Below are 53,949 nucleotides of genomic sequence, written 5' to 3'. Positions count from 1 at the left end.
GGGGCGCTGTCAGGTTCGGAACTGTCTTGCTTGCTGTGCCCCTTCATGCTGTCGGCAAAGGGCATTTCCCGCGGCCTTTATCATCAAATGACCGCCGCGTCATCCCTTTTGAGCGGGCCTTTCGAACGACAGGCGGCGATCCGCGATCCGCAACGGCGAAAGCCGGCGCGGGGCCGGCTTCCGGTCGTCAGGAACGGACGCATGGACCGCCGTGGCTCAGTTGCAGGTCCGGATCTGGTTCAGCGCCGCCGTGATGCCGGACAGCGAATAGGTGTAGTTCGTCCTGGTGCCGCGGGCGGAGGTGGCCTGAACGGTGAGGTTGCGGCCGCCGCGCATGGCCGCGACCAGGGCCGGCTCCTCGGCGGCGTTCTCGACCCATGCCGACTTTTCCTTGGTGAACAGGGTGAAGTTCTTGCCGTCGACGGCAACCGTCACCTTGGAATCGGCCTGCAGGTTGTAGCCCATCATCACCTGCGGCTCGTAGGAGATATTCTGCCCCGGGCGCTGCGACACGATGAAGAAGACGTCGCCGTGATCCACCGATGCCGGCTGCTTCTCGGACGGAACGGCCAGAACGTAGCAGAGCGTATTGTTCTGCGTCTTGTAGGAATACGCGCCCCAGGCGTTGAATTGCTGGATACGGGTCGGCGATTGGGCGGATGCGAGGCTTGCGCTTGCCAGGAGGAGTGCGAGGGTGGTTGCGATGCTTCTTACAAACATTGTGTCCTGCCGTTCTCTTATCGTCCGGCGCCCAGCCTCGACACGGCCCGGGCGCACCCATAATTCGATTTATTTTGACTTAATCGAGGTTACTAAACCGTCAACGCGGAGGCGTTCGACGCCCGTTTGGCCTCAAAAATCGGTCAAAGCTGGACATAATTCGCGGTTTTGCCGTCAGCCTCATGTCTTCCGCCGATTTCAGATACAAGAAATCCGGCAAGAGTGTGTTCTTGCCGGACGTTGCGCCGAAAGTCGGCCGCTGGCGGTTCAATTCTTCTCCGGGGCCTCGATCTCGCCCGACAGAGCCCGGTCGGCGGCCTCGTAATGGCGGTCGCGGATATGGCCGCGGATCAATGCGAAGGCGGCCGTCAGGACAGCCATGTCGTCGGAAAAGCCGATGACGGTGAAAATGTCGGGGATGAGGTCGGCCGGCATGACGAAATAGGCAAGTGCCGCAAAAAGCACGCCTTTCACGCGCACCGGCGTCTGCCGGTCGGTGGCGCAGTACCAGGCGGCCACGGCATCGCGGGCAAAGGGCACCTTGGTCGCCACCTTGCGGATCTTCGGCCAGAATCCCGCCCGCACGGTCTCTTCCCGGCGCTGTTCGGTTTCTTCGTCGCCGGGCAGAAGAATTTCGCCGTATTTCACATCGTCCATCCGGTTGCACCTCCAGCAGCAGCCCGAAATCCACGTTTCAAAATATGGTGATCGATTGCGGCGAAATCAAATCAATCCGCCGGACCGGCAATGGCGTTGATGAATGCGGCGAGTTCGAAGTCGAGTTCGGTGAGGCCGCCGGCGCTGTGCGTCGAAAGGGTGATGTCGACGCGCGACCAGACATTGGACCATTCGGGATGGTGGTCGAGCTTTTCCGCCTGCATTGCGGTGCGGGTCATGAAGGCGAAGGCCTCGCTGAAATCCCTGAATTTCAGCGACCGGACGATCGACCTGCCATCGTCATGACGCTCCCAGCCCGGCAGCGCGCCGAGCCTTGCCCATACTTCCGCCTCTTCCAGCCTTTGCCGTTTCATGCCAACCTCCTGCATTCCGTCTTACCTGTGTTCCGTCTGTTTTCGCGCAATTCCGAACGGAAAACCGCTTCTCACTTTTCCTGGAATTGCTTCACCGGAGAGCATAACGCATGACCGTGACATCCGTTCTGTTCGTCTGCACCGGCAATATATGCCGCTCGCCGCTGGCCGAAGGGATTTTTCTGCATCTGGCCGCCGAACGGGGCGAGGCCGCCGCCTACAGGGCCGATTCGGCGGGCACGGGCGGCTGGCATGAAGGGGAGGCGCCGGATCGCCGCTCGATCCATGTCGCGGCGCTCAACGGGATCGACATTTCCGGCCAGCGGGCGCGCAAGATCACCGGCAGGGATTTCGAGCGCTTCGACCTCATCCTCGGCATGGATCGGGGCCATGTCGCGGCGCTGAAGGCGCGCGCGCCTTCGGACCATGCCGGTCGCATCCATCTCTTCAGCCGCTTCGCCGCGGCGCGCGATTTCGACATTCCCGATCCCTATTACGGCGGACCAGACGACTTCGCCGACGTTTACAATATGCTGCTTTCGGGCTGCGGGCTTCTATTGGAAAGGTTGCTTTCCATGCGCGGATCGTAAAGCGGGAAGACCTCTTCCGTCAGGTAGGGGCCGCCGCCGACCGATTCCTTCGAGGAGAGCAGGACGAAGCGCCGGGCCATGAAGGGCATGGTCTGGAAATCGCCTCGGCCGGACAGGTAGTGGGCCACGTCGTCGAGGCGGGCGTTCTTGAGGCGGGCGAGCGTGACGTGCGGCGTGAACTTGCGCGGGTCCGGCGGCAGGCCGATGCGCTGACAGATGCGCTCGATCTCGCCCTGAAGCGCGAACATTTCCGGGGAGGGCGTGACGCTGGCGAAGATCGAATGCGGTTTCTTCGAACCGAAGGCGCCGATGCCGGAGAGCGACAGGGCGAATTGCGGCCGGTCGATGCGGTCCAGCCGGTCGACCAGTTCATCGGCGGTACGGCCGTCGACGTCGCCAATGAACCGCAAGGTAATGTGATAATTCTCGACGTCTATCCAGCGGGCTCCGGGGATGCCGCCGCGCAAAAGGGAAAGGCTCAAGGCCGCTTCGCGCGGAACTTCGAGGGCGGTGAACAATCTCGGCATGGCGAGGTCTCCCCGAATCTTTTGCAGATGCACACAGCGGAACATGCAATTCTTTTGCGCGCAAGACTTATTTCCGGCTCTGCGAAATATTGGACAGAAATTTCTCGGCAACCGGCAGGCTGCGCGAAACCATCACTGCCACCCCCTCGCCGTTCGGGTGCATGCCGTCCTCGAGCTTCAGGCGGGATTCCGTCACCACGCCGTCGAGGAAGAAGGGATAGAGCGGAACGCCGTATTTTTCGGCGAGGCGCGGATAGATCGGGTTGAAGCGGGCGGCATAGTCGTCGCCCATGTTGGGCGGGGCGAGCATTCCGATAAGCATCACCGCAATGCCGCGCTCCTGGAAGCGGGCGAGCATGGCATCGAGATTGCGCTCGCTGTCCTCCGGCGCGATGCCGCGCAGCGCGTCGTTGGCGCCGAGTTCGAGGATGACGCCGTCCGTGCCGTCGGGCACGGACCAGTCGGCCCGGGCGAGCCCGCCCGAGGTCGTGTCGCCGGACACCGCCGCGTTTTCGATCACCACGTCGAAGCCCTTGTCCTTCAGGGCTTTTTCGAGCTGGGCGGTGTAGGATTCGTCGGCGGGAAGCTGGTAGCCGGCCATGAGGCTGTCGCCGAGGCCGACCAGCCGCAGCGGCTCGGCGGCCGCCAGCCGGGGCGCAAGGGCGGTCAGCGCGATGACGACGAAGTGAAAGAGGGCAGCTTTAAATCTCATATCGGCTTTCCTAGATTGGCAGACGGTGTTGCACCGCAATTCCCGCCTCATGTTTCCAGCAATATAGGACGCTTTCCGTGCCAGAAAACATCATCGAACTCAGGAAGGCCGATCTGACGCTGGGAAGCCAGGCCGCAGCCGTTCACGTTCTGAGGGGCATCGACCTCTCGATCCGGGCCGGCGAGGCGGCGGGAATCGTCGGGCCGTCCGGTTCGGGAAAATCCACGCTCCTGATGGTCCTGGCCGGCCTCGAACGGCTGGACAGCGGCGAGATCGTCATCGACGGCGCGCCGCTTCATACGTTTTCCGAGGATGCGCTGGCCGATTTTCGCGGGCGCAACATCGGCATCGTGTTCCAGTCGTTCCATCTCATCGCCAACATGACGGCGCTGGAAAACGTCGCGGTGCCGCTGGAGCTTGCCAATATCGCCGATCCGTTCGCCATCGCGGAAAACGAATTGCGTGCCGTCGGGCTTGGCGAGCGCCTGCACCACTATCCGGGCCAGCTTTCCGGCGGCGAACAGCAGCGCGTGGCTATCGCCCGCGCGCTCGCACCCTCGCCCAAGGTGCTGATCGCCGACGAGCCGACCGGCAATCTCGATACGGAAACCGGCCGACAGATCGCCGATCTCCTGTTTTCGAAGCAGGCCGAACGCGGCATGACGCTGGTTCTGGTGACGCACGATCCCTCGCTTGCCGCGCGCTGCTCGCGCCAGATCGGCGTGCGTTCGGGCCACATCGAAAGCGACAGCGCCCATGATGCGGCTCTCCACCAGAGGCAGACTGCATGAGCGGCCTGCCGTTTCGCGTCCGGGTCGCGTTCAGGCTGGCATTGCGCGAAATGCGCGGCGGCCTGAAGGGGTTCTACATCTTCCTCGCCTGCATCGCGCTCGGTGTCGGCGCCATCGCCGCGGTCAATTCGCTGTCGCGCACGATGACCGATGCGATCGCCTCGGAAGGCAGGACGATCCTTGCCGGCGACGTGCGCTTCGAACTGGACAACCGCGAGGCGACGCCGGCCGAATATGAATGGCTTTCCGGGCTGGGCACGGTTTCCGTGACCACCGGTTTCCGGTCGATGGTCCGCCTGCCGGACGGTTCGGACCAGATGCTTGCAGAAGTGCGCGGAGTGGATGGGCTCTATCCGCTTTACGGCACGCTGGAGACCGATCCGCAGCAGCCCACGTCGGAGCTTTTTTCCGAACGGGACGGTGTATACGGCGCCATCGCTGCGCCGCTCCTGTTCGAGCGGCTGGGCGTCGCGCCCGGGGCGGAACTGCTGCTGGGCAATGTGCGGCTCAGGCTTTCGGCGACGCTGACGAACGAGCCCGACGCGCTGTCGGAAGGTTTCGGCTTCGCGCCGCGCATCATGGTGTCGCGCGAGGCGTTGCAGGCGTCCGGCCTGATCCAGACGGGCAGCCTCGTCGAGCACGCCTACCGCATCCGGCTGAACGCGCCGCTCGGCGACGACGACTCCGTGCGGGCGCTGGCCGCCCGGGCCTTTCCCGATGCGGGATGGTCGATCCGCACCAGCGACCGGGCCTCGCCCGGGCTGACCGACAACATCGCCCGTTTCACGCAGTTCCTGACGCTCGTCGGTCTCACCGCGCTGATCGTCGGCGGCGTCGGCGTCGCCAATGCGGTGCGGGCCTTCCTCGATTCCAAGCGCACGACCATCGCCGCCTTCAAGTGCCTCGGCGCGCCGGCCTCGGTCGTGTCGCTGATCTATTTCCTCCAGATCCTGCTGATCGCCTCCATCGGCATCGCCATCGGCCTTGCCATCGGTGCGGTCACGCCCCTCGTCGCTGCCGGTTTCCTCAAGGAGGTGCTGCCGGTTTCGGCGGCGCCGTCCGTTTATCCGTCGGCGCTCGGGCTGGCGGCCCTGTTCGGCTATCTCACCACGGCGGCCTTCGCCATCCTGCCGCTCGGCCATGCCCGCGAAGTGCCGGCGACAGCGCTTTTCCGCGAGCAGGGCTTCCAGAAGGCGCGCCTGCCGTCCTGGCCCTATCTCGCCGGTGCCGTGGTCACGCTTGCGGCACTCGCGGCGCTCGCGGTGTTCTCGGCCCATGACCGGCGCATCGCCATCGTTTTCCTCGCCGCGATCGGCGGCGCCTTCATCGTGCTGCGGCTGGTCGCCGTGGCGATCTCGGCGCTGGCGCGGCGCGCGCCGCGGGTTCGCTCGCCGGCGCTCCGGCTCGCCATCGGCAATATCCACCGGCCCGGGGCGCTGACGGCCTCCGTGGTCATGTCGCTCGGCCTCGGGCTGGCGCTCCTCGTCACGCTGGCGCTGATCGACGGCAACCTGCGCCGCGAGCTGGGGGGAACCCTGCCGGAAAGGGCGCCGAACTTCTTCTTCGTCGATATCCAGGGCAGCGAACTCGACGGGTTCCGCACGATCGTCCGCCAGCAGGCGCCGGAGGGCGAGCTGGTCGAGGTGCCGATGCTGCGCGGGCGCATCCTGGCGTTCAACGGCGAGGCGGTGAACGCCGGCAACGTGCCGCCCTCGGCCCGCTGGGTGCTGCGCGGCGACCGCGGCGTGACCTATTCGGAGGCCGTGCCGAAGAATGCGACCGTCGCCGAGGGCGAATGGTGGCCGGCGGACTATGCCGGCGAACCGCTCGTCTCCTTTTCCGCCCGGGAGGCGGGGGAGATCGGGCTGAAGATCGGCGATACCGTGACGGTCAACGTGCTCGGCCGCTCGATCACCGCGAAGATCGCCAATTTCCGCAATGTCGACTGGGAATCGCTGTCCATCAACTTCGTCATGGTGTTCTCGCCGAACACGTTCCGCGGCGCTCCGCATGCCTGGCTGGCGACGCTGTCCGATCCCGGTGCGAGCGACGCGCAGGAGGGCGCCGTGCTGCGCGCCGTCACCAATGCCTACCCCACCATCACCAGCGTTCGCGTGAAGGATGCGCTCGACACCGCCAACCGCCTGGTCGGGCAGATCGCCACGGCGATCCGGGCGGCGGCGGCGATCGCGCTCGTGGCTTCCGTGCTGGTGCTGGCCGGGGCGCTCGCGGCCGGCAACCGCGCCCGCACGCACGATGCCGTCGTGCTCAAGACGCTCGGCGGCACGCGGCGCCTGCTGATCCGCGCCTTCACCTTCGAATACATGATCCTCGGCTTCGCGACGGCGGTGTTCTCGCTGCTTTCGGGCGGCGTGGCGGCCTGGTACGTCGTCGCCCGCATCATGAACCTGCGCTCGGTGTTCCTCACGGATGTCGCCGTCACGACCGTGGCGGTGGCGCTGGTCATGACGGTCGGCATCGGGCTTGCCGGCACCTGGCGGGTTCTGGGCCAGAAGGCCGCGCCGGTGCTGCGCGAATTGTGAGGCCGGGGCGCCGCGCCCGGCCGGCAACGATCAACTTTTCGTCAGGATCGGCGCTTTGCCGGCCGGATTTCGACCTTCCGGCGGATAAGGTCTTGTAACCGGAGGCGGATCACCTCATATTTCACGCATGCTTGCTGTAGCTCCGCAGCGGCGCACGGGTTTATTGTGCTAAGGGTATCCCGACACCGTATCAACTTCGGAGCTTCGAAAGAGGAAACAATGGCAGACTTCAATAATTACCAGAACCGGATGACGCAGTCGCGCGCCCAGGTCGGTGTCGACATCGATCAGGGTCTGCGGTCCTACATGCTGAAGGTTTACAACCTGATGGCGCTCGGTCTGGCGATTACCGGCCTTGCCGCCTTCCTGACCTTCAACATGGCCGTTTCCGACGGCGCGCTCACCCCATTCGGTCAGGCGCTCTACGCCAGCCCGCTCAAGTGGGTCGTCATGTTCGCCCCGCTCGGTCTCGTGTTCTTCCTGAGCTTCCGCATCTCGTCGATGAGCGTGGCCGCAGCCCAGACGACGTTCTGGATCTACGCTGCCGTCATGGGCCTGTCGCTGTCGTCCATCTTCCTGGTCTTCACCGGCCAGAGCATCGTGCAGACGTTCTTCGTGACGGCCGCCTCGTTCGGCGCCCTGTCGCTGTACGGCTACACGACGAAGAAGGACCTGTCGGCCCTCGGCTCGTTCCTGATCATGGGCGTGTTCGGCCTGATCATCGCCTCGATCGTCAACATCTTCCTCGCCTCTTCGGCGCTTCAGTTTGCCATCTCGGCCATCGGCGTTCTCGTCTTCGCCGGCCTGACGGCCTACGATACGCAGAAGATCAAGGAAATGTACTTCGATGGCGACGACGCGCTCGTCGCAGGCCGCAAGGCCATCATGGGCGCCCTGACGCTCTACCTCGACTTCATCAACCTCTTCATGTTCCTGCTTCAGTTCCTGGGCAACCGGAACGACAACTAAGAAGCGGAACCCGGAAAAAGGGTTTGGAAAAGGCGGCCTCCGGGCCGCCTTTTTTCATGGCTTGAACGGGTCGGCGGGATGTGGAAAGAAGGAGCGTCTTCGTTCCGGTTCAAGCCCATGTCCTGTTCCATCCGCCCCGCCGTTCCAGCCGATATTCCCGCGATCCAGGCGATCTACGAGGAAGCGGTCCTCAACGGCACGGCGTCCTACGAAATCGTCGCGCCGGGGATCGAGGAAATGCGGAACCGCTTTCTCGCCATCACCGGCAACGGCTATCCTTATCTCGCCGCAGTGGACGATGAGGGGCGCCTGCTCGGCTATGCCTATGCCTCGGCGTTCCGGACGCGCCCGGCCTATCGCTGGCTGGTGGAGGATTCGATCTATATCGCCGCCGATGCGCGCGGGCGGGGGATCGGCAGGCTTCTGCTGGCGGCGCTGATCGAACGGACGACGGCTCTCGGGTTCCGGCAGATGGTCGCGGTCATCGGCGGGGCAAGTCCCGCGTCGATCGCCGTGCATGCGGCGGCGGGGTTCTCGATGGTGGGACGGATCGAAGGTTCGGGGTTCAAGCTGGACCAGTGGCTCGATACGGTGTTCATGCAGCTCGCACTCGGCGAAGGCACCACGACACCGCCGGACATGACGGCCTATCCGGCTGCCGGCCGCGACCCGTAGGCCGCAAGCCGGGGCGATCAGTGGATCAATCCTTCTCGACCAGTTTCAGCACCTTGTCGAAGACCTTCAGCACCTGCGGCAGTTCGTGTCCGCGCTTGAGGATCATACCGGTGGCGTTCACGACGCTGTAGGCGCCCTGCCTGGCGGCGAGCCTGGGGTTCTTTTCGATGCGGAAAAGCGGTATCTCGCCCGCCCGCTTGAAGACGGAGAACACGGCCTTCTCCTTCATGTGGTCTATGGCATAGTCGCGCCATTCGCCTTCGCCGACCATGCGGCCGTAAATGCGGAGAATGGCGTCCAGTTCCTTGCGGTGGAACGTGACGGGAGCAGGGTCGTCGCGGCTTTGCCGGTACTCTCCGAGATTGATCACCGAGGTTTGGTTTTCTTCGGCTTTCGCATCCGAACGATCGCTCATTGGGCCTCGCCGCGTCGATTCATGGCAGATTGGTGACAGTCTGACTGCGAATCGCGAAAAAGCAAGCCATCAAACGGGCAGGGAGCAGCGACGGCAGGAAATTTTGGCCTGTCGCAATTCGAACAAAACAGTGCCGCAATTCTGGAGCCATTCTAGCGGCGTTGGTTTGGTGCGCTTCGCGCCAAAAAGGTCCGGGTTCGGTTGTGCATTGACCCTTACCCCAGCCCCCAGATGCCTTCAGGCCCGGACCGCCAACGCCTTCCCTCCGATAATATTACGGTGTCAGGATCGTCGCCCCGATGATGGCGGCGGGCGCCCCGTCGTCCTTGGCCGTCTGAAGCAGGACGGCGCAGCCATCCTTACCCGGTCCCTTTTTCATTTTCATGACGCTCGTCGGCAAGGTGATGCGCAAGGGCAGCCCTTCCCACATGCCGACCGTCTGAACGTCGTAAACGCTGTTCCAGTAGGTGGCCTTGCGGCCCTTGTTCTGGCCCTTGAGCACCTCGACCGACTGGACCCGCCGGAAATAGGCGACCACGACCTCGGCCTTGCCCTGGCCGCCGCCGATCTCGATGCCCAGTTCGCCGTTGCGCAATGTCGCCGAAACGGGCACGGTCAGCCCGGCGCCCTTGTTGCCGAACGTGTCGAGGCGCGCATTGATGCCGACGAGATCCGCGCCGTTCACATGGTCGCGGCCGTTGATGATCGCCTGCGGCGTATAGACGTTGCTGCGGCCGAGGCTTTTCGCGTAACCGTACTGGCGCTGGGTGTTTTCCTGGGTGCCGAGCGTATCCGACCAGCCCAGATAGTTCCAGTAGTCGACATGATAGGCAAGCGCCACGACGTCGCCCTGCCGGACGAGCTTCTCGAAAACCGCGTCGGCCGGCGGGCAGGAGACGCATCCCTGCGCCGTGAACAGTTCGACCACGCCCCGCGGCGCCGTCCCTTCGCCGCCAAGCGCCGTGGCCGGGGCAATGAGGCCGGCCATGACGGCCAGACATGTCAGCAGCTTTGGCGACATATGATTTCGCGATCCCTGGGTGTTTCCTGCGGCCTTTTCGGCCATTCTGCATTCCTGCGGAAAATCTCCGCGTTAACGGGAAAAGAATAGCTGTCCGGACAGGGCAAGCGGAAGTCACGTTGGGGTGAAATCGCCGTGAGACTTTCGCTCTCTTCATCCGTCCGCCGGACTTGCCGGTCTGTTCGTGAAAAAGCCGCCGGAACGGGTCCGGCGGCTCCTGTTGCTTGCGGCAGGGACGATCAGGCGGCGAGGTCGCGCAGAACCGTCTGGAGGATGCCGCCGTTCTCCATGTATGTGACCTCATCGAGCGTGTCGATGCGGCAGAGAAGCGGAACATCCTTCACCGTGCCGTCGGAATAGGTGATCCTGGCGATCTTCCTCTCGCGCGGCTTGATCTCGCCTTCCAGGCCCTCGATCGTGACGGTTTCGTCGCCCTTGAGGCCGAGGCTGGCCCAGGTGGTGCCCTCCTCGAAGGTGAAGGGAACGACGCCCATGCCGACCAGGTTCGAGCGGTGGATGCGCTCGAAGGACTGCGCGATCACGGCCTTCACGCCGAGCAGGTTCGTGCCCTTCGCAGCCCAGTCGCGCGAGGAGCCGTTGCCGTATTCGACGCCGGCGAAGATGACGAGCGGAACGCCCTCGGCCTTGTACTTCATGGCCGCATCGTAGATCGACAGCTCTTCCTTGGACGGATAGTGGATGGTGTAGCCACCTTCCTTGCCGTTCGGGCCGAGCATGTGGTTGCGGATGCGGATATTGGCGAAGGTGCCGCGCATCATGACTTCATGGTTGCCGCGGCGCGTGCCGTACTGGTTGAAGTCCGCGACCTGAACGCCGTTGTCCAGCAGGTAGCTGCCCGCCGGCGAGGCGGCCTTGATCGAGCCGGCCGGGGAAATGTGGTCGGTGGTGATCTTGTCGCCGAACAGGCCGAGGACGCGTGCGCCCCTGATGTCGGAGAGGCCGGCGCCCTTCTTCTGGATGCCCACGAAGTAGGGCGGGTTCTGGACGTAGGTGGACTTGTCGTCCCAGGCGTAGGTCTGGCCTTCCGGAACCTGAACGGCCTGCCAGTTGGCGTCGCCCTTGAACACGTCGGCATACTTGGTTTCGTAGAGTTCGCGCGTGACGTATTTCAGGATGAATTCCTGGATCTCGTGCGACGACGGCCAGATGTCCTTCAGGTAGACCGGGTTGCCGTCCGCGCCGGTGCCGAGCGGCTCCGTGGTCAGGTCCTTCTGGACCGTGCCGGCAAGCGCGTAGGCGACGACGAGCGGCGGCGAGGCCAGGTAGTTCGCCTGAACGTCTGGCGAGATGCGGCCTTCGAAGTTGCGGTTGCCCGAAAGCACGCCGGCGGTGATCAGCCCCTTGTCGTTGATCGTCTTCGAGATCGGCGCCGGCAGCGGGCCGGAATTGCCGATGCAGGTCGTGCAGCCGAAGCCGACGAGGTTGAAGCCGAGCGCGTCGAGGTCCTTCTGGAGGCCGGACTTTTCGAGATACTCGCCGACGACCTGCGATCCGGGGGCGAGCGAGGTCTTGACCCACGGCTTGGACTTCAGGCCCTTGGCGACGGCGTTGCGGGCGAGAAGGCCGGCGGCGATCAGCACGCTCGGGTTCGACGTGTTGGTGCAAGACGTGATGGCGGCAATGCAGACGTCGCCGTGGCCGAGGTCGAAATTCTCGCCTTCGACCGGATAGCGCGTGTCGATCTGGCCGGGCTTCTTGTAGTCGTTTTCAAGCGCCGTGGCGAAGTTCGGCGCGATGGTTTCGAGCGGCAGACGGCCTTCAGGACGCTTCGGGCCGGCCATCGAGGGAACGACGTCGTTAAGGTCGAGTTCCAGCGTGTCGGTGAAGACGAGGTCGGAGCCGTCGCCTTCGCGCCACATGCCTTGAGCCTTCGAATAGGCTTCGACCAGCGCGATGCGGTCCCTGGTGCGGCCGGACATGTTGAGGTAGTTGATGGTTTCGCCGTCTACGGGGAAGAAGCCGCAGGTCGCGCCGTATTCCGGACCCATGTTGCCGATGGTGGCGCGGTCGGCGAGCGGCATGTTGTCCATGCCGGGGCCGAAGAATTCGACGAACTTGGACACCACGCCCTTCTTGCGCAGCATCTGCACGACCGTCAGGACGAGGTCGGTGGCGGTGACGCCTTCCTTCAGCTTGCCGGTCAGCTTGAAGCCGATGACTTCCGGCAGGAGCATCGAGACCGGCTGGCCGAGCATGGCGGCTTCGGCTTCGATGCCGCCGACGCCCCAGCCCAGAACGCCGAGGCCGTTGATCATGGTCGTATGCGAGTCGGTGCCGACGCAGGTGTCGGGGTAGGCGATGGTCTCTCCGTCCTCTTCCTTCGTCCACACCGTCTGGCCGAGGTATTCGAGATTGACCTGATGACAGATGCCGGTGCCGGGCGGAACCACGCGGAAGTTCTCGAATGCCTGCTGGCCCCACTTCAGGAAGCGGTAGCGCTCGCCGTTGCGCTCGTATTCCAGCTCAACGTTGCGGGCGAAGGCCTGCGGCGTGCCGAATTCGTCGACGATGACCGAGTGGTCGATGACGAGGTCGACGGGAACGAGCGGGTTGATCTTTTCCGGATCGCCGCCAAGCGCCTTGATGCCGTCGCGCATGGCGGCAAGGTCGACGACGGCGGGAACGCCGGTGAAGTCCTGCATGAGCACGCGGGCCGGGCGGTAGGCGATTTCCGCTTCCTTGAGGCCCTTGTTGTTCAGCCATTCGGCGACCGCAAGGATGTCTTCCTTCTTGACGGAGCGGCCGTCTTCGTTGCGAAGCAGGTTCTCGAGCAGAACCTTCATCGAGTAGGGCAGCCGGGACACGCCGGCTAGGCCGTTTGCTTCAGCCTTCGGAAGGCTATAGTAAACATAATCCTTACCGTTCACCGAAAGGGTGGAACGGCAATTGAAACTGTCGAGCGATTTGGACACTGATGACCCCGTCTCTCACTGATAGCCAACACGATCGTGCGGACGCCTATGCACTGTCATGCAATCAGGATGCGGGTACGACCATTTCCGCTGTCCGCACGTAAAGCTGCTCCCGCAGCTTCTTGTTCGGCGCTTGGATGATGTTCACGCCGGCCGCTGGCGTGGTTGAAACTCATATAGATAATTTCTAAGAAAGGTGCCAGATCAACCAACGTTGAAATTCAACATTTTTTACGGTGCGATGCGGAATCGCCGGAAAGCGAGCCTTGTGTGGGGCTGATAGCGGACAAACTGGCTGCAAGACGCGGCGAAGACCTTCTTTTCGTTCATGTTTCCTTCACGCTCGAAGCGGGCGAGGCGCTTATCCTGACCGGCGCCAACGGTTCGGGAAAATCGACGCTTCTGCGCGTCGTCGCAGGGCTTTTGCGGCCCGAATCCGGGACGGTTTCCTATATGGCGAAGGAGGGCGGCGAGGCGCGACCGGCAGGCGAGGCGGCCCATTATCTCGGACATCGCAACGCCATGAAGCCCGAGCTTTCGGTGGAGGAGAACCTTTCCTTCTGGAAGGATTTTCTCAGTGATTCGCAGGGCGGGCAAGGGCTTTCCATCGGCGAGGCGGCCGAGGAGGTCGGCCTCGGCGGCATTGCCCATCTGCCTTTCGGCTATCTTTCCGCCGGCCAGCAGCGGCGCTTCGCCTTCGCCAAGCTGCTGGTCGCCTGGCGGCCGGTCTGGATACTCGACGAGCCGACGGCCGCCCTCGATGCAGCGGCGGACCGCATGTTCGCCCGGCTGGTTTCCCGCCATCTCGAAAAGGGCGGCATCGTTCTGGCCGCCACGCACCAGCCGCTCGGGCTGGAAGGCGCGAGGGAGTTGCGGATGAAGGGGTTTGCGGGCACGGCCGGGGAGCTGGCGGCGTGAGCGGCGGCAAGGGTGCGGGGTGCCGATACCCCCTCCGGCTGCCGCCATCTCCCCCACAAGGGGGGAGAACGATGGACACAGCGTTTATGCCCGATCTCGGAACGATGAGCGCGCCGCGGGTCTTCTCCCCCCTTGTGGGGGAGATGGCCGGCAGGCCAGAGGGGGCAGCGCCCTCTCTGCGGAGGACACCCGCATGATGGCGCTCTTTCTTCGTGACCTGAAACTGTCCGTGCGCGCTGGCGGCGGCGCGCTGATCGGGGTTCTCTTCTTCATGACCGTGGTGGCGGTGGTGCCGTTCGGCGTCGGGCCGGACCTCAACCTGCTGTCGCGGATCGGCCCGGCCATCGTCTGGATCGGCGCGCTGCTCGCTGCGCTGCTGGGGCTCGACCGGCTCTTTCAGGCCGAGCGCGACGACGGTTCGCTCGATCTCATCCTGATGCAGGACACGCCGCTGGCGCTCACCGTCTTCGTCAAGTGCCTGGCGCACTGGGCGGGCACGGGCCTGCCGCTCGTCATCGCCTCGCCCCTGCTTTCGCTGTTCATGAACATGAACGAGGTGGCCATCGGCGCCGTCATGCTGACGCTTCTCGTCGGCTCGCCGGCCATCACCTTCATCGGGGCGGTGGGGGCTGCGGTGGCCGTGGCGCTGCCGCGCGGCGGGCTGCTCGTGTCGATCCTCGTGCTGCCCTTCACCATTCCGGTGCTGATCTTCGGCGTGTCCGCGACCTATGCGGCGGTCGAGGACCCGGCGCCCTTCCTGCCGCCTTTCATGATACTCTCGGCGTTGACGCTCCTTTTCGCCGCCCTCGGTCCGCTGGCGGCGGCAGGTGCGCTGAGACAGAGTTCGGATTGACCAGGATCAATTGCGGGCGGCAGGTAGCGGGGTTAAATAGGATCATGAGCACAACCAGCCTAGTCCTGAACAAAGTTACCGGCCTTGCCAACCCGACGCGCTTCCTGGCGCTCTGTCGCAGCGTCCTTCCGTGGATGATCGGCCTGACCGGTCTTCTCTTCGCGCTCGGGCTCTACATGAGCTTTTCCGGCACCGGCGACTACCAGCAGGGCTATACCGTGCGCATCATGTATGTGCATGTGCCCGCCGCATGGCTGGCCATGATGTGTTATTCGGTCATGGCGGTTTCGGCGATCGGCACATTGGTCTGGCGCCATCCGCTGGCCGATGTCAGCCACCGGGCCGCAGCACCGCTCGGGGCCGCGTTCACGCTGATCGCGCTGATCACCGGCTCGCTCTGGGGCAAGCCGATGTGGGGCACCTGGTGGGTGTGGGATGCACGGCTGACCTCCGTGTTCATCCTGTTCCTGATGTATCTCGGGCTGATCGCGCTCAACCGTGCGATGGACGATCCGGCGAAGGCCGCGCGCGTTTCCTCGGTGCTGATCCTCGTCGGGTTCGTCAACATCCCGATCATCAAGTTCTCCGTCGAGTGGTGGAACACGCTGCATCAGCCCGCCAGCGTGATCCGCATGGACGGCCCGAGCATCGATCCGGTCTTCCTGTGGCCGCTTCTGGTGATGGCCGTTGCCTTCACCATGCTGTTTTTCACGCTGCATGTCGCAGCCATGCGCAACGAAATCTGGCGCCGGCGCGTTACGGCACAGCGGCGCCTGGCGGCCCGCATGGCCGGACGTGAGGAGGAACGCGGATGAGCCACACCTTCTATATCGCTGCTTCCTATGCCGTTACGGGTTTCGTGGTGGCCGTGCTCTGTCTCTGGGTCTGGCTCGACGGGCGGGGACGCCAGCGCGACCTTGCCGAGCTTGAAGCGGCCGGCCATCGCCGCCGTTCGGCCGCTAGGGCGGCGGCGGGCGAGGCGGCATGAGCGCGCAGGACCGGCCCCGGCAGGGCAGGCGCCGCCCCTATGGCCGCTATGCGCTGATGCTCGTTCCCCTGGCGCTGTTTGCCGGCTTCGCCGTCGTCAGCGGCAAGGTGCTCTATGATCAGGAAGTCCACGGCAAGGACATTTCCGCCATCCCCTCCGCGCTGATCGGCACGAAGGCGCCTTCGCTGGCGATGCCGCCGCTGGAAGGCTCCGGCACGCCGGCCCTGACGGATGCCGCGGTTCGGGGGCGGCTGACGCTCGTCAACGTCTTCGCCTCCTGGTGCGTTCCCTGCCGCGAGGAGCATCCGGTGCTGCTGGAACTGTCGAAGGACCCGCGCCTGACCGTCGTCGGCATCAACTACAAGGATCGCAACGACAATGCGCTGCGCTTCCTCGGCGAGCTGGGCAATCCGTTTCAGGCCATCGGCGTCGACCCCAACGGCAAGGCCGCCATCGACTGGGGCGTCTACGGGATTCCGGAAAGCTATCTGGTCGGAGCCGACGGAACGATCCTCTACAAGAAGGTCGGCCCGTTCGATCCGGTCAGCCTGAAGGAAGGGCTGCTGCCTGCGATCGAAAAGGCGCTCGCCGCACCGTCCTCCTGACAGGAGGAAGGAAGGGGCTGCCGGCCGGCGTCAGAGCGCGTCCTGCCAGGTCTTGATTGCCTCGACGGGATAGACGAGCATCAGCACGTTCAGCGTCAGATTGTCTCGGATGACGAACAGCGTCAGCAATTCGAAGGCAATGGCAAGGGCGACCGTGACCCAGACGGGCACGCGGGCGGCGAAGAGGAAGCCAAGCGCCATGAAGACGGTATCCATGCCCGAGTTCAGGATGCTGTCGCCGCTATAGCCAAGCGCCATCGTAGCGTTGCGGTAGCGGTCGATGATCATCGGCGAGTTCTCGGCGATTTCCCAGGCAGCCTCGATAAGGACGGCGAAGGAAAGCCGCGCCGCGAAAGGCTGGCTGCGCAACAGCAGCCAGGCGAGGCCGTAGAACAGGAAGCCGTGGATGATGTGCGACGGCGTATACCAGTCGGAGAGATGCTGGGAATTGCCGGAGGTGTTCACTCCCGGCTCGAACAGCTTGACGTAGCCGCATTCGCAGATCGGAACGCGGCCCATTGCATGGAGGATGACGACCTGCGCGACCAGAAGCGCGAAGGCGACGGCGAACCAGAAGAACCGGCGGCTGGCCGGCGGGGCTGCGATGCTCATTCCTTGCCTTTGCTCTCCGCCAGCGGCTCGAGCGAATGCTTCATGATGAGCGGCATCTGCGCCATCGTGAAGGCGATGGTGATGGGCATCGTGCCCCAGACCTTGAAGGCCACCCAGGCATCGGTCGAGAAGAGGCGCCAGACGACCTCGTTCAGGACCGCCAGAAACAGGAAGAAGATGCCCCAGCGCAGCGTCAGCTTGCGCCAGCCTTCCTCCGACAGCCGGAAAGCCGAATTGAAGACGTAGCCGAGCAGGGACTGGCCGAAGAACAGTCCGCCGAGCAGGATGGTGCCGAACAGCGCGTTCACGATGGTCGGCTTCATCTTGATGAAGGTGTCGTTCTGGAGCCAGAGCGTCAGCGCGCCGAAGACGAGAACCACGATGCCGGAAATCAGCGGCATCAGCGGCAGGCGGCGGGTCAGCAGCCAGGAGACGGAAAGGGCGATCGCCGTCGCGATCATGAACAGGCCGGTGGCGATGAAGATCGGGCCGCCGAACTCGGTGAGGACCGGGAAGTGCCGGCCGAGCCATTCGCCGCGGGCATTGGCGAAGAAGAAGACGAGCAGCGGCCCGAGTTCCAGCGCCATCTTGAGAAGGGGAGAAATCTTCTCCTCCATCTCCGTCCGTTCCTTGCGGTTGCTCTCGATGTCCATTCTTCTCACACTCCCGCAATCGCCCTGGCGAAGTCGCCGGCCTCGAACGGCTCCAGGTCGTCTATACCCTCGCCGACGCCGATGAAATAGACCGGCAGCTTGTGTTTGGCGGCGATGGCGACGAGGATGCCGCCGCGAGCCGTGCCATCCAATTTTGTCATAATCAGGCCGTTGACGCCGGCCACGTTGCGGAAAATCTCCACCTGGTTCATGGCGTTCTGGCCGGTGGTGGCGTCGAGCGTCTGGAGAACCGTGTGCGGCGCTTCCGGGTCGAGCTTGGCGAGGACGCGGACGATCTTTTCCAGTTCCGCCATCAGCTCGGTCTTGTTCTGGAGGCGGCCGGCGGTGTCGATGATGAGCACGTCGCTCTTTTTCGCCCGCGCCTGTTCGAAGGCGTCATAGGCGAGCCCCGCCGCGTCGGCCCCGAGCTTTGTGCCGATGAAGTCCGAGCCGGTGCGTTCGGCCCAGATCTTCAATTGCTCGATGGCCGCGGCGCGGAACGTGTCGCCCGCGGCGAGTGTGACCTTCAGGCCGGCGCCGGAAAGCTTGGCGGCGAGCTTGCCGATGGTGGTGGTCTTGCCCGTGCCGTTGACGCCGACGACGAGGACGACGTGCGGCTTGTGCGAAAGATCTAGCTTCAGCGGCTGGGCGACCGGCGTCAGCACTTTCTCGATCTCGGCGGCCATGATCCGGGCGACGTCCTCGCCGCTCACGTCCTTGCCGTAGCGTTCGGAAGACAGGGCGCCGGTGACGCGCATGGCGGTTTCGACGCCAAGATCGGACTGGATCAGCAGGTCTTCCAGTTCGTCGAGCGTGTCCTCGTCCAGCTTGCGCTTGGTGAAGAGGGCGGAGATTTTTTGCGTGAGTTGCGAGGAGGTGCGCGAAAGGCCGGCCCTGAGGCGCTGGAACCACGACAGTTGTGGCGCTTCCTCCGGCTGCGTCTCCTCTTCCGGTTCGTCTTCCGTCAGCGCGAAGCCGGCGGGCAGGGCGGGTGCTTCTTCTTCCGGAGCGATTGCTATGGGCGGTGCTTCGACGGGTTCCCCGGCCGGCGGCTCTTCAGCGCTTTCCGGCGCCTCGATGGTTTCCGGAAGGTCCTCGGCGGGAAGGATGGTTTCGGGCTCGTCGCCGGTCCGTTCGGAAGCCTGCTCGAAGGCAGTCTTGTCTTCCGCGACCGGTTCGCCGGCGGCGTCCTTCACCTCCGGCGCGGGCTTTTCCTCGTCTGCGGGACGCTCCTTGCCGAAGGAGAAGATGCGTTTGATGAAACCGGCCATAGGGCGTTATCCGTACTTCGTTTTTCGTGTCGTCGCTTGTCTTTTCGGAAAGAGGCTTTCCCTTTTCCTGACAAGCCCGGGAACTCAGGCGGCGTCGGCCGCTTCCGTGTCGATGATGAGGTGGCGGCCATTGTGACCGGCGATCACCGCCGGCACAAGATCGCCGGGCGTGAAGCCGGGCGTGGCCACGCTCGTGAAGTTTTCCGTATGCGCCATGCCGTTGTTCTCGATCAGCAGCGTCTGGCGCGTGCCGGCCATGCGGTCGAGATGGGCCGCATGCAGAGCCTCGCCCCGCGCCCGCAGCTTCGCGGCGCGTGTCTTGACGAGGCCGCGGTCGAGCTGTGGCATGCGGGCGGCGGGCGTTCCCGGGCGCGGGCTATAGGGAAAGACATGAAGCTGGCCGAGCCCGCATTCCTCCGCCAGCCGGGCGGAATTTTCCGCCGCCTCGTCCGTCTCGGTCGGGAAGCCGGCGATCATGTCGGCACTGAAGGCGATCTGCGGGCGCAGCGCGCGGGCGTCGCGACAGAAGCGGATGGCATCGGCGCGAAGATGGCGCCGCTTCATGCGCTTCAGGATCAGGTCGTCGCCGTGCTGGAGCGAGAGATGCAGGTGCGGCATGAAGCGCGGCTCGTCGGCGATCAGGTCCATCAGGTGGCGGTCCACCTCGATGCTGTCGATGGAGGAAAGGCGCAGCCTGAGGATATCCGGCACCTGCTTCAGAACGGTTTTCGCCAGAAGCCCCAGCGTCGGCGTTCCGGGCAGGTCCGCGCCGTAGCTGGTCGCGTCGACGCCGGTCAGCACCACTTCGCGATAGCCGCCTTCGGCGAGCCTGCGGGCCTGCTCCACCACGCCGCCCATCGGCACGGAGCGGGAATTGCCGCGCCCGTAGGGAATGACGCAGAAGGTGCAGCGGTGGTCGCAGCCGTTCTGGACCTGAAGGAAGGCGCGGACATGGCCGTCAATGGCCTTCACCATCTGCGGCGCGGTTTCCTTCACGCTCATGATGTCGTTGACGCGGATTTTTTCCTCGGCCGAGACGCCGAAATCGGGCAGGGAACGGTAGGAGGCGCTTTTCAGCTTCTCCTCGTTGCCGAGCACGGTGTCCACTTCCGGCATGGCGGCGAAGGCTTCCGCCTCCGTCTGCGCGCCGCAGCCGGTGACGATGATGCGGGCATGCGGGTTTTCGCGCCGCGCGCGGCGGATCGCCTGCCGGGCCTGCCGGGTCGCTTCGGCGGTGACGGCGCAGGTGTTGAACAGGATGGCGTTGTTCAGCCCCGCCTTCCCCGCCTCGGCGCGTATCACTTCCGATTCGTAGGTGTTGAGACGGCAGCCGAAGGTGATCACCTCGACGCCGCCCCTTTCGCAACGGCTCACTGGACTTCGGCTCCGGCTTCCGGCCTGCGTTCGAACGCGCCGGTTTCGGGGTCGAGCGCACCTGCCCATTCCCATTCGGCGGGGCCGGTCATGATGACGTGGTTGTCGCGCTCGCGCCATTCGATGGTCAGCCTGCCGCGGTTCGGACTGGAGGCGACGGTGATCTCGACCGTGCGGCCGGTGCGGCCGGTGCGGGCGCCGGAAACGGCGGCGGAACAGGCGGCGGAGCCGCAGGCGAGCGTCAGCCCCGCGCCGCGTTCCCAGGTGCGGGTGGTCATCGCATTCGGCGCGGTGACGTGCGCCAGGGTGATATTGGCCTTTTCCGGGAAGATCGGATGGTTTTCGAGCAGCGGGCCGAAGCGCTCCAGATCGAACGTCATCGGGTCGCGGTCGACCCAGAAGATCGCGTGCGGATTGCCCATCGACATGACCGAGGGCGAATGCAGCACGGGATTGTCGATCGGACCGATCTGAAGCTCGATGCGGCCGGTGTCGTGGAATTCCTCCGAAAGCGGAATGCGGTCCCATTCGAAGACGGGCTCGCCCATGTCGACGGAGATCGTGCCGTCCTCATGCTCCACCGCATTCAGGATGCCGGCGACCGTCTGGAAGGTGAAGGCCTTGCGGCCCGTTTCGGACGCGAGCGCCTGCACCACGCAGCGCGTGCCGTTGCCGCAGGCCTGCGCCTTGGAGCCGTCGCAGTTGAGGATGTCGATGAAGGCGTCGGTTCCCGCGATCTTCGGATCGTGGATCGCCATGATCTGGTCGAAGCGCGTGGCGGGGTCGGCGGCGAGCGCGATGGCGGCGGCGGGCGTCACCGCATCCTTGCGGCCGCGCATGTCCACGACCAGAATCCGGTTTCCCAGTCCGTTCATCTTGGCGAATTCGACCGTAGCGTTCATGCGTTTCTCGTCCTCGGCGGCGCCGTGCCCTTTCGTCTGCCGTATCCGGGATCGGGCACTCCCAGGTGGTATATGGCGGAAAGCGGTGGAAATTGCCAGTGCCGGCGCCGGTCAGGGCACGTCGAAAATCTCGCCGGGACGCATGGGCCGGAAGCGGTCCCGCGGCAGGTTGCGGGCGTCCAGCGCGGCGTGGAGCGCTTCGAGGGGCTCTCCGATCCCTTCGTCCGTCAGGCGGAAGGTGCCCCAGTGGTGGCCGGCGACATGGGCGGCGGCGCACAGCAGCATGCCTTCGACGGCCTCTTCCGGGTTCTGGTGCTGGGCGCGCATGAACCAGCGCGGCTCGTAGGCGCCGAAGGGCAGGTTGGCCAGCCGGAAGCCGCCATGCTTCTCGCGGGCGGCGCGATAATTGATGCCGCGGTGAAAGCCGGTGTCGCCGACATGGTAGATCCTGCCGCCGGGGGTCTCGATGACGAAGGCCGCCCAGAGCGCCATGCGCCGGTCGCCGAGGCCGCGCGCCGACCAGTGGTGGCAGGGTTCGCAATGCAGGACGACGCCCGGGGCGATCCCGGTCTGCGCGCCCCAGTCCACCACCTCGATGCGCGGGTCGCCCAGTTCCTTGCGGATGATCGCGTCGTTGCCGAGCGGCGTGACGAACATCGGCCGGTCGCGGGCCTGAAGGCGGGCGAGCGTTGCCAGGTCGAGATGGTCATAATGGTTGTGGGTGACGATGACGACGTCGACCGGCGGCAGGTCGGCGAAGGCGATGCCCGGTGCGTTGACACGCTTCGGCCCCGCGAAGGCGACGGGGCTGGCGCGTTCGGACCAGACGGGATCGGTGAGGATGTTGAGGCCCGCCGTCTGGATCAGGATGGAGGCATGGCCGGCCATCGTCACGACCAGCCGCCGGCCTTCGATGCGCTGATCGGGCCGGGCCGGCGGAAAGGGGCTCGGCCAGTGCTGCGGCCATTCGACCCTGCCGCCGCTGAAGCGCCAGCGCATGAGATCTGCGAAGGTGTTCGGCGGCTCGCCGCCCGGATTGAAGAAGTGTCGCCCGTCGAAATGGTCCGAAACCGGCCCGTCGTAATAGCGGTTGCGCGCATGGGCCTTGCTTGCGGCCAGGCCGCCGGCCGTTGCGAGAAGGGCCGCGATCCCGGCCCGGGTAAAGAAGGTGCGGCGGTTCATTGACGAAGTGATAGCGGCGGCGGCGACGGGTCGCAAGCGGTCGTTCGCACTTCCCGCAAATGTGAGAATGCGCCGGGGTGCTTGACTTTCCGGGCGTTTTCCTGTTTACCCCGCCCATCTGCGAAGAGACAAGCACTCCGAGCCGCCGACCGGGACCCGTCAGGGTATAAAGAGATCCCGGAGGTCAACATCCGACAGCGCGTTGCGCTCTCGGGTGCTTTTCGGTTTGCGCGTCTTGCATTTGCCGGTTTGGTATCCCAGCTTGCGGGAGATCCCGCAAGCGAAAGGAAAAGTCGATGTTCGAGAACCTCCAGGACCGTCTTGGTTCCATTCTGAATGGACTGACCGGCCGCGGCGCGCTCTCCGAGGCGGACGTCTCGGCGGCGCTGCGCGAGGTGCGCCGGGCGTTGCTCGAAGCGGATGTGGCGCTGGAAGTCGTGCGCGGCTTTACGGACCGCGTGCGTGAAAAGGCCGTCGGCGCGGAAGTGCTGAAGTCGATCAAGCCCGGCCAGATGGTCGTCAAGATCGTCCATGACGAACTCGTCGAGACGCTGGGTGCGGAAGGCGCGGTCATCGATCTTAATGCGCCGGCGCCGGTCGTCATCATGATGGTCGGTCTTCAGGGTTCGGGCAAGACGACGACCTCGGCGAAGATCGCCAAGCGGCTGACGGATCGCGAGCGCCGCAAGGTGCTGATGGCCTCGCTCGACACGCGCCGCCCGGCCGCACAGGAGCAACTGCGCCAGCTCGGGGTGCAGGCCGGCATCGAAACGCTGCCGGTCATCGCCGGGCAATCGCCGACCGATATTTCCGCCCGCGCCGTCCAGGCCGCGAAGCTCGGCGGTTACGATGTGGTGATCCTCGACACGGCCGGCCGCACCCATATCGACGAGCCGCTGATGGTCGAGATGGCCGAGATCAAGCGCCGCTCGGACCCGCATGAAATTCTTCTCGTCGCCGACTCGCTGACCGGTCAGGACGCCGTCAACCTTGCCCGCTCCTTCGACGAGCGCATCGGCATCACCGGCCTGGTGCTGACCCGCATGGACGGCGACGGGCGCGGCGGCGCCGCCCTTTCGATGCGCGCCGTCACCGGCAAGCCGATCAAGCTGATCGGCGTCGGCGAGAAGATGACGGAGCTGGAGGAGTTTCATCCCCGCCGGATCGCCGACCGCATCCTCGGCATGGGCGACATCGTCTCGCTGGTCGAGAAGGCGGCGGAGAACATCGACGCCGAGAAGGCCGTTGCGCTCGCGCAGCGCATGGCCAAGGGCAAGTTCGACCTGAACGACCTCGCCGACCAGCTTCGCCAGATGCAGAAGATGGGCGGCATGGGCGGCATCATGGGGCTGATGCCCGGCATGGCCGGCATGAAGGACAAGATGGCCTCCGCCGGTCTGGACGATCGCCTGTTCAAGCGCCAGCTCGCCATCATCTCGTCGATGACGCGGGCGGAGCGCGCCAATCCGGACCTGCTCAAGCATTCGCGCAAGAAGCGCATCGCCGCCGGCTCCGGCACGGACGCCTCCGACATCAACAAGCTGCTGAAGATGCACCGCGGCATGGGCGACATGATGAAGATGATGGGCGGCAAGGGCAAAGGCGGCATGATGAAGCAGATGATGGGCGGCCTCGCCGGCAAGATGGGGCTGGGCGGCGGCATGCCCGATCTGTCGAACATGGACCCCAAGCAGATCGAGGCGCTGGCCAAGCAGGCGGATGCCGCCGGCTTGACGAAGCCCGGTGCGCCGGGGCTTCCGGGGCTTGGCGCGGGCGGCCTTCCGGGGCTTGGCGGGGCGAAGCTTCCCGGTCTCGGCGGCCTGCCGGGACTGCCCGGCCTTCCCAGGAAGAAGTGAGGGCAGGACACCATGATCGATCCGGAAATCCGCGAGCAGCTTCTGAGCTATCGCCAGTCCATAGACAATATCGACGCAGCGCTGGTGCATATGCTGGCCGAGCGTTTCCGTTGCACCCAGGCCGTGGGGCATCTCAAGGCCAAGCATAGCCTGCCGCCGGCCGATCCGGCGCGGGAGGAATACCAGATCGAGCGCCTGCGCCGCCTTGCCAGGGACGCCCATCTCGATCCCGATTTCGCGGAGAAGTTCCTGAGCTTCATCATCAAGGAAGTGATCCGCCACCATGAAGCCATCGCCGCCGAACACGGCGGCCAGTCTTAAATCCCCGCCCGCAAGGCGGGCACTGATCACAGAAAACACCACAAGGAGTAAACCCATGTCCCTGAAGATTCGTCTCGCCCGCGGCGGTTCCAAGAAGCGTCCGTACTACCACATCGTCGTCGCCGACGCCCGCTCGCCGCGCGACGGCCGTTTCATCGAGAAGCTCGGTTCCTGGAACCCGATGCTCGGCAAGGACAACGAAAAGCGCGTCGAACTGAACGTCGAGCGCGTTCAGCATTGGCTCGGCAACGGCGCCCAGCCGACCGACCGCGTCCTGCGTTTCCTCGACCAGGCCGGTCTCGCCAAGCGCGACGCCAAGAGCAACCCGGAAAAGGCGAAGCCCGGCAAGAAGGCTCAGGAGCGCACCGCCGAGAAGGCCCAGAAGGCCGAGGAAGCTGCCGCCGCCGCTGCGGAATAAGCGGCTTTCCCCTTATATTCGACGGGCGGCGTGGCATCACGCCGCCCGTTTTCCGTTTCCAACGGAACCGTCTCCGGTTAAAAGGGGCGGATCAGGAGGCATGCGATGTCGAAACTCGAAAATCCGGTTCTGGTGGCGGTCGTCGGCGCGGCTCAGGGGCTGCGCGGGGAGGTGCGCGTGCGCTCCTTCACGGACGATCCGATGTCGATCGGTGATTACGGCCACCTGCATTCGGGCGACGGCCGCATCTTCGAGGTGCTTGAGGTCCGCGAGGGCAAGAACGTCGTCATCGTGCGTTTCCGCGGCGTCAACGACCGCAATGCGGCGGAAGCGCTGAACGGCCTCGAACTCTATATCGAGCGCGACAACCTGCCGGACGACGAGCTGGACGAGGACGAATTCTTCTATGCCGACCTCGAAGGGCTGGAGGTCGTCGACGCCGAGGGCCGCAGCTACGGCAATGTCAGCGCCGTCTACGATTTCGGCGCGGGCGATCTTCTGGAACTCAAGGGGCCCGGCAGGCGGCCCGTCCTCATTCCCTTCTCGGAGGCGGCCGTGCTGGAGATCGATCTGGACGGCGGCCGGCTGCTGATCGATCCGGTCGCCGCCGGGCTTGTCGACATCGACGGCGACAAGTCGCTGAAACCGGGCACGTGACCGCCATGCCCTTTCGCGCCACGGTCCTGACGCTCTATCCCGAGATGTTTCCCGGACACCTTCAATATTCGCTGTCGGGCAAGGCGCTGGAACGCGGCCAATGGCTGATCGAGACGGTGCAGATCCGCGATTTCGCCGCCGACCGGCACCGCACCGTGGACGATACGCCTGCCGGCGGCGGCGCCGGCATGGTGCTGAAGCCGGATATTCTGGCAAGCGCCATCGACCACGCCTCTCCTGCCGGCGACACGCGTCCCCGGCTGCTGATGAGCCCGCGCGGGCGGCCGCTGACCCAGAACCGGGTCCGGGAACTGGCGGCGGGGGACGGCTGCGTCATCGTCTGCGGGCGGTTCGAAGGCGTCGACCAGCGTGTCATCGAGGCGCGGGGGCTGGAAGAGGTCTCCATTGGCGATTACGTGCTGTCCGGCGGCGAGCCGGCGGCGCTGACGCTGCTCGATGCGGTGGTGCGCATTCTTCCGGGCGTGATGGGCAACGCGTTTTCGGGCGTCCATGAAAGCTTCGAGGGCGATCTTCTGGAGCATCCGCACTACACCCGCCCGCAGGTTTTCGAGGGCAAGGAAATACCGGCCGTCCTGACCTCCGGCAATCACGCCGCCATCGAGGGGTGGCGGCGGGAACAGGCGGAGGAACTGACCCGCGCGCGCCGTCCCGATCTGTGGACGGCCTACAGACGGGACAAGACGTGAAGCATCTGCTGCGGCTTGAAAATCTGGCCGTCGCGCTGATCGCGCTCGGCGGCTACTGGGCAACGGGCGCAAGCTGGACGCTGTTCGCCCTGCTCGTGCTGGCGCCGGATATCGCCATCCTCGCCTATCTTTTCGGGCCGCGTCTGGGGGCGATAGGCTATAATGCCGCGCACAGCTTCATCGGCGTCGCCCTGCTTGTCGTCGTCGGTCATCTCCTCGACTGGGGGCTTGCCCTGCCGGTCGCGCTGGTCTGGACCTTCCATATCGCCCTCGACCGGGCGCTCGGCTACGGCCTGAAATACGCAAGCGGCTTCACCGAGACGCATCTGGGGCCTATCGGCAAGGCGAAATAGGGTTTTGCCCGGCTCGGCCTGTTGATTCCGGGCCGGGGATAGTGTATGGCCCACCCGGAAAATACGGGTTCGCCCGTCTGCCGCAAACAAAGATCACGCAATCCGCTCCCGCCTTACGGCGCACCCCTGCGGAATACCCAAGGGGATGACGAGAGCGTTCTGGCTGATTGAGAAAAACCTAGAGGTTAGACCCATGACCAACATCATTCAGCAGCTCGAGGCCGAACAGGCCGCCAAGATCGAAGCCCAGCGCGTTCTGCCGGAATTTTCTCCGGGCGACACGGTTCGCGTCAACGTCCGCGTCAAGGAAGGCAACCGCACCCGCGTGCAGGCCTATGAAGGCGTCTGCATCGCCCGCTCCGGCGGCGGTCTGAACGAGAGCTTCACGGTTCGCAAGATCTCCTACGGCGAAGGCGTCGAGCGCGTGTTCCCGATCTATTCGCCGCTGGTCGAAAGCGTCGAAGTCGTGCGCCGCGGCAAGGTCCGCCGCGCCAAGCTCTACTACCTGCGCGACCGTCGCGGCAAGTCGGCTCGTATCGTCGAGAACACCGGCACTCGCGCCCGCAAGCTCAACGATGCCGAGCGCGCTGCCGTTGTTGCCGAAAAGGCCCGTCTGGAAGCCGAGAAGGTCGCTGCCGCCCAGGCTCTGGCCGCTGAAAAGGCTGCCGCCGAGGCGTCCACGGAAGCCACGAGCGAATAAGAATTCGTTTCATTCTTGCGGAAAAGGCGGTCTTCGGGCCGCCTTTTCCGTTTTTGCGTCTGTTTGAAGCGATTCCAGAGTTTCTTGCCGGCCGGGTGGAAATCTGGTATGGAAACCCTCATGGAATCCAAATTCGGTTGCGCAGATCAGAGAATTGTCGTGCTGCAGGATCATAAACGCCTGCCGGCACGCTTTTATGCGCAATTCTCCGGCGCGCTCCTCGCCCGACTTTCCTGATCCGGAAGCCGCCGGCTCTCCGGCCCCTTTCCTGTTTTCCAGAATTCCCCATTTTTTCGGACGGATGTGAATCATGAGCGCACCGCGTACCCTTTATGACAAGATCTGGGACGATCATGTCGTCGACACTCAGGACGACGGCACCTGTCTTCTCTATATCGACCGCCACCTCGTTCACGAGGTGACGTCGCCGCAGGCTTTCGAAGGCCTGCGCATGGCCGGCCGTCAGGTTCATGCGCCGCAGCGCACGCTGGCGGTCGTCGACCATAACGTGCCGACCTCGCCGGACCGCGTGAACGGCATCAAGAACGAGGAAAGCCGCATCCAGGTCGAGGCGCTGGCCCAGAACGCCAGGGACTTCGGCGTGGAGTATTATTCCGAGCGCGACAAGCGCCAGGGCATCGTGCATATCGTCGGCCCGGAGCAGGGCTTCACCCTGCCGGGCATGACGATCGTCTGCGGCGACAGCCACACCTCCACCCACGGCGCGTTCGGGTCCCTGGCCCACGGCATCGGCACGTCCGAGGTCGAGCACGTTCTGGCCACGCAGACGCTGATCCAGAAAAAGGCGAAGAACATGCTGGTGCGCGTCGACGGGACGCTGCCCGAAGGCGTGACGGCCAAGGACGTCATTCTCGCCATCATCGGCGAGATCGGCACCGCCGGCGGCACCGGCCACGTCATCGAGTTCGCCGGCGAGGCGATCCGCTCGCTTTCGATGGAAGGCCGCATGACGGTCTGCAACATGACGATCGAGGGCGGCGCCCGCGCCGGCCTGATCGCCCCCGACGAAACGACGTTCGACTATATCAGGACCAAGCCGCGCGCGCCGAAGGGCGAGGCGTGGGATCAGGCCGTCGCCTACTGGAAGACGCTCAAATCCGACGAGGGCGCGCATTTCGACCGCGTGGTGGTGCTCGACGGCGCCAACCTGCCGCCCATCGTCTCCTGGGGCTCCTCGCCGGAAGACGTGGTGTCCGTTCAGGGCGTCGTGCCGAACCCGGACGAGATTGCCGATGAAACGAAGCGCGTCTCCAAGTGGCGCGCCCTTGATTACATGGGCCTCAAGCCGGGCACCCGGATGACGGATATCACCATCGACCGCGTTTTCATCGGCTCCTGCACCAACGGGCGGATCGAGGACCTGCGGGCGGCTGCGCGCGTCGTCGAGGGCCGGAAGGTGGCCTCCACCGTCAGCGCCATGATCGTGCCGGGCTCCGGCCTCGTGAAGGAACAGGCCGAGGCCGAGGGGCTGGACAGGATCTTCAAGGATGCCGGCTTCGAATGGCGGGAGCCTGGCTGCTCCATGTGCCTTGCCATGAACGACGACCGCCTGAAGCCCTACGAGCGCTGCGCCTCGACGTCGAACCGCAATTTCGAGGGCCGTCAGGGCTACAAGGGCCGCACGCATCTGGTTTCGCCGGCGATGGCCGCCGCGGCCGCCATTGCCGGCTGCTTCGTGGATATTCGCGACTGGGCGTGAGACCCCGTTCCGAACACCTTGCGAAGGCCGGGCATTGCCCGGCCTTTTCGCGTCCGAACGTCACGGTGCGACGCGGACCGTCGTGCGGCGGCCAATATGGGGCAGAAGCCTCAGCATGTCGCGCCGGGCGATGGCGACGCAGCCGGCCGTCGGCTCGTATCCCGGCCGGATGAGGTGGAAGAAGATCGCCGATCCGCGTCCCTGCGCCCGGCAGGTCACGTTCCAGTCCATCACCAGAACGATGTCGTAAAGCCCATCCTCGCGCATCAACTCTTCGTGACTTTTCTTGAAGGGATGCGCGACCGGACGATTGTAATTGGCATCGCCGGGCGCATCGCACCACAGCATGGTGCGGCGAATCCGCTTCAGATCGAGGAGCGATTTCGCATCGGCGATCCGGTCGCCGCGCACGTATCCGCCGAGGATTCGCATGGATGCACGGGGTGTGGCACCGTCACCCTCGCGTTTGAAAGCCGTGATGCCTGATCGTCCGATGGCGGCTGGAATGCACAGCGGACCGGCCTGAAGAACGGCGCGCCGGCGGTCCCGCGGGGCGGCACGAACGAGGATCGTGCGGATGAACGTCGCGTTACCGGCCTTGAGGCGCCGCATTTTCTTCCCAATTTTCCCCATTGTGTCAGAAACCTGCAAAGCGCAAGGCTGTGCGACCATATAGCACGTTCGCGGCCGGCTTGAAGCTTTGGGCTTTTTGAACGCGCGAATTTCGCGTAAGAATGAATGGATTTGAGGAAAGGCGAAAGCAACGCATGACAGCCCGGACGATTCTTCTGGTGGACGACGACAACGATCTCCGGGAAATGCTGGTCGATCAGCTTTCGCTCTATGACGAATTCGAGCTGATCGAGGCCGATAGCGCGGCCAAGGCGCTGGACGCGGCGCAGGACAGCCGTATCGATCTGGCGGTGATGGATGTCGGCCTTCCCGACATGGACGGGCGCGAGGCGGTGAAGCTGATGCGCCGCAACGGCTTCAAGCCGCCGATCATCATGCTTACCGGCCACGATACCGATTCGGACACGATTCTCGGGCTGGAAGCCGGTGCGAACGACTATGTGACGAAACCGTTCCGCTTCGCCGTCCTGCTGGCGCGCATCCGTGCCCAGCTTCGCCAGTACGAGCAGAGCGAGGACGCGACCTTCACGGTCGGCCCCTATCTCTTCAAGCCCAGCCAGAAGCAGCTCACGACGGTCGACGGCAAGAAGATCCGCCTGACCGAGAAGGAAGCGGCCATCATCCGCTATCTTTACCGCGCCAGCCAGAAAGTCGTCACGCGCGATGTTCTGCTGGAGGAAGTCTGGGGCTATAATTCCGGCGTGACGACGCACACGCTCGAAACGCATGTCTACCGGCTGCGGCAGAAGATCGAACGCGATCCGTCCAACGCCGAAATCCTCGTGACGGAAAACGGCGGCTACAAGATCGTTCCTTAAAGCGTTTCCGGCGCGCAGCCGTTCTGTGCCCGGAAATGCGTGAAAACAAGCAGTTGGAGCGTTTTCGCGTTTCGGGGAAATGCGGAAACGGTCTTTCTCACCGACAGGGAGCCGCGCAATGGCGCTCGCCGACGATATCAGGGTGCTTTCGCAGGCACCGGTGTTCTCCAGCCTGCCCGACGACGCCCTGCGTCTGGTCGCCTTCGGTGCGGAGAAGAAGGTTCTGTCCGGGGGGCAGGTGCTTTTCCGGGAAGGTGCGCCGGCGGAATCGGCCTATATCGTCGTTTCCGGCCGTGTCGCCATCGTGACCGGCGGCCGCGGCGAGCCGCAGGGCTTTGCCGGGCCGGGCACCCTGCTTTCCGAGTTGGCGCTGATCACGCGGGTCGAACGCAAGTTCACGGCGGTGGCGGAGGGAGACCTCGAGGTGCTGCGCATCGCACGCGCGCTGTTCCGCCGCCTGATGGAGGAATATCCGCAAGTTGCGGTAATTGCCGAAGCGCGCATTCGCGAGAACATCACCCGCCTCGCCGCCGAAGCCGGGGCGATGCAGCCCCGCTTCGGCTGAGTTCGAGGCCTTTACAGGGAAAAGTGCGCCGTGACCGGCACATGGTCGGACGGGCGGTCCCAGCCGCGGGCCTCGCGGAGCACGGTGATGTCTTCCAGATGGGGACCGAGATCGGGCGATGACCAGATATGGTCGAGGCGCCGGCCGCGGTCAGCGGCGGCCCAGTCCCTGGCGCGGTAACTCCACCACGTATAGATCTTTTCCGGTTCCGGAGTGTACTGGCGCATCAGGTCCAGCCAGCCGCCCAGGCGCATGACCTCTTTCAGGCCCTCGGTTTCCACCGGCGTGTGGCTGACGATCTTCAGAAGCTGCTTGTGCGACCAGACGTCGTTTTCCAGCGGGGCGATATTGAGATCGCCGACGAGGATCGAGGAGACGCCCGGCTCGGCGTCGGCCTTCAGGAGCTTCATCTCCTCGACGAAATCCAGCTTGTGTCCGAATTTCGGATTGATGGTGCGGTCCGGCTCGTCGCCGCCGGCGGGGACGTAGAAATTGTGGAGGCGGATGCGCCGGCCCCCATGCATGAAGACCGCCGAGATGTGGCGGGTATCGCCCACGCCGCAGTAATCGGTGCAGTAATCCTCGCTCAGCGGGATGCGCGAGACGATGGCGACGCCGTGATAACCCTTCTGGCCGTGGATGACGATGTGCGGGTAGCCGAGCGCCCTGAGCGGCGCCAGGGGGAACACGTCGTTCTGGCACTTGGTTTCCTGAAGGCAGAGAATATCCGGGCAATAGCGTGTCAGAAACTGCTCGACGATCGGCAGGCGAAGCCTCACGGAGTTGATGTTCCAGGTGGTGATCGTCAGCGCCATCCGCAAGCTCCCTGTTGTTGGACGCGGAGAGCTTTAGGACAATCGCCGGGCCGGAACAAGCGCGCGGTCAGTTCCGGCGGATGGTCGAGGGACGGCGCACGTCGTCATAGGGGATGGAGAACACCTTCTCGTCGAAATGCACGCCCGTCTTCACGTTGAAGATCATCACCGAGGTGTCCTTGCCCTGATTGTCGGTGATCGTCCATTGGCGCAGGTCGTTGGTCTTGGGGTCGAACATCAGCGTGATGGTCTGGTCGCCGAAGATCGACTTGTCGCCCATGACGATGGTGGTCAGGTCGGAGCTTTGCTGGACGTCGCGGATCATCTGGTGCTGGAGGTCGATGCGGTCCGCCAGAAGCAGGCTGAGCGGCGTTTTCGACAGTGGGTAGATGTCCCAGGTCTTCAGCTTGAGATTGCCGATGACGACGTTGGCACCATCGGCGATGACGCGGATCGGCGAGGGATCGTCGTAGTTGAAGCGCAGCTTGCCCGGCCGCTGGATGAAGAATTTTCCGCTGGTCTGGTCGCCGCGCGGCGAGAACTGCATGAACTCGCCCATCATGCTTTTCACGGAGGAGAAATGATCGGCGATCTTCTGGGCCGCCTCCGGGCTTGCCCCCTGGGCACGGGCGCGACCGGGCATGAACCCGGCCGCGGCGGCGCCGAGAATCAGGCCGAGCATGGCACGGCGGGACGTGGCGGCATCCGTAAGGCCGGCAGCGCTCATGTCATGCCCTGCTGGAAATCGCGTCTTTTCAGTCATTCCTGTCTCCTTTGCTCCTCTTGTGGAAGCAAAACGCGGCGGCTTCGTGACGGTTCAATTCGAATCCGGCTGGCGATGCTATAGCACGCAACGCTTTCCATTCGAGAGCTGGTTGCGCGAAAGTGAACACCGTTCGCAAACGGCGGGGAAATACAGTCGTGGAGCTTTTCCGCGAATCGCGAAACCGCGTTCCGCGCTTTTGCTTGAATTACTCTATTTCAGCGGTCGAGCACATCCGCCTCCGTGGGCACCAGAATCTCGCGCTTGCCGGCATGGTTGGCCGGTCCGATCAGGCCTTCCTGCTCCATGCGCTCGATCAGCGATGCGGCCCGGTTATAGCCGATGCCGAGACGGCGCTGGATGTAGGAGGTCGACGCCTTGCCGTCGCGCAGCACGATGGCGACGGCCTGGTCGTAGGGATCGTCCGAACCGCCGAGATTGCCGGTGCCGGCCGGGCCGTGGCCGTCCTCCTCGTCCTCGTCGGCGGTGACGGCCTCGAGATATTGCGGCGCGCCCTGGCTCTTCAGGTGGGCGACGATCTCTTCCACTTCCGTATCCGAGACGAAGGGGCCGTGGACGCGCTGGATACGGCCGCCGCCGGCCATGTAGAGCATGTCGCCCATGCCGAGGAGCTGTTCCGCGCCCTGCTCGCCGAGAATGGTGCGGCTGTCGATCTTCGACGTGACCTGGAAGGAGATGCGCGTCGGGAAGTTGGCCTTGATCGTGCCGGTGATGACGTCGACCGAGGGGCGCTGCGTCGCCATGATGACATGGATGCCGGCGGCGCGGGCCATCTGAGCGAGCCGCTGGACCGCACCTTCGATATCCTTGCCGGCGACCATCATCAGGTCGGCCATCTCGTCGATGATGACGACGATGTAGGGAATAGGCTCGAGGTCGAACTCCTCGGTCTCGTAGATCGCCTCGCCCGTCTGGCGGTCGAAGCCGATCTGCACCGTGCGGGTCAGGACCTCGCCCTTGGCAAGCGCCTGCTCGACGCGGCTGTTGAACCCGTCGATGTTGCGCACGCCGATCTTCGACATCTTCTTGTAGCGCTCCTCCATCTCGCGCACCGCCCATTTCAGCGCCACGACGGCCTTCTTGGGATCGGTCACGACCGGCGTCAGCAGGTGCGGAATGCCGTCGTAGATCGACAGTTCCAGCATTTTCGGGTCGATCATGATCAGGCGGCACTGGTCCGGTGTCATGCGGTAGAGCAGCGACAGGATCATGGTGTTGACGGCCACCGACTTGCCCGAGCCGGTGGTGCCGGCGACCAGAAGGTGGGGCATCTTGGCCAGATCGGCGATCACCGGCTCCCCGCCGATGGTCTTGCCGAGCGTGATCGCCAGCTTGGCCTTCGAGCCGTCGAAATCGCGGCTGGCGATGAGTTCGCGCAGGAACACGGTTTCGCGGGTCTGGTTCGGCAGCTCGATGCCGATGGCATTGCGGCCGGGGACGACCGCGACGCGGGCGGCGATGGCGCTCATCGAGCGGGCGATGTCGTCGGCAAGGCCGATGACGCGCGACGACTTAATGCCGGGAGCCGGCTCCAGCTCGTACAATGTCACGACCGGGCCGGGGCGCACGTGCAGGATCTCGCCGCGCACGCCGAAATCCTCCAGCACGCTTTCCAGCATGCGGGCATTCTGCTCCAGCGCGTCGGTCGTCAGGCTCGCATCGCGCTTCACGTTCTTCGGTTCGGAAAGGAGATGGACGGAGGGAAGCTGGAAACCGTCGGAGGGCAGAAGCTCTCCCTGCGCGTCGCGCAGGGCGCGGTGGCCTTCCTTCGGCGCAGCGGCCGGGGGAACGACGCGGGCGCGGGCGGCGGGCGCGGCCCGGTGTGCCTGCTCCTCTTCGTCGTCGATCAGGATATCCGCCGGATGGCGGGCATGGCGGGCATGGCGGTCGTCGTCGTCGAAGGGCGGATCGTCGACATCGCCGTGCGCGCCGGGCGACACCGGCGGCGGGGTCATGACGCGGCGGTTCTGCGCCGCGTCCGCGTCGAAGGACGGCTCGTCCCGGCCGGTTCTGGCGGTTTTGGCGCGGACCGGCTCGTTCAGCGTGCCGAATTCGTCGTCGTTGAAGTCGTAGGGACCGTCGAGATCCGGCTTGCGCCGGCGGAATTCGAAGCCCGTCAGGCGGCGCAGCCGGGCCTGTAGCGTGTACCAGACATGGGTGGCCGCACCCGCGACCAGCATGATGGCCGGATGGGGATCGTCATTGTCCTCTTCCATTTCGCGCAGCGAGCGGGCCTTGCCCGGGCGGCCCGCCTCGTCCCCGGCGCCGGGGATGACGGGCAGTTCCGGTTCGCGGCCGACGAGACCGGAGGCGACGAGAAGGAACCATGCGGCGGGCAGTCCCAGCGTCGTGGCGATGACGACGGCGGCCGCGCCAGAAGGATAGGCGCCGATGAAAAGTGCGGGAAAGCGCAGGATCAGGTCGCCGGTTACGCCGCCGATGCCGTTGGGAAGCGGCCAGGTGCGCGGCGCGGGCATGCAGCCCGCCGAAGCGGCGGCGAGAAGGGCGCCGATGCCCCAGGAGGCGATGCGCGTCGGCAGGCGGTCGACGCCGCGGCCGCCGACCAGCGACAGCGACCAGCCGAGCGCGGGCAGCAGGATCACGACGCCGGCAAGCCCGAAGAGCTGCATCAATCCATCGGCGAAGAAGGCCCCGCCGAGGCCGAGAATATTGGCCGGTTCATTTCCTGTCGCGTGGGAAAAGCTCGGGTCGTCGACATTCCAGGTGGCGAGCGCGGCCACGCCGAGCGCCAGCCCGATGAAGATGGCGAACCCCGTGAAAGCACGGATTTGCCGCCACAGGAATGCGGTGAAGACGAAGCGTGCGGATTGCCGCCCGATGGTCGCCATGTGACTTTTTCCCATGATGCCAGCCCTGTTCTTCGAGGATGCGGTGGACCGCGCCGCGCGCGCAACACCCGATTCCGCGTGAGACTAACCGCGCGAGGGTTAAAGGCGCATTAACCATCCGTGAAAACGCAATCTTCACCCTCGCGGCAACGGGCCGCTCGTGCCGAGCGCATAAAAAAGGCCCGAACCGTGAGGTTCGGGCCAATGTAGCCAGTTGTGAACGGGCTACGACGGGATGAATCAAGGGCGCCGGGAAGGCGGCGCCCTCGCGGCGCCGGCTTAGTGGTAAGCCGTTTCGCCGTGGGACGAGAGGTCGAGACCTTCGCGCTCGGCTTCGACGGAGACGCGCAGGCCGACGATTAGGTCGACGATCTTGAAGAGGATCGCGCTGCCGATACCGGTCCACAGCAGGGTCACGATCACGGACTTGATCTGGATCCAGACCTGGCCGCCCATCGTGATGCCGTCCTCGTAGCCGATACCGCCGAGCGAGGCGCTGGCGAAGATGCCGGTGCCGATGGCGCCGACGATGCCGCCGATGCCGTGAACACCGAAGACGTCGGCAGAGTCGTCATAGCCGAATTTGGCCTTCACGACGGCAACGAAGAAGTAGCAGAAGACGGATGCGACGGCACCGAGAACGATGGCGCCGATCGGGCCGACGGCGCCCGCTGCCGGGGTGACGGCAACCAGGCCGGCCACGACGCCGGATGCTGCGCCGAGAACCGATGCCTTGCCGCGGGCGACGCTTTCGACCACGCCCCAGGCCACGACGGCACCAGCCGTTGCGGTGAAGGTGTTGATCATCGCCAGACCGGCGACCGAGTCGGCGGCAGCGGCGGAGCCGGCGTTGAAGCCGTACCAGCCGACCCACAGCATCGAGGCGCCGATGAAGGTCAGCGGCAGCGAGTGCGGAGCCATGTTGTCCTTGCCGTAGCCCGTGCGCTTGCCGAGCATGTAGGCACCGACGAGACCTGCGACACCGGCATTGATGTGAACGACCGTGCCGCCGGCAAAGTCAAGCGCGCCCCAGTCATAGATCAGAGCGCCATCGCCGCCCCAGACCATGTGGGCCATCGGGAAGTAGATGAACGTCGCCCACAGGATGGAGAACAGCACGACGGCGGAGAACTTGATGCGTTCGGCGAAGGCGCCGACGATCAGGGCCGGGGTGATGCAGGCGAAGGTCATCTGGAACGCGATGAAGACGTATTCCGGAATGGAGCCGGACAGGCTGTCGGCGGTGACGCCGGACAGGAATACCTTGTCGAAGCCACCCACGAAGGTGTTGAAGCTGCCTTCGGTGAAGGCGAGGCTGTAGCCGTAGGTGACCCAGACGATCATGATGACGGCGGAGACCATCAAGCACTGCATCAGGATGGAAAGCACGTTCTTCGCGCGGACGAGGCCGCCGTAGAACAGGGCCAGACCCGGCAGGATCATGAACAGGACGAGGACCGTCGAGGTCAGCATCCAGGCCGTGTCGCCGGAGTTGAGCGCAGGAACCGCTTCTTCGACGTCCTGGGCAAGCGCCGGCATGGCGAGCGCGGCGGATGCCAGCGCAAGGCCGGTTGCGAGTTTCAAATTCTTAAGCATGGATACTATACCCCCTGACGCTTAAAGCGCTTCATTATCAGTTTCGCCGGTGCGGATGCGCACGGCCTGGTCGAGCGAGTAGACAAAAATCTTGCCGTCGCCGATCTGCCCCGTTTTCGCTGCCGATGCGATCGCTTCGATGGCCTTCTCGACGAGTTCGGAGGCAACCGCGATCTCGATCTTCAGTTTCGGCAGAAAGCTCACGGCATACTCCGTGCCGCGATAGATCTCTGTGTGTCCCTTCTGGCGCCCGTAACCCTTCACTTCGGTCACGGTCAGGCCCTGAATGCCGACAGCCGTCAGTGCTTCGCGCACCTCGTCCAGCTTGAACGGCTTGATAATGGCCATCACAATCTTCATCTGGTTTCCCATCCTCAATGTTTTGCTCGGCTCGGAGCCGACTCTCCTCGCCGCTGGCAAAGTCATCATCTGTGCAGCGACTGCCTATTGTGCATTCAAGGCCCGTGCCAGATTCGAGTTGATCAATAAGTTATTGAAAAGTAAAGGCTGCGGAAAAAGCATCCAGAAAAGCGGCAGATGAATCGCGGATATTAGGGCAAAATCTAGGCAAAATTTAAAAAATGCACATATTTTGGCCATTTGCCTTTTTCAGAATCAACGGACTGCGACCATTGTGACGCTTTACGCCGCGTCACACCGCTTTATATAAAGAGAGAAGGTGCGCGCCGGCGCGCCGGGCCTTTGCCGCCCGGCGGCTGCGGATGAGAGGAATGGCGATGCTGGATATTCTTGTGGCGGGCGGCGGATATGTGGGGCTTTCGGTCGCGGCGGCGATCAAGCAGGCCGCGCCCCATCTTTCCGTCGAGGTGATCGAGGCGGCGCCGGAAGATGCCTGGCGCAAGGACCCGCGCGCTTCGGCGATCATCGCCGCGGCTTCGCGCATGCTGGAGGTGCTGGGCGCCTGGGAGGCGATCGCCCCCGAGACGCAGCCGATCAACAGCATGGTCGTCACCGATTCGCAGACCGGCGATCCGGTGCGCCCGGTGTTCCTGACCTTCGATGGCGATGCGGGCGGCGGCGATGGCCGTCCCTTCGCGCACATGGTGCCCAACACCGCGATGACCGGCGCGCTGATCGATGCCTGCAACCGTTTCGGCGTCGCGCTCAGCCACGGTGTCGCTGTCAGCGCTTTCAGGACCGGTGAGGCTTCGACCGAGGTGACGCTTTCCAACGGCGAGACGCGGACCGCCCGCCTTCTGGTGGCCTGCGACGGCGTGCGGTCGAAGTTGCGCGACATGGCGGGGATCAAGTATGTGCGCTGGGATTACGGCCAGTCCGGCATCGTGACGACGGTGGAGCATGAGCGGCCGCATAACGGCGTCGCCGAGGAGCATTTTCTTCCCGCCGGGCCCTTCGCGATCCTGCCGCTCAAGGGCAACCGCTCGTCCCTGGTGTGGACGGAGGCGACGCGCGATGCCGACAGGCTGGTGGCGGGGGACGATTTCCTGTTCGAGGAAGAACTCGAGCGCCGTTTCGGCCAGAAGCTCGGCGCGCTGAAGGTGGTCGGCGACAAGCGCGCCTTTCCGCTCGGCCTGACGCTCGCCCGCGCCTTCGTCGCGCCGCGTTTCGCTCTGGTCGGCGATGCCGCCCACGGCGTTCATCCGATTTCCGGGCAGGGGCTCAATCTTGGCCTCAAGGACGTGGCCGCGCTTGCCGAAACGGTGGTGGAGGCCGACCGCCTGGGGCTCGACATCGGTTCGCTTGCCGTTCTGGAGCGCTACCAGACCTGGCGCCGGTTCGATACGTTCCGCATGGGCGTGACGACCGACGTGCTGAACAGGCTGTTCTCGAACGACATCGGCCCGGTGCGGCTGGTGCGCGATTTCGGCCTCGGCCTCGTCGACCGCATGCCGGCGCTGAAATCCTGGTTCATCGGCCAGGCCGCGGGCGTGGCTGGACCCGGCGACCCCCGGCTGCTGGCCGGCGTGCCGCTTTAGAGCCTCTTGAGCTTCAGGATTTCAACTGCTTCCGCTTTGTGATTCAAGCTCCTTGTTAAGGAGTTTGAAGATGATTCATGTCGTCCGCCTGACATTCGTACGATAAGATTTTCGACTATAATTCCTGTATTAAATTAGGAATATTCAGGGGAATCAATGCATGTGGTTTACGAGGTTCATTCTTATCGCTGCTTTTAGTTTGACGGCGTCGCTGCCTCAAGCCGCAGGTTTGAAACTTTTCGAGGTTCCGGCCGATGACAATGGCCCGGCACTGAGGGTGATTGAATGGTCGCCTTGTGTTAGTCCACCTGAAGAGATCAATCTTGGCCCTTTTCGCCTTCCGGCAGTTCGCAATTGCCCGATTTCCGGCGACAAACTGCCGCTTATTGTCATTTCGCACGGATTCGGCGGCACTTTTCTGAGCCATCACGACACGGCTGAATCGCTTGCAGACTCGGGCTTTATCGTCGTGGCCCTGAACCATCCTGATGATACAGCCTCCAACGAGACAAAAGCGCGCAATCTGTCGGCTTTGGTCAGTCGCCCGACTGACATCAAGCGCCTCATCGATTTCATGCTCGGATCTTCATCAAGTGCGGCGCAGATCGATCCGCAGCGCATCGGATTCTATGGTTTTTCCAGAGGTGGTTACACTGGGCTTGTTCTGGCCGGAGCAAACCCGGACTTCCAAGAGTTACGCTCGGTTTGCCAACACCCGACCGGGGCCGCCTGTGATCGCATTAGCCAGGCGGCGTTGCCGAAGGCTCCGCTGACCCATGACCCGCGTATCAGGGCTTTTGTTATCGCCGACCCTCTGAGCAATGTCTTCCACACAACGGATAGTTTGAAAGCCGTAATAGCTCCCGTGCAGCTTTGGAGCTCTCAACGCGGGGGTGATGGTGTCTCGCCGGAAAATCTTGCGACAGTTGCCCGCAATCTGCCCGTGAAGCCTGAACTTCATGTCGTGCCAAATTCCGGACATTTCGCCTTTCTGACGATTTGCCCTCCGGAACTGGCAAAGTCGGTGCCGGAGTTTTGCATCGATAATGCAGGCTTTGATCGCACCGTTTTCCATAAGGAGTTCAATGCGCAGGTGCTTGCGTTTTTCCGCGAAAAATTGAGCGGGGCAGATCAACCCTGATCTGTAACTGAAGCATTTCCGGTGAAAATGGGATCACCTTCAATGCTTCGTTTCTTTGTTTCGCGTCGGGAAAGGCTCCGGGCGGCGTCATTCCTCCAGCTTGCGGGCTTCCGAAATGAGCATGATCGGCACGCCGTCGCGGATCGGATAGGCGAGGCGGGCACTTTCCGACACCAGTTCGTTGTGCTCCCGGTCGAGCCGGAGACGGCCCTTGGTCAGCGGGCAGACGAGCAGGTCCAGCAGCTTCGGGTCCACCTCCGACGTCCTGCTATCCATGCTGTTCTCTCCCGTTTCTCACCGCATCGCCGGGTATTTATTGCAATGTGTTCGAGGTGTTGTTCGGCCCCCGCGCCAGAAGCATTTCCAGCATGGCGACCAGCGTGGCCGAGCGTGCCTTGAGGCTCGAGGCTTCCAGCAGCGCCTGTTTTTCGGCGGCACCGAACGGCGTCATCATGCAGAGCGAGTTGACCAGCGCGAGATTGCCCGCCCGCTCGATGCTCTCCCAGTCGGCTTCCAGCCGGTGCGAATCGAGATAGGCGCGGAACACCCGCATCAGCGCGTCGCGGTCCACCTCCGGTTCCTCGCTGTTCACGCCGAGGTCCGAGAGAAAGGGCAGGATGCGGAAGCTGCGATAGGGCGCATCGGGTTGCGTCACTTCGTCCAGCAGGCGGATGCGGCAGATGCCTGCCAGCGAGATGACATATCGCCCGTCACCCGTTTCGGAAAAGGATGTCAGGCGGCCGATGCAGCCGAGATCGCAGAGCGAAGGACCGGCATTCTCGCCGGCGGGCTCCGTCAAGGTCGGCTGGACCATGCCGATCAGCCGGTTTCCGCCGATTGCCTCGTCTATCATCGCCAGGTAGCGCGGTTCGAAGATGTTAAGCGGCAACTGGCCGCCCGGCAGAAGCAGCGCACCCGTCAGCGGAAAGACGGGAACGATGTCCGGAAAATCCTCCGGAGCGTTATAGATGACGTTACCGACCTGCATGGGCACCTCCCGATCAGGACTGCATTCCTGTTTCCACCCGGATATCTGGGGCGGGCGAGCCGTTTCGCAAGCCTTCCCCCCGCCTCATGAAAAGAGGATGGAGGACATCTTGCGCCGGGCGGCGACGGTTGCCGGGTCCTTGGGGCCCCAGGTTTCGAAGAACTGCACGAGTTCCTTGCGGCCCGCATCGTCCCCGTAGGCGCGGTCCTTGCGCATGATCAGAAGCAGATGTTCCGCCGCCTCCTCGCGCTTGCCTTCCACATTGCGGATCTTGGCCAGCTTGATGCGGGACTCGTGATCGTCGGGATCGAGCGCCAGCGCATGTTCGAGCGCGGCAGGATCGCCGAGCTTCCGCGCCTCCTCGATCTGTGCAAGCTGCTTGAGGACCGCCTGTATGCCGTCGTCCTTGGCGGTTTCTTCCGGCAGATTTCCGAGAAGGTCGCGGGCGCGCTCGTGCTGGCCGGCCTCGATCATGCAGCGGGCGATGCCGGCGATGGCGCGCGGATTTTCGGGCGCGTGCTGGAGCACCGCGCCGAAAAGCTGGCCCGCGGCGTTGATGTCGCCGGCGTCGAGCAGGGTCTGCGCCTCGTCCAGCGCCGCGTCGATCTCGGCCTGGGCGTCGTCAGCGCCACCGGGGCCGGCGAGCTTGTCGATGAACTGGCGGATTTCGCTTTCCGGGATCGCGCCCATGAAGCCGTCCACGGGACGGCCGCCGGCGAAGGCGATGACGGCGGGGATCGACTGGATGCCGAGCTGGCCTGGAATGGAGGGGTGATCGTCGATGTTGAGCTTGACGAGCTTCACCTTGCCGGCCGCTTCCCTGACAACCTTCTCGATGGCCGGGGCAAGCTGGCGGCAGGGGCCGCACCAGGGCGCCCAGAAATCGACCAGCACCGGCTGGCGCTGCGATTCCTCGATGACGTCGCGACCGAAGGCGGCGGTCGTCGTGTCCTTCACCAGATCGCCGCTCGCGGCCGGGCCTGCGCTCGCGGGCTGGCCGCCGAGATTGACGGTGCCGTGCAGGCCGCCGCCGAAGGAGCCGCTATAGGGGTTGTTCGGGCCGCTCATGAATGTCTCCCATCGTCACCGTTGCCGGTCTTCTGTTCCATAAATCGTATGTCAGTCCGCGACTTTCAAGACAAGCGGCGTGTGGCCGGTCGCCTTGAGAAAGCGAATGAGGTCGTCGCGCCCGACACTGGTCGTCGCCGTGTTGCGCAGGGGATGACCGGTGATTCGATCATAGCGCATCAGGCCTTCGTCCAGAACGAATGTCACCTGCGAGGCGATGTCGTTGATGGCCGAAAAGACCGTGACGGAGCCCGGCGTAACGCCGAGATAATGCCACATCGTTTCCGGCTTGCCGAACGAAAGGCGGCCCGAGGCGTCGAGAATGCGGTGCAGGCCCTTCAGATCGACGGTCGCATATTCCTCCGCCGTCACCACGAAATGCCTGTCCTTGCGATCCCTCAGGAAGAGGTTCTTGGTATGGGCGCCGGCAATGATGCCGCGCAGTCTTTCCGATTCGCCGACGGTGAACACAGCCTCATGTTCCGTGGTTTCGTGAGGAATGCCGAGACTGTCGAGCAGGGCGAACAGATCGCGGTCGGTCTTGAGGGGCTTGTCGGTCATTTCGGCTGATCGTCCGGGCATGTGGAGAAAGCGCCCTTTTCCATAAAGGGCTGCGGTTTCGACCGCAAGCGGAAGCCGGGATTTCCGGGGATTTGACGGATGCGGATGAAAAATGTGCGATTTTCCGTCATTTCCCTGTTGCATTTGAAAATACCTTGAGCCATATATCGCCCCGTCAGCGCGACGCGCCGACCTGAGGCCCAGCGATCTACCCCGGGCCTTGGATTGTTGAGCGGGTGTAGCTCAGGGGTAGAGCACAACCTTGCCAAGGTTGGGGTCGAGGGTTCAAATCCCTTCGCCCGCTCCAGTTTCCAAAAGATGACGTAAGCCTCGGTTTTTCCGGGGCTTTTTTGTTGTTCGGCGCGGTTGGGATCGTGAAAACCCGAGGGCTGTCGAGGGCACGGGGGTGCGACGTTCCCGCTCGTCCGGGACGCCCGGTCAGGAATGGGCCGCGCTCTCCGGCACAGGCGGGAGCGCGGCTTTGGGTGCAGGGTTCGGGTCCCGGATCGGCGTGGTTTCGGGGTCAGAATCCGAGGGCCGAGCCGTCCTTGCGGCTGTCCGATCCGCCGTGCAGAAGGCCGTTTTCGCGGTCGATGCGGATCGCCTGGCTGCCGCCCATCGGGGACGTCACGACCTTGAGTGTATGGCCGCGCGCAGCAAGATCGGCCTTGGCAGCCTCGCCGACCGTCGGTTCGATTTCCAGAATGCCGTTGAAGGCGAAGCTGCGCGGCGCATCCATCGCTTCCTGGAGATCGAGGACCCGGTCGAGCACGCCGGAAATGAAGGCGGCGTGGCCGGCCGCCTGATAGTGTCCCCCCATGACGCCGAAGGGCATGACGGCCTGGCCCGCGCGGCACAGCATGCCCGGAATGATCGTGTGCATGGGCCGCTTGTTCGGGGCGATGGCGTTCGGATGCCCTTCGACGAGGCGGAAGGACGAGCCGCGGCTGTGGAGCAGCACGCCCGTTTCCGGTTCGAGGCGGGTCGAGCCGAAGCCGTGGAAGATGGAGTTGATGAAGGAAAGCGCGTTGCCGTCGGCGTCGACGACGCTGAGGTAGATCGTGTCGCGGTGTTCCGGCTCGTTCCACAGGGCCGGGGCGGCGACCCGCTTCATGTCGATGCGGGCGCGCAGCGTGTCGATGACCTTGTCCGACAGCAGTTCTTCCGCCACGCCGGGGCAGGAGGCCGGGTCGGCGATCAGCGCATCGCGGTGATGATAGGCGATCTTGGTCGCCTCGGCATGCAGATGAATACGGTCAGCCTCGGAAACGGCCGGCGAAAGATCGAAGCCGGCGAGGATGCGCAGGATCATCAGTGCGGCGAGCCCCTGGCCGTTCGGCGGGCATTCGAAAACGTCATATCCCTCGCCATAGGGTGCGGAAATCGGCGTCACCCATTCGGCGCCGTCAAGGCCGGCGTAAAAATCCTCTTCCGTGTGCAGGCCGCCCAGCTTTTTCAGATGCGACGCCATGAGGGCGGCATTCCCGCCGGCGTAGAAGGCCGCGGCCCCCTTGGCGGCGATGGCCCGCAGCGTGCGGCCGAGCGCCGGATGGGACCGTTTTTCGCCTGCCGCCGGGGCCTTGCCGCCCGGAAGATACTGGCGCGCGGCAAAGTCGTCCGTCGCGATGATCGAGGCATTGCCCTGCCAGTCCTGGGCGACGCGCGGGGTGATCGGGAAACCGTTTTCCGCATAGGAGATCGCGCGGCGGAAGAGCCGGTCGAGCGGCAGGGTGCCGTGGTCGGCATGCAGACGGCACCAGGCGGAAATCGCGCCGGGAACGGTCACGGAATGCGGGCTCGTCTGGGTCAGTTCCGTCACGCCGAGCGCCTTCAGCGCCGCGACGCTGGCGCCCGCCGGTGCGCGGCCGGAGCCGTTCAGCGCCTTCACGCCGCCGCCGGCAGGGGCATAAAGCGCGAAACAATCGCCGCCGATGCCGGTCATGAGCGGATCGACGACGCTCTGGACCGCAACCGCGGCAATGGCGGCGTCGACGGCCTTGCCGCCTTCGGAAAGGATTTCCAGACCCGCCGCCGTGGAAAGCGGATGCGAGGTCGCGATCATGGCTTCGCTCGCGAGCGTGGTCGGGCGCCGCCCGGAAAAGAAATCAAACATCGGCTTCGTAGTCCTTCATGCGAAACGGCTCCGGAGCATATCCGGAGCGGGTTGAAAACGAAAGCGGTCCATCGGTGCCCGACGGACCGGCGTGCGCGGCGCCTCAGGCGCCGAGCGGAAAAAGGCAGGCGACGGAACGGCCGGCCTGCGCCCGGGCCAGCACCGGATCGTCATGGCGGCATTCCTCGCGGGCGAAGACGCAGCGCCCGGCGAAACGACAGCCCCTGGGCAGATCCAGCGGGCTCGGTATCTCGCCCGGCAGCGGCTCGGTAATCGGCGCGAAGAATTCCGGGGCGGCAATCCTGAGCGCCCGCGCGTAAGGATGGGCGGGCGCGGACAGCACCGCATTGGTCGGCCCGGTCTCGACGATCCGCCCGAGATACATGATGGCGATTTCCTCGCACAGATAGCTGGCGACGCCGAGATCGTGGGTGATGAACAGAAGCGTCAGCCCCATTTCGCGCTGGAGGCGGCGCAAGAGGTTGAGAAGCTGCGCCTGCGTCGAGACGTCGAGGCCGGAGACCGCCTCGTCGGCGACGAGAACGGACGGGTTGGAGGCAAGCGCCCGGGCAATCGCCACGCGGCGCACCTGCCCGCCGGAAAGGCCGGCGGGATAGCGCTGCACGGCCTCCTTCGCCAGCCCGACGCGGGCGAGAAGTGCCTCCACCCGCGCAGGAATCTCTTCTTCGGGGCAGATGCCGAAATGGCGCAACGGCTCGGCCACCAGGGCGCCGACCGACATGCGCGGATTGAGCGAGCCGCGCGCGTCCTGATAGATCATCGCCACCTCGCGGGCGAAATCCGGCCCGGCGGCGCGGGCCTCGGCAATCGGCCGGCCGCGATAGAGCGCCAGCCCGTCGCTCGGCTCCGTCAGGCCGAGCAGCACGCGCAGCAGGGTCGACTTTCCCGAGCCGCTTTCGCCGACGAGCGCGATGCTTGCGCCTTTGGCGACCTTCAGCCTCACGCCGTCCAGCGCCTTGAGATCCTGCTTGCGGCGGCCGAGCAGCCCGTTCCGGCGGGCGACCTGATACACCTTCTGCACGTCGAGAAGCTCGAATATGCCGGGTTCGGAGGCGGCGTCCGTTTCCGCAGAGGTCGTCTGGTTCATTCCGGGTTCCAGCAGGCCAGCGCCCGCCCCTCCTTTTCAACGAGTGCGGGCCGCTCCCCGGCGCAGCGGGGCAGCGCCCGGGGACAGCGCGTGGCGAAGCGACAGCCCGCCGGCATGGCGTCGTAGCCGGGCACATTGCCTTCCGGCGGGGTCAGGTCCTCGGCGCCGATTTCCAGAACGCAGGATTTCAGCAGGCGGGTATAGGGGTGGCGAGGCGCGCGCAGCACGTCGGCGCATTCGCCCGCCTCCATGACCTGCCCGGCATAGAGGACGACGATGCGGTCGCAGGCCTGGCTGGCCAGCGCCAGATCGTGCAGCACGAAGATGCAGCTCGCACCGCGTGCCCGCGTCTGGTCGAGGATGAGGCGGACGATCTGCGCCTGAATGGTCACATCGAGCGCGGAGGTGGGTTCGTCGGCGAACAGGAGGTCGGGGTTGCAGGCCAGCGCGATGGCCACCATGACCCGCTGCTGCATGCCGCCGGAAAGCTGGTGCGGAAAGGCCGAAAGCCGCGCGGACGCATCGTTGATGCCGACACCCTTCAGGAGTTCGACCGCCCGTTCCCGCGCGGCCTTCGCGTCGAGGCCCAGCTTGCGGCGCAGCACCGAGATCAACTGGCTGCCGACCGTGTAGCAGGGGTTGAGGGCCGTTCCGGCGTCCTGAAACACCATCGACAGGCGCGAACCGCGCAGCCGTGTCCATTCCCTTTCCGGCAGGTCGAACAGGTCGGCCGCGCCGTCGAACCGGGCGCTGCCTTCGATGCCGATCGTGCGGCGGTCCAGCAGCCCCATCAGGGCCATCGCGATCGTCGATTTGCCGGCGCCGCTTTCGCCCACCAGCGCCAGCGTCTCGCCGCGCCGGAGCCTGAGGCCGACATTGTCGAGGATCTTCTTGTCGCCACGGTGCAGGGTCAGCCCGTCCACTTCGAGCAAACAGTCGGTCATGCGCCGTTCCTCAGCTTGGGATCGAATTCCTCGCGCACGCCGTCGCCCACCACGGAAAGCGCAATCAGCAGCACGGCCAGCGCCATGCCGGGCACGCCGGACATCCAGGCGGCGAAGCTGACGAAGCCGCGCCCTTCGGCAATCATCAGGCCCCAGTCCGGGGTCGGCGGGGTCACGCCGATGCCGATGAAGGACAGCGAGGCCGAAACGAGGATCGCTTCGGAGATGCGGATCGTCACCTGCACCGCCAGCGGAAAGACGACGTTGGGCAGGATATGCCGCCAGACGATCTGAAGCCGGGGAATGCTCATGAGGCCAGCCGCTTCCACGAAGAGCTGCACCTTCACCTGCATGACATCCGAGCGGACGGTGCGGGCGAAGGGGCCGATCAGGGACAGCCCGACCGCCAGGATCACCTTGTCGACCCCCTGGCCGAGAATGGCGATGAAGGCGACCGCCATGACGAGCGACGGCAGGGCGAGGATCGAATCGATCAGCCGCACGAGAATCCATTCGGGCCAGCCGGTGGAAAGACCGGCGGCCATGCCGAGCACGAGGCCGCCCGCCGCGCCGAGAAGCACCGAAAGCAGACCGATGAGCAGCGCGTAGCGCGCGCCGTGGATGACGCGGCTGAGGAGATCCTGACCGAAGCTGTCCGTTCCGAACCAGTGCGGATAGCTGCCGGGCGGCGCCATCATCGCGTCGATGTTCTGGTCGACCGGGCTGAAGGGCGCGACCCACGGGGCGAAGAGTGCGGCCACGACATAGACGAGCGTCACCGCCAGCGCCAGCGTGAAGAACGGCCTGCGGACGAATATGGAGCGGCGGCCGGAGCCGGATTTCCGCGGCGCGGCGGAGGCTGCTGCGTTTGCGGATGTCATGACCGTGCCCTCAGCCGGGGATCGAGGAAGGGATAGGAGAGATCGACGAGCAGGTTGACCAGGATGAACAGCGTCGCCGTCATCATCACCCCGGCCTGGACCACGACATATTCGCGCCCGAGGACGGCGGAGGTGATCATCTGGCCGATGCCCGGCAGGTTGAAGACGGTCTCTGTCAGCACCGCGCCCTGCAGCAGCGCACCGAGCTGGAGGCCGAGCATGGTGGCCAGCGGCATGGCGATGTTGCGCACGCCATGCACCCAGATGATCCGCCATTCCGGCTCCCCGCGGGCGCGGGCAGCGGCGATGTAGGGCTGTTCCATCACCTCGATCAGCGTGGCGCGGGTCAGGCGCACGATCATGCCGACGAAGTAGGTGGAGAGCGTCATCGCCGGCAGGATCATGTGATGGATGCCCTTGAGCATATCGTCCCACGGCGCGACGAAGCCCATGACCGGAAACAGGCCGAATTTCACCGCGAAGACCCAGATCAGCAGGATACCGAGAAAGAAGGACGGGAACGCCGTGACCGTCAGCGCCCAGGAGGCGACGCCGATGTCCCACACCGTGTCCTTGCGCACGGCGGAAAGAACGCCGAGCGGCACGCCGATGACGATGGCCAATGCGAGAGCGCAGGCCGCCAGCGTCAGCGTCACCGGCAGCGCCTCGACGAAAGCGTAGGTGAAGATGTCGACGCGCGCGATATAGGAGGTGCCCCAGTCGCCGGTCATGAAGTTTGCCGCCCAGGTGAGATATTGCTGGGCCACAGGGCGATCCAGCCCCAGTTCGTGCATGATCGAGGCGTGGGCTTCGGGCGAATATTCCGAGCCGAGCAGAATCTGGACCGGATCGCCCGGCGCCAGCTTCAGCAGGCTGAAGCTGGCGACCGAAACGATGAACAGGACCACCAGGGTCTGCGCGATCTTCGAAAAGACCTGACGCAGCATCAGGAGAGGCTCACACCGTGGAGATCGATGAGATCGGCCGGAATGTAGGTGAAGCCCTGCACTTTGGTGCTGAAGACCTTGTAGATCGGCATATGCGCGATGAGGGCGATGGGTGCCTCGTCGATCAGCAGGTCCTCGGCGGCGTTGTAGAGCTTCGAACGCTCCGCGACGTCGAGAATCTCCTGGGCCTCGGCGCAAAGCCGGTCGAACTCGGTGTTCACCCAGCCCGGATAGTTCCACGAACCGTCGGAGCGGAACTCCGGATAGAGGGTTTCGTCCGGATCGAGATCGGCCACCCATTCGAAGTCGAACAGGTCGAAGGCGCGGTCGTTGCGCCGCTGCACCCAGGCGGTCGGCTCCATCAGCTCGAGTTTGACCTTGATGCCGATCTCCGCCAGCATCGGGGCGACGGTCTGGGCGATACGGGTCGAGACGGCGGTGCGTTCCGACATGATGTAGACCGCCTCGATCTCTCCCTGATTGGCCGCTTTCGAGCGGAAATCCTTCGCCTTGTCCAGATCGAAGTAATGGCCGCGGCCGGACGTGGCGATGTTCGGATCGAAGAAGCCGGACATCGGCGGCGAGATGGGCGTGTAGGCCTGCTGGGCCCGGCCGAAATAGGCCTGCTTTATGAGGGCCTCGCGGTCGAGCGCATAGGCGACGGCGCGGCGCAGGTTCACGTCCTCGAACGGACCCTGGCGGGTGTTCATGCCGACGAAGGAATAATTGCCCTCGATGCCGCCATAGACCGTGGCGCCCGGAAACGCCTCGACCTGCGGCAGGAGTTGCAGCGGGCAGTTGGACATGCCCTCGATCTGCCCCGCCATCAGCGCCGCGACGGCGGTCGAGGCCTCGCGCATGATCATGAAGGTGGCCCGCGAAAGCTTCGGCATGTCCGGCTCGAAATAATCCGGATTGGCCTCGAGCTCGACGGAATCGTTTTCGCGCCAGCTGACGAATTTGAACGGACCGGTGCCGACCGGGTTGCGCCCGTAGTCCATGCCGTATTTCTCGACGGCGGCCGGGCTGACGATGGTGCCCGCACGGCCCGTCGATCCGGTCAGCGCCACCGGCAGGAAGGCGTAGGGCTTGGAGAATTTGAGGCGGACCGTCAGCGGGTCGACGATCTCGATCTCGTCGAGCAGGGCCAGTTTCCAGGCATGTGGCGACGTCGGCTCGCCTTCCTTCACGCGCAGCAGGGAGAACTTCACGGCCTCGGCGTCGCAGACCGTGCCGTCGTGGAATTTCACGCCGTCGCGCAGCTTGAAAACGTGGGTCTTGTCGTCCTCGAGGATCCATTCCTCGGCGAGATCCGGCTCGAAACGGACCGTTTCGCCGTCATACGTGACCTTGAGCAGACCGTTATGGATGTTGTTGATGATCTGGATGGCGTTCAGGAAGCCGGTAAAGTGCGGATCGAGCGTATCGATATGCGAAAGCGAGGCGATGCGGATATGACCGCTCTGCTGGGCCCGGGCCAGGCCGGGAAGGAAGCCTGCGCCTGCGCCGGCGAATGCCGCGGCGCCGACCCCCTTGAGAAAGCTGCGGCGGCGCATCCGGGCGGCCATGCGCGCTTCGAGAATGGCCTTGTGATCTATGACGTTCATGACGTTCCCCTGGTTCTTTTTGACTCTCCTTCCGTGGACGTTTCGAAACCCGCCTTGCGACCGAAGGATCGCGCGCCGAACCATGCCGTGACACCCTTCGTTCGCCCGAAGGCAAGGCCGCCACGGTCTCCCTATCGCTGCCGTCTTTTTTTTGTTAAATTCATACTGCCAATATATGTATACATAAACAAGAGAAAAGTGTTCCTTTGCTGAAGGCGAGTGGTCATTCACAAACACGGACTGCGGATACGGTCCATTCGGTGATCGTCAAACGGATCGTGACGGGCGCGGTGCGGCCGGGCGACATGCTGAGCGAGAAGGCGCTGGCCGAGGATTTCAACACGTCGCGCACGCCGGTGCGGGAGGCCCTTCACCGGCTGAGCGCCGAGGGGCTGGCCGAGCGCGGCCCGCGCCGCGCCTTCATCGTCAAGAGGATGGACGTCGAGGCCTTGCAGGCCCTGTTCGAGGCCGTCGGCGATCTGGAAGCGCTCATGGCGGGCAAGGCCGCCCTGCGGATGACCGAAATCGAACGCCAGATGCTGGCCGCGATCGTCCAGGAGGGCGAGGACCACGCCGACGATCCCGACGCCTATGCGGCGATCAACACCCAGTTCCATGCCGCGATCAGCGCCGGGGGGCATAATTCCATCCTGTCGGCAACGCTTGCCGAACTCAATCTCAGGACCCTGCCCTGGCGCGGTGCCCAGTTCAGCAACCGTTCCATGCGCATCGCAAGTTCGCGCGCAGAACACCGGGCCATTTACGAGGCCATCGCCGCGCGCGATGCGGCGGCTGCCGAAAACGCCATGCGCACCCATGTCGCGGCGTCGTTGATGGTCATTTCCGAAGTGCTTGCCGAAGAAAAGCTGTCCGACTGATCCGTCCGTCTTTGATTTCTGTCAATGTCCGGCAGGCGCCGGGCGTGTCTTATGGCGGTCAGGCGGTGCAGGCCGCCCGGAAACGAAATCAGGAAAGGACAAAGCCATGAAAGCCGCTCGCTGGCACAAGGCGCACGATATTCGCGTCGAGGAAGTGACCGAACCCGGCCCGTCCGCCGGTCAGGTGAAGATCAAGGTCGCGTGGGCCGGCATTTGCGGCAGCGACCTGCACGAATACGTCGCCGGGCCGATCTTCGTTCCGGTTTCCGCACCGCATCCCGTCAGCCATGACGTCGCGCCGATCATCATGGGCCATGAGTTTTCCGGCCAGGTGGTCGAGGTCGGCGAGGGCGTGACGAAGGTCAAGCCCGGCGACCGCGTGGTGGTCGAGCCCATTCTGGCCTGCGGGAAGTGCAGCGCCTGCCTGCACGGCAAATACAATGTCTGCGAAAGCCTCGGCTTCCACGGCCTCTCGGGCGGCGGCGGCGGTTTTTCGACCTATACGGTGGTCGGTGAGCGCTGGGTGCATCCGATGCCGGAAGGGCTTTCTTACGAGCAGGGCGCGCTGGTGGAACCGGCGGCGGTGGCGCTTCATTCCGTGCGCCTGTCGAGCCTCAAGGCCGGGGGAACGGCGGTGGTCTTCGGTGCCGGCCCGATCGGGCTGCTGATCGTCGAGGCGCTGCGGGTCGCGGGAGCCTCGAAGATCTATGTCGTCGAGCTTTCGGAGCAGCGTGCCGCCAAGGCGCTGGAACTCGGCGCCCATGCGGTCGTCGATCCGTCGAAGGCGGATGCGGTGGCGAAGGTGCGCGAACTGTCCGGCGGCGGCGTCGACGTGGCCTTCGAAGTCACGGGCGTCCCGGCAGTGCTCCAGCAATGCATCGATTCGACCCATTACGAGGGCGAGACGATCATCGTTTCCATCTGGGAAAAGCCCGCCTCCTTCCAGCCCAATACGGTGGTGCTGAAGGAGCGGACGCTGAAGGGCATCATCGCCTATCGCGATATCTTTCCGGCGGTGATGGACCTGATGATGCAGGGCTATTTCCCGGCCGACAAGCTGGTGACGAAGCGGATTCCTCTCGACGACATCGTCGGGGAAGGCTTCGAGGCGCTGGTCCGGGAAAAGCAGCACATCAAGATTCTCGTGCAATCGCCCGAGGCCTGAGGCCGTCCTTACCGGGCCCTCGGTATCATGGCAAACCCCTCTCCCCCGTCAACCCCGGGCTCGACCCGAGGGTCCATGCAAGGGGTGCCGCTGGATGCTCGGGTCAGGCCCGAGCATGACGGAGGGGGGCGACAGGCACATTCTCAGCAGTCTGGCGGCGGCGCATTGCGCCGCCGTTTGCGGTTGGGTAGGGTGCCGGCGATCTCGTCAAACGATGGAGCCTTTCTTGCGTCCAGCCTTCCTGTTCCTCGCGCCGCTGCTGGCGCTGTCCGGGCTTGCAACGCCTGCTGATGCCCAATGGAAGGCCGCCGAGCAGTTCGTGACCTATCCGGTGTCGGGCAGCACGGGCATGGAACTCTACCAGTCCATCGGCAGGAACGGGCCGACGATCGGAAACGGCGTCCGCACCATCGCCCATACGACCTTCAAGCTGTTGTGGAGCCGCGATTACCAGCAGCGCGGCAGCGCCTGCGTTCTGGCCTCCGCCCGGCCCAGCCTGACGATCATCTACACGCTGCCGAAGCCGTCCGGCCGGCTGTCTCCGGCGCTCAAGGCCAAATGGGACACGTTCATTGCCGGTATCCGGGCGCATGAGGCGGTGCATGGCGTCAACATCACCGATATGGTGCGCGAAATCGAGCGGTTTTCCGTCGGCCTGACGGCGGAGAACGATCCGGGTTGCCGGAAGGTCCGCGAAAAGCTTCAGGCCCAGCTGAAGATCATTTCCGATGCCCGCCAGCAGAAGGAGCGGGATTTCGACCGGGTGGAAATGGGCGAGGGCGGCAATGTGCAGCAGCTCATTCTGGCGCTGGTGAACGAATAGACCTTTCGGGAAAACAAAAAAGGCCCGCTGGCAGGGCGGGCCTTTCGCGTTGCGGGGCGATGGCTCAGAAGCTCAGTTCGCGGTCGCCGTTCTCGTCGCGGATGCAGGTCTGGAGGCCGATGCGGTTGAGGACGTTGATGAACGGCTTCGGCGGCAGTTCCTCGACGTTGACCATCTTCTTCGCGTCCCAGTCGCCCTGAGCGATGAGGATCGCGGCGGCGACCGGTGGCACGCCGGCGGTGTAGGAGATGCCCTGGCTGCCGACTTCGAGATAGGCTTCCTTATGGTCCGCGACGTTGTAGATGAAGACCTCGCGCTCCTTGCCGTCCTTGATGCCCTTGACGAAGTCGCCGATGCAGGTCTTGCCTTCGTAGCCCGGGGCGAGCGAGGCCGGATCGGGAAGAACCGCCTTGACCACCTTGAGCGGCACGACCTCGAGGCCCTCGGCCGTCTTCACCGGCTGTTCGGAGAGAAGGCCGAGATTCTTCAGCACGGTGAAGACGTTGATGTAGTGATCGCCGAAGCCCATCCAGAAGCGCACGTCGGCGCCGTCCATGTTCTTCGCCAGCGAATGCACCTCGTCGTGACCGCAGAGATAGGCGCGGCGGGTGCCGACGACCGGCAGGTCGTAGTCCTTGCCGATCTCGAACATCCTGTTCACCTGCCATTCGCCCTTCTGCCAGGAATAGA

58 protein-coding genes and 1 tRNA gene (1 of these 59 only partly in view) are annotated in these 53,949 nt (G+C 64.5%); 26 read left to right on the top strand and 33 right to left on the bottom strand.

The window, feature by feature from the left end; translation table 11 throughout:
- Positions 1 to 216 precede the first annotated feature (216 nt).
- From NOF55_RS19720 to NOF55_RS19710, 3 genes are all read right to left on the bottom strand, one after another.
- Positions 217 to 720, bottom strand: a complete 504-nt coding sequence (locus tag NOF55_RS19720) for an invasion associated locus B family protein (protein ID WP_306412827.1) — start codon at positions 718 to 720, stop codon at positions 217 to 219.
- A 267-nt stretch (positions 721 to 987) separates the two neighbouring features.
- Entirely contained in the window at positions 988 to 1,377 is a 390-nt protein-coding gene (locus NOF55_RS19715; protein WP_306412826.1) for a YkvA family protein, read from the bottom strand.
- Positions 1,378 to 1,448: 71 nt separating this feature from the next.
- On the bottom strand, positions 1,449 to 1,751 hold the full coding sequence (locus NOF55_RS19710) for a 4a-hydroxytetrahydrobiopterin dehydratase (protein WP_306412825.1): 303 nt from the start codon (positions 1,749 to 1,751) through the stop codon (positions 1,449 to 1,451).
- A 110-nt stretch (positions 1,752 to 1,861) separates the two neighbouring features.
- Here NOF55_RS19710 and NOF55_RS19705 point away from each other — a divergent pair, with 110 nt between their 5' ends.
- The gene (locus NOF55_RS19705) at positions 1,862 to 2,341 is read left to right on the top strand and encodes a low molecular weight protein-tyrosine-phosphatase (RefSeq protein ID WP_306412824.1); all 480 of its coding nucleotides are present in this window, start codon (positions 1,862 to 1,864) and stop codon (positions 2,339 to 2,341) included.
- On the opposite strand, the gene thpR is transcribed toward NOF55_RS19705, so the two are convergent.
- Together thpR and NOF55_RS19695 are read right to left on the bottom strand one after the other, a co-directional pair.
- A complete protein-coding gene (thpR, locus tag NOF55_RS19700; RefSeq protein WP_306412823.1) occupies positions 2,275 to 2,868 on the bottom strand; it encodes an RNA 2',3'-cyclic phosphodiesterase in 594 nt (197 codons plus the stop codon). The genes NOF55_RS19705 and thpR overlap by 67 nt on opposite strands.
- 67 nt (positions 2,869 to 2,935) lie before the next feature.
- A complete protein-coding gene (locus tag NOF55_RS19695) occupies positions 2,936 to 3,580 on the bottom strand; it encodes an arylesterase (RefSeq protein ID WP_306412822.1) in 645 nt (214 codons plus the stop codon).
- A gap of 77 nt (positions 3,581 to 3,657) precedes the next feature.
- Here NOF55_RS19695 and NOF55_RS19690 point away from each other — a divergent pair, with 77 nt between their 5' ends.
- From NOF55_RS19690 to NOF55_RS19675, 4 genes are all read left to right on the top strand, one after another.
- On the top strand, positions 3,658 to 4,371 hold the full coding sequence (locus NOF55_RS19690) for an ABC transporter ATP-binding protein (protein ID WP_306412821.1): 714 nt from the start codon (positions 3,658 to 3,660) through the stop codon (positions 4,369 to 4,371).
- The gene (locus NOF55_RS19685; protein WP_306412820.1) at positions 4,368 to 6,914 is read left to right on the top strand and encodes an ABC transporter permease; all 2,547 of its coding nucleotides are present in this window, start codon (positions 4,368 to 4,370) and stop codon (positions 6,912 to 6,914) included. Before NOF55_RS19690 ends, NOF55_RS19685 begins: the two co-directional genes overlap by 4 nt.
- Positions 6,915 to 7,133: 219 nt before the next feature.
- Positions 7,134 to 7,883 (top strand): Bax inhibitor-1/YccA family protein, encoded by a 750-nt coding sequence (locus tag NOF55_RS19680; protein ID WP_306412819.1) that lies wholly within the window; start codon positions 7,134 to 7,136, stop codon positions 7,881 to 7,883.
- 117 nt (positions 7,884 to 8,000) lie between these two features.
- Positions 8,001 to 8,558 carry a GNAT family N-acetyltransferase gene (locus tag NOF55_RS19675; RefSeq protein WP_306412818.1) on the top strand — a complete coding sequence of 186 codons (558 nt, stop codon included), beginning with the start codon at positions 8,001 to 8,003 and terminating at the stop codon, positions 8,556 to 8,558.
- Between the two features lie 25 nt (positions 8,559 to 8,583).
- On the opposite strand, the gene NOF55_RS19670 is transcribed toward NOF55_RS19675, so the two are convergent.
- From NOF55_RS19670 to NOF55_RS19655, 4 genes are all read right to left on the bottom strand, one after another.
- Positions 8,584 to 8,973, bottom strand: coding sequence for a DUF2794 domain-containing protein (locus NOF55_RS19670; RefSeq protein WP_306412817.1), 390 nt, complete (start codon positions 8,971 to 8,973; stop codon positions 8,584 to 8,586).
- Positions 8,974 to 9,247: 274 nt separating this feature from the next.
- Positions 9,248 to 9,994: a DUF1223 domain-containing protein gene (locus tag NOF55_RS19665; RefSeq protein WP_306412816.1), complete on the bottom strand. Its 747-nt coding sequence runs from the start codon at positions 9,992 to 9,994 to the stop codon at positions 9,248 to 9,250.
- Positions 9,995 to 10,233: 239 nt separating this feature from the next.
- Entirely contained in the window at positions 10,234 to 12,927 is a 2,694-nt protein-coding gene (gene acnA / locus NOF55_RS19660; protein ID WP_306412815.1) for an aconitate hydratase AcnA, read from the bottom strand.
- A 56-nt stretch (positions 12,928 to 12,983) separates the two neighbouring features.
- Entirely contained in the window at positions 12,984 to 13,139 is a 156-nt protein-coding gene (locus NOF55_RS19655) for a hypothetical protein (RefSeq protein WP_306412814.1), read from the bottom strand.
- 58 nt (positions 13,140 to 13,197) lie between these two features.
- Here NOF55_RS19655 and ccmA point away from each other — a divergent pair, with 58 nt between their 5' ends.
- The 5 genes from ccmA (at position 13,198) to NOF55_RS19630 (ending at position 16,291) form a co-directional block, all read left to right on the top strand.
- The gene (gene ccmA / locus NOF55_RS19650) at positions 13,198 to 13,845 is read left to right on the top strand and encodes a heme ABC exporter ATP-binding protein CcmA (RefSeq protein WP_306412813.1); all 648 of its coding nucleotides are present in this window, start codon (positions 13,198 to 13,200) and stop codon (positions 13,843 to 13,845) included.
- Positions 13,846 to 14,038: 193 nt separating this feature from the next.
- Entirely contained in the window at positions 14,039 to 14,698 is a 660-nt protein-coding gene (ccmB, locus tag NOF55_RS19645) for a heme exporter protein CcmB (protein ID WP_306412812.1), read from the top strand.
- 44 nt (positions 14,699 to 14,742) lie between these two features.
- Positions 14,743 to 15,513: a heme ABC transporter permease gene (locus tag NOF55_RS19640; protein ID WP_306412811.1), complete on the top strand. Its 771-nt coding sequence runs from the start codon at positions 14,743 to 14,745 to the stop codon at positions 15,511 to 15,513.
- A complete protein-coding gene (gene ccmD / locus NOF55_RS19635) occupies positions 15,510 to 15,686 on the top strand; it encodes a heme exporter protein CcmD (protein WP_306412810.1) in 177 nt (58 codons plus the stop codon). The genes NOF55_RS19640 and ccmD overlap by 4 nt, the downstream gene beginning before the upstream one ends.
- Positions 15,683 to 16,291 carry a DsbE family thiol:disulfide interchange protein gene (locus NOF55_RS19630; RefSeq protein ID WP_306412809.1) on the top strand — a complete coding sequence of 203 codons (609 nt, stop codon included), beginning with the start codon at positions 15,683 to 15,685 and terminating at the stop codon, positions 16,289 to 16,291. The genes ccmD and NOF55_RS19630 overlap by 4 nt, the downstream gene beginning before the upstream one ends.
- A 30-nt stretch (positions 16,292 to 16,321) precedes the next feature.
- On the opposite strand, the gene NOF55_RS19625 is transcribed toward NOF55_RS19630, so the two are convergent.
- From NOF55_RS19625 to NOF55_RS19600, 6 genes are all read right to left on the bottom strand, one after another.
- On the bottom strand, positions 16,322 to 16,903 hold the full coding sequence (locus NOF55_RS19625) for a DUF2585 domain-containing protein (protein ID WP_306412808.1): 582 nt from the start codon (positions 16,901 to 16,903) through the stop codon (positions 16,322 to 16,324).
- Positions 16,900 to 17,556, bottom strand: coding sequence for a septation protein A (locus NOF55_RS19620; protein ID WP_306412807.1), 657 nt, complete (start codon positions 17,554 to 17,556; stop codon positions 16,900 to 16,902). Before NOF55_RS19620 ends, NOF55_RS19625 begins: the two co-directional genes overlap by 4 nt.
- A 5-nt stretch (positions 17,557 to 17,561) precedes the next feature.
- On the bottom strand, positions 17,562 to 18,827 hold the full coding sequence (gene ftsY / locus NOF55_RS19615; RefSeq protein ID WP_306412806.1) for a signal recognition particle-docking protein FtsY: 1,266 nt from the start codon (positions 18,825 to 18,827) through the stop codon (positions 17,562 to 17,564).
- A gap of 84 nt (positions 18,828 to 18,911) precedes the next feature.
- Positions 18,912 to 20,276, bottom strand: a complete 1,365-nt coding sequence (mtaB, locus tag NOF55_RS19610; RefSeq protein WP_306412805.1) for a tRNA (N(6)-L-threonylcarbamoyladenosine(37)-C(2))-methylthiotransferase MtaB — start codon at positions 20,274 to 20,276, stop codon at positions 18,912 to 18,914.
- Entirely contained in the window at positions 20,198 to 21,103 is a 906-nt protein-coding gene (gene dapF / locus NOF55_RS19605) for a diaminopimelate epimerase (RefSeq protein WP_306412804.1), read from the bottom strand. The genes mtaB and dapF overlap by 79 nt, the downstream gene beginning before the upstream one ends.
- A gap of 111 nt (positions 21,104 to 21,214) precedes the next feature.
- Positions 21,215 to 22,285, bottom strand: a complete 1,071-nt coding sequence (locus tag NOF55_RS19600) for an MBL fold metallo-hydrolase (RefSeq protein ID WP_306412803.1) — start codon at positions 22,283 to 22,285, stop codon at positions 21,215 to 21,217.
- Between the two features lie 296 nt (positions 22,286 to 22,581).
- Here NOF55_RS19600 and ffh point away from each other — a divergent pair, with 296 nt between their 5' ends.
- The 7 genes from ffh (at position 22,582) to rplS (ending at position 27,297) form a co-directional block, all read left to right on the top strand.
- Positions 22,582 to 24,141, top strand: coding sequence for a signal recognition particle protein (gene ffh, locus NOF55_RS19595; protein ID WP_306412802.1), 1,560 nt, complete (start codon positions 22,582 to 22,584; stop codon positions 24,139 to 24,141).
- Between the two features lie 12 nt (positions 24,142 to 24,153).
- Complete coding sequence (locus NOF55_RS19590) at positions 24,154 to 24,462, top strand: chorismate mutase (protein WP_306412801.1); 309 nt, start codon at positions 24,154 to 24,156, stop codon at positions 24,460 to 24,462.
- 55 nt (positions 24,463 to 24,517) lie between these two features.
- A complete protein-coding gene (gene rpsP / locus NOF55_RS19585; protein ID WP_306412800.1) occupies positions 24,518 to 24,880 on the top strand; it encodes a 30S ribosomal protein S16 in 363 nt (120 codons plus the stop codon).
- A 105-nt stretch (positions 24,881 to 24,985) separates the two neighbouring features.
- Complete coding sequence (gene rimM / locus NOF55_RS19580; RefSeq protein WP_306412799.1) at positions 24,986 to 25,537, top strand: ribosome maturation factor RimM; 552 nt, start codon at positions 24,986 to 24,988, stop codon at positions 25,535 to 25,537.
- 5 nt (positions 25,538 to 25,542) lie between these two features.
- Complete coding sequence (gene trmD, locus NOF55_RS19575; RefSeq protein ID WP_306412922.1) at positions 25,543 to 26,244, top strand: tRNA (guanosine(37)-N1)-methyltransferase TrmD; 702 nt, start codon at positions 25,543 to 25,545, stop codon at positions 26,242 to 26,244.
- A complete protein-coding gene (locus NOF55_RS19570) occupies positions 26,241 to 26,597 on the top strand; it encodes a DUF4260 domain-containing protein (protein WP_306412798.1) in 357 nt (118 codons plus the stop codon). Before trmD ends, NOF55_RS19570 begins: the two co-directional genes overlap by 4 nt.
- A gap of 193 nt (positions 26,598 to 26,790) precedes the next feature.
- Complete coding sequence (gene rplS / locus NOF55_RS19565) at positions 26,791 to 27,297, top strand: 50S ribosomal protein L19 (protein ID WP_306412797.1); 507 nt, start codon at positions 26,791 to 26,793, stop codon at positions 27,295 to 27,297.
- Positions 27,298 to 27,306: 9 nt separating this feature from the next.
- Here rplS and NOF55_RS19560 read toward each other — a convergent pair whose 3' ends face one another.
- The gene (locus NOF55_RS19560; protein ID WP_306412928.1) at positions 27,307 to 27,609 is read right to left on the bottom strand and encodes a hypothetical protein; all 303 of its coding nucleotides are present in this window, start codon (positions 27,607 to 27,609) and stop codon (positions 27,307 to 27,309) included.
- Here NOF55_RS19560 and leuC point away from each other — a divergent pair.
- Entirely contained in the window at positions 27,608 to 29,017 is a 1,410-nt protein-coding gene (leuC, locus tag NOF55_RS19555) for a 3-isopropylmalate dehydratase large subunit (RefSeq protein WP_306412796.1), read from the top strand. The two genes, NOF55_RS19560 and leuC, sit on opposite strands and share 2 nt — an antisense overlap.
- A gap of 60 nt (positions 29,018 to 29,077) precedes the next feature.
- Here the strand turns inward: leuC and NOF55_RS19550 are convergent, their stop codons facing one another.
- Positions 29,078 to 29,629: a L,D-transpeptidase family protein gene (locus tag NOF55_RS19550; protein WP_306412795.1), complete on the bottom strand. Its 552-nt coding sequence runs from the start codon at positions 29,627 to 29,629 to the stop codon at positions 29,078 to 29,080.
- Between the two features lie 155 nt (positions 29,630 to 29,784).
- On the opposite strand from NOF55_RS19550, the gene NOF55_RS19545 reads away from it, so the two are divergent.
- Both NOF55_RS19545 and NOF55_RS19540 read left to right on the top strand, forming a co-directional pair.
- Complete coding sequence (locus NOF55_RS19545; protein WP_306412794.1) at positions 29,785 to 30,468, top strand: response regulator transcription factor; 684 nt, start codon at positions 29,785 to 29,787, stop codon at positions 30,466 to 30,468.
- A gap of 118 nt (positions 30,469 to 30,586) precedes the next feature.
- Entirely contained in the window at positions 30,587 to 31,033 is a 447-nt protein-coding gene (locus tag NOF55_RS19540) for a cyclic nucleotide-binding domain-containing protein (RefSeq protein ID WP_306412793.1), read from the top strand.
- Positions 31,034 to 31,044: 11 nt separating this feature from the next.
- On the opposite strand, the gene NOF55_RS19535 is transcribed toward NOF55_RS19540, so the two are convergent.
- The 5 genes from NOF55_RS19535 to NOF55_RS19515 form a co-directional block, all read right to left on the bottom strand.
- Complete coding sequence (locus NOF55_RS19535; RefSeq protein WP_306412792.1) at positions 31,045 to 31,848, bottom strand: exodeoxyribonuclease III; 804 nt, start codon at positions 31,846 to 31,848, stop codon at positions 31,045 to 31,047.
- 67 nt (positions 31,849 to 31,915) lie between these two features.
- The gene (locus NOF55_RS19530; protein ID WP_370869012.1) at positions 31,916 to 32,530 is read right to left on the bottom strand and encodes an outer membrane lipoprotein carrier protein LolA; all 615 of its coding nucleotides are present in this window, start codon (positions 32,528 to 32,530) and stop codon (positions 31,916 to 31,918) included.
- A gap of 299 nt (positions 32,531 to 32,829) precedes the next feature.
- Positions 32,830 to 35,496: an FtsK/SpoIIIE family DNA translocase gene (locus NOF55_RS19525; RefSeq protein WP_306412790.1), complete on the bottom strand. Its 2,667-nt coding sequence runs from the start codon at positions 35,494 to 35,496 to the stop codon at positions 32,830 to 32,832.
- 264 nt (positions 35,497 to 35,760) lie between these two features.
- Positions 35,761 to 37,077 carry an ammonium transporter gene (locus NOF55_RS19520; RefSeq protein WP_306412789.1) on the bottom strand — a complete coding sequence of 439 codons (1,317 nt, stop codon included), beginning with the start codon at positions 37,075 to 37,077 and terminating at the stop codon, positions 35,761 to 35,763.
- A gap of 21 nt (positions 37,078 to 37,098) precedes the next feature.
- Positions 37,099 to 37,449: a P-II family nitrogen regulator gene (locus NOF55_RS19515; protein WP_183793001.1), complete on the bottom strand. Its 351-nt coding sequence runs from the start codon at positions 37,447 to 37,449 to the stop codon at positions 37,099 to 37,101.
- 365 nt (positions 37,450 to 37,814) lie between these two features.
- Between NOF55_RS19515 and NOF55_RS19510 the strand changes: the two genes are divergently transcribed.
- Positions 37,815 to 39,035: a ubiquinone biosynthesis hydroxylase gene (locus tag NOF55_RS19510; RefSeq protein ID WP_306412788.1), complete on the top strand. Its 1,221-nt coding sequence runs from the start codon at positions 37,815 to 37,817 to the stop codon at positions 39,033 to 39,035.
- A 160-nt stretch (positions 39,036 to 39,195) separates the two neighbouring features.
- Positions 39,196 to 40,176, top strand: coding sequence for an alpha/beta hydrolase family protein (locus tag NOF55_RS19505; RefSeq protein ID WP_306412787.1), 981 nt, complete (start codon positions 39,196 to 39,198; stop codon positions 40,174 to 40,176).
- A gap of 87 nt (positions 40,177 to 40,263) precedes the next feature.
- Here the strand turns inward: NOF55_RS19505 and NOF55_RS19500 are convergent, their stop codons facing one another.
- The 4 genes from NOF55_RS19500 to NOF55_RS19485 form a co-directional block, all read right to left on the bottom strand.
- Positions 40,264 to 40,452, bottom strand: a complete 189-nt coding sequence (locus NOF55_RS19500; protein ID WP_306412786.1) for a Trm112 family protein — start codon at positions 40,450 to 40,452, stop codon at positions 40,264 to 40,266.
- Between the two features lie 37 nt (positions 40,453 to 40,489).
- Positions 40,490 to 41,164: an LON peptidase substrate-binding domain-containing protein gene (locus tag NOF55_RS19495; protein WP_306412785.1), complete on the bottom strand. Its 675-nt coding sequence runs from the start codon at positions 41,162 to 41,164 to the stop codon at positions 40,490 to 40,492.
- Between the two features lie 84 nt (positions 41,165 to 41,248).
- On the bottom strand, positions 41,249 to 42,232 hold the full coding sequence (gene trxA / locus NOF55_RS19490; RefSeq protein WP_306412784.1) for a thioredoxin: 984 nt from the start codon (positions 42,230 to 42,232) through the stop codon (positions 41,249 to 41,251).
- 51 nt (positions 42,233 to 42,283) lie between these two features.
- Complete coding sequence (locus NOF55_RS19485; protein ID WP_306412783.1) at positions 42,284 to 42,793, bottom strand: prolyl-tRNA synthetase associated domain-containing protein; 510 nt, start codon at positions 42,791 to 42,793, stop codon at positions 42,284 to 42,286.
- 232 nt (positions 42,794 to 43,025) lie between these two features.
- Here NOF55_RS19485 and NOF55_RS19480 point away from each other — a divergent pair.
- Positions 43,026 to 43,100: transfer RNA gene (locus NOF55_RS19480), tRNA-Gly, on the top strand.
- 216 nt (positions 43,101 to 43,316) lie between these two features.
- Here the strand turns inward: NOF55_RS19480 and NOF55_RS19475 are convergent.
- From NOF55_RS19475 to NOF55_RS19450, 6 genes are all read right to left on the bottom strand, one after another.
- Positions 43,317 to 44,906 (bottom strand): gamma-glutamyltransferase family protein, encoded by a 1,590-nt coding sequence (locus NOF55_RS19475; RefSeq protein WP_306412782.1) that lies wholly within the window; start codon positions 44,904 to 44,906, stop codon positions 43,317 to 43,319.
- A gap of 103 nt (positions 44,907 to 45,009) precedes the next feature.
- Positions 45,010 to 46,014: an oligopeptide/dipeptide ABC transporter ATP-binding protein gene (locus NOF55_RS19470; RefSeq protein WP_306412781.1), complete on the bottom strand. Its 1,005-nt coding sequence runs from the start codon at positions 46,012 to 46,014 to the stop codon at positions 45,010 to 45,012.
- Positions 46,011 to 46,958 carry an ABC transporter ATP-binding protein gene (locus tag NOF55_RS19465; protein WP_306412780.1) on the bottom strand — a complete coding sequence of 316 codons (948 nt, stop codon included), beginning with the start codon at positions 46,956 to 46,958 and terminating at the stop codon, positions 46,011 to 46,013. The genes NOF55_RS19470 and NOF55_RS19465 overlap by 4 nt, the downstream gene beginning before the upstream one ends.
- Entirely contained in the window at positions 46,955 to 47,839 is an 885-nt protein-coding gene (locus NOF55_RS19460) for an ABC transporter permease (RefSeq protein ID WP_306412779.1), read from the bottom strand. Before NOF55_RS19460 ends, NOF55_RS19465 begins: the two co-directional genes overlap by 4 nt.
- Complete coding sequence (locus NOF55_RS19455; protein ID WP_306412778.1) at positions 47,836 to 48,786, bottom strand: ABC transporter permease; 951 nt, start codon at positions 48,784 to 48,786, stop codon at positions 47,836 to 47,838. Before NOF55_RS19455 ends, NOF55_RS19460 begins: the two co-directional genes overlap by 4 nt.
- A complete protein-coding gene (locus tag NOF55_RS19450; RefSeq protein ID WP_306412777.1) occupies positions 48,786 to 50,393 on the bottom strand; it encodes an ABC transporter substrate-binding protein in 1,608 nt (535 codons plus the stop codon). Before NOF55_RS19450 ends, NOF55_RS19455 begins: the two co-directional genes overlap by 1 nt.
- Positions 50,394 to 50,599: 206 nt before the next feature.
- Here NOF55_RS19450 and NOF55_RS19445 point away from each other — a divergent pair, with 206 nt between their 5' ends.
- The 3 genes from NOF55_RS19445 to NOF55_RS19435 all read left to right on the top strand — a co-directional run bounded on the left by NOF55_RS19445 (position 50,600) and on the right by NOF55_RS19435 (position 53,259).
- Positions 50,600 to 51,271 carry a GntR family transcriptional regulator gene (locus NOF55_RS19445; protein WP_306412776.1) on the top strand — a complete coding sequence of 224 codons (672 nt, stop codon included), beginning with the start codon at positions 50,600 to 50,602 and terminating at the stop codon, positions 51,269 to 51,271.
- Between the two features lie 106 nt (positions 51,272 to 51,377).
- Positions 51,378 to 52,436 (top strand): 2,3-butanediol dehydrogenase, encoded by a 1,059-nt coding sequence (locus tag NOF55_RS19440; protein WP_306412775.1) that lies wholly within the window; start codon positions 51,378 to 51,380, stop codon positions 52,434 to 52,436.
- A gap of 214 nt (positions 52,437 to 52,650) precedes the next feature.
- Positions 52,651 to 53,259, top strand: coding sequence for a DUF922 domain-containing Zn-dependent protease (locus tag NOF55_RS19435; protein WP_370869004.1), 609 nt, complete (start codon positions 52,651 to 52,653; stop codon positions 53,257 to 53,259).
- Positions 53,260 to 53,323: 64 nt separating this feature from the next.
- Here NOF55_RS19435 and NOF55_RS19430 read toward each other — a convergent pair whose 3' ends face one another.
- Positions 53,324 to 53,949 carry the 3' portion of a saccharopine dehydrogenase family protein gene (locus NOF55_RS19430; RefSeq protein ID WP_306412773.1) on the bottom strand. The gene runs 613 nt beyond the window's last position, so the window shows 626 of its 1,239 coding nt (coding positions 614–1,239); the start codon falls outside the window, past its right edge; its stop codon occupies positions 53,324 to 53,326.

The organism is Ectorhizobium quercum (assembly GCF_026552795.1).
GTDB lineage: Bacteria > Pseudomonadota > Alphaproteobacteria > Rhizobiales > Rhizobiaceae > Ectorhizobium > Ectorhizobium quercum.
The sequence above is the reverse complement of the archived record's forward strand: the minus strand, read 5'-3'. Positions and strand labels throughout refer to the sequence as shown.

Excerpts from the sequence above, each read along its gene's own strand:
- NOF55_RS19435 (WP_370869004.1), top strand. The coding sequence starts at position 52,651 with ATGGAGCCTTTCTTGCGTCCAGCCTTCCTGTTCCTCGCGCCGCTGCTG.
- NOF55_RS19590 (WP_306412801.1), top strand. The coding sequence starts at position 24,154 with ATGATCGATCCGGAAATCCGCGAGCAGCTTCTGAGCTATCGCCAGTCC.
- NOF55_RS19685 (WP_306412820.1), top strand. The coding sequence starts at position 4,368 with ATGAGCGGCCTGCCGTTTCGCGTCCGGGTCGCGTTCAGGCTGGCATTG.
- NOF55_RS19530 (WP_370869012.1), bottom strand. The coding sequence starts at position 32,530 with ATGCTCGGCCTGATTCTCGGCGCCGCCGCGGCCGGGTTCATGCCCGGT.
- NOF55_RS19710 (WP_306412825.1), bottom strand. The coding sequence starts at position 1,751 with ATGAAACGGCAAAGGCTGGAAGAGGCGGAAGTATGGGCAAGGCTCGGC.
- NOF55_RS19620 (WP_306412807.1), bottom strand. The coding sequence starts at position 17,556 with ATGGACATCGAGAGCAACCGCAAGGAACGGACGGAGATGGAGGAGAAG.
- leuC (WP_306412796.1), top strand. The coding sequence starts at position 27,608 with ATGAGCGCACCGCGTACCCTTTATGACAAGATCTGGGACGATCATGTC.
- NOF55_RS19510 (WP_306412788.1), top strand. The coding sequence starts at position 37,815 with ATGCTGGATATTCTTGTGGCGGGCGGCGGATATGTGGGGCTTTCGGTC.
- NOF55_RS19450 (WP_306412777.1), bottom strand. The coding sequence starts at position 50,393 with ATGAACGTCATAGATCACAAGGCCATTCTCGAAGCGCGCATGGCCGCC.
- NOF55_RS19550 (WP_306412795.1), bottom strand. The coding sequence starts at position 29,629 with ATGCGGCGCCTCAAGGCCGGTAACGCGACGTTCATCCGCACGATCCTC.
- NOF55_RS19670 (WP_306412817.1), bottom strand. The coding sequence starts at position 8,973 with ATGAGCGATCGTTCGGATGCGAAAGCCGAAGAAAACCAAACCTCGGTG.
- mtaB (WP_306412805.1), bottom strand. The coding sequence starts at position 20,276 with ATGGGAATGGGCAGGTGCGCTCGACCCCGAAACCGGCGCGTTCGAACG.
- NOF55_RS19695 (WP_306412822.1), bottom strand. The coding sequence starts at position 3,580 with ATGAGATTTAAAGCTGCCCTCTTTCACTTCGTCGTCATCGCGCTGACC.
- NOF55_RS19560 (WP_306412928.1), bottom strand. The coding sequence starts at position 27,609 with ATGATTCACATCCGTCCGAAAAAATGGGGAATTCTGGAAAACAGGAAA.
- NOF55_RS19600 (WP_306412803.1), bottom strand. The coding sequence starts at position 22,285 with ATGAACCGCCGCACCTTCTTTACCCGGGCCGGGATCGCGGCCCTTCTC.
- NOF55_RS19625 (WP_306412808.1), bottom strand. The coding sequence starts at position 16,903 with ATGAGCATCGCAGCCCCGCCGGCCAGCCGCCGGTTCTTCTGGTTCGCC.
- ccmD (WP_306412810.1), top strand. The coding sequence starts at position 15,510 with ATGAGCCACACCTTCTATATCGCTGCTTCCTATGCCGTTACGGGTTTC.
- NOF55_RS19495 (WP_306412785.1), bottom strand. The coding sequence starts at position 41,164 with ATGCAGGTCGGTAACGTCATCTATAACGCTCCGGAGGATTTTCCGGAC.
- trmD (WP_306412922.1), top strand. The coding sequence starts at position 25,543 with ATGCCCTTTCGCGCCACGGTCCTGACGCTCTATCCCGAGATGTTTCCC.
- NOF55_RS19520 (WP_306412789.1), bottom strand. The coding sequence starts at position 37,077 with ATGCTTAAGAATTTGAAACTCGCAACCGGCCTTGCGCTGGCATCCGCC.
- NOF55_RS19665 (WP_306412816.1), bottom strand. The coding sequence starts at position 9,994 with ATGTCGCCAAAGCTGCTGACATGTCTGGCCGTCATGGCCGGCCTCATT.
- rplS (WP_306412797.1), top strand. The coding sequence starts at position 26,791 with ATGACCAACATCATTCAGCAGCTCGAGGCCGAACAGGCCGCCAAGATC.
- NOF55_RS19640 (WP_306412811.1), top strand. The coding sequence starts at position 14,743 with ATGAGCACAACCAGCCTAGTCCTGAACAAAGTTACCGGCCTTGCCAAC.
- NOF55_RS19680 (WP_306412819.1), top strand. The coding sequence starts at position 7,134 with ATGGCAGACTTCAATAATTACCAGAACCGGATGACGCAGTCGCGCGCC.
- NOF55_RS19485 (WP_306412783.1), bottom strand. The coding sequence starts at position 42,793 with ATGACCGACAAGCCCCTCAAGACCGACCGCGATCTGTTCGCCCTGCTC.
- NOF55_RS19500 (WP_306412786.1), bottom strand. The coding sequence starts at position 40,452 with ATGGATAGCAGGACGTCGGAGGTGGACCCGAAGCTGCTGGACCTGCTC.
- NOF55_RS19535 (WP_306412792.1), bottom strand. The coding sequence starts at position 31,848 with ATGGCGCTGACGATCACCACCTGGAACATCAACTCCGTGAGGCTTCGC.
- NOF55_RS19545 (WP_306412794.1), top strand. The coding sequence starts at position 29,785 with ATGACAGCCCGGACGATTCTTCTGGTGGACGACGACAACGATCTCCGG.
- NOF55_RS19630 (WP_306412809.1), top strand. The coding sequence starts at position 15,683 with ATGAGCGCGCAGGACCGGCCCCGGCAGGGCAGGCGCCGCCCCTATGGC.
- NOF55_RS19720 (WP_306412827.1), bottom strand. The coding sequence starts at position 720 with ATGTTTGTAAGAAGCATCGCAACCACCCTCGCACTCCTCCTGGCAAGC.
- ccmB (WP_306412812.1), top strand. The coding sequence starts at position 14,039 with ATGATGGCGCTCTTTCTTCGTGACCTGAAACTGTCCGTGCGCGCTGGC.
- NOF55_RS19525 (WP_306412790.1), bottom strand. The coding sequence starts at position 35,496 with ATGGGAAAAAGTCACATGGCGACCATCGGGCGGCAATCCGCACGCTTC.
- rimM (WP_306412799.1), top strand. The coding sequence starts at position 24,986 with ATGTCGAAACTCGAAAATCCGGTTCTGGTGGCGGTCGTCGGCGCGGCT.
- thpR (WP_306412823.1), bottom strand. The coding sequence starts at position 2,868 with ATGCCGAGATTGTTCACCGCCCTCGAAGTTCCGCGCGAAGCGGCCTTG.
- NOF55_RS19515 (WP_183793001.1), bottom strand. The coding sequence starts at position 37,449 with ATGGGAAACCAGATGAAGATTGTGATGGCCATTATCAAGCCGTTCAAG.
- NOF55_RS19460 (WP_306412779.1), bottom strand. The coding sequence starts at position 47,839 with ATGACATCCGCAAACGCAGCAGCCTCCGCCGCGCCGCGGAAATCCGGC.
- ffh (WP_306412802.1), top strand. The coding sequence starts at position 22,582 with ATGTTCGAGAACCTCCAGGACCGTCTTGGTTCCATTCTGAATGGACTG.
- NOF55_RS19540 (WP_306412793.1), top strand. The coding sequence starts at position 30,587 with ATGGCGCTCGCCGACGATATCAGGGTGCTTTCGCAGGCACCGGTGTTC.
- NOF55_RS19705 (WP_306412824.1), top strand. The coding sequence starts at position 1,862 with ATGACCGTGACATCCGTTCTGTTCGTCTGCACCGGCAATATATGCCGC.
- NOF55_RS19475 (WP_306412782.1), bottom strand. The coding sequence starts at position 44,906 with ATGTTTGATTTCTTTTCCGGGCGGCGCCCGACCACGCTCGCGAGCGAA.
- NOF55_RS19465 (WP_306412780.1), bottom strand. The coding sequence starts at position 46,958 with ATGACCGACTGTTTGCTCGAAGTGGACGGGCTGACCCTGCACCGTGGC.
- ftsY (WP_306412806.1), bottom strand. The coding sequence starts at position 18,827 with ATGGCCGGTTTCATCAAACGCATCTTCTCCTTCGGCAAGGAGCGTCCC.
- NOF55_RS19455 (WP_306412778.1), bottom strand. The coding sequence starts at position 48,786 with ATGCTGCGTCAGGTCTTTTCGAAGATCGCGCAGACCCTGGTGGTCCTG.
- trxA (WP_306412784.1), bottom strand. The coding sequence starts at position 42,232 with ATGAGCGGCCCGAACAACCCCTATAGCGGCTCCTTCGGCGGCGGCCTG.
- NOF55_RS19470 (WP_306412781.1), bottom strand. The coding sequence starts at position 46,014 with ATGAACCAGACGACCTCTGCGGAAACGGACGCCGCCTCCGAACCCGGC.
- dapF (WP_306412804.1), bottom strand. The coding sequence starts at position 21,103 with ATGAACGCTACGGTCGAATTCGCCAAGATGAACGGACTGGGAAACCGG.
- NOF55_RS19715 (WP_306412826.1), bottom strand. The coding sequence starts at position 1,377 with ATGGACGATGTGAAATACGGCGAAATTCTTCTGCCCGGCGACGAAGAA.
- NOF55_RS19675 (WP_306412818.1), top strand. The coding sequence starts at position 8,001 with ATGTCCTGTTCCATCCGCCCCGCCGTTCCAGCCGATATTCCCGCGATC.
- NOF55_RS19440 (WP_306412775.1), top strand. The coding sequence starts at position 51,378 with ATGAAAGCCGCTCGCTGGCACAAGGCGCACGATATTCGCGTCGAGGAA.
- NOF55_RS19505 (WP_306412787.1), top strand. The coding sequence starts at position 39,196 with ATGTGGTTTACGAGGTTCATTCTTATCGCTGCTTTTAGTTTGACGGCG.
- rpsP (WP_306412800.1), top strand. The coding sequence starts at position 24,518 with ATGTCCCTGAAGATTCGTCTCGCCCGCGGCGGTTCCAAGAAGCGTCCG.